The organism is Actinoplanes sp. NPDC049802 (assembly GCF_040656595.1).
GTDB lineage: Bacteria > Actinomycetota > Actinomycetes > Mycobacteriales > Micromonosporaceae > Actinoplanes.
Map to the genome: position 1 here is coordinate 1 of NZ_JBFAMR010000017.1, position 41729 is coordinate 41729.

At 70.9% G+C, this 41729-nt stretch carries 33 protein-coding genes, 1 pseudogene and 1 riboswitch; of the genes and pseudogenes, 6 read left to right on the forward strand and 28 right to left on the reverse strand.

The window, feature by feature from the left end; all coding sequences use genetic code 11:
* From dnaE to AB0I88_RS14620, 25 genes and pseudogenes are all read right to left on the reverse strand, one after another.
* On the reverse strand, nt 1-1908 hold a 1908-nt coding region (gene dnaE / locus AB0I88_RS14500), incomplete at its 3' end, for a DNA polymerase III subunit alpha (RefSeq protein ID WP_361023076.1).
* Nucleotides 1909-1968: 60 nt separating this feature from the next.
* Complete coding sequence (locus AB0I88_RS14505) at nt 1969-3540, reverse strand: AAA family ATPase (RefSeq protein WP_361023079.1); 1572 nt, start codon at nt 3538-3540, stop codon at nt 1969-1971.
* Between the two features lie 179 nt (nt 3541-3719).
* Nucleotides 3720-4709, reverse strand: a complete 990-nt coding sequence (locus AB0I88_RS14510; protein ID WP_361023082.1) for a hypothetical protein — start codon at nt 4707-4709, stop codon at nt 3720-3722.
* A gap of 35 nt (nt 4710-4744) precedes the next feature.
* The gene (locus AB0I88_RS14515) at nt 4745-5674 is read right to left on the reverse strand and encodes an RluA family pseudouridine synthase (RefSeq protein ID WP_361023085.1); all 930 of its coding nucleotides are present in this window, start codon (nt 5672-5674) and stop codon (nt 4745-4747) included.
* A 73-nt stretch (nt 5675-5747) separates the two neighbouring features.
* A complete protein-coding gene (gene lspA, locus AB0I88_RS14520; RefSeq protein ID WP_361023359.1) occupies nt 5748-6320 on the reverse strand; it encodes a signal peptidase II in 573 nt (190 codons plus the stop codon).
* Nucleotides 6317-6739 carry a TraR/DksA family transcriptional regulator gene (locus tag AB0I88_RS14525; RefSeq protein ID WP_361023088.1) on the reverse strand — a complete coding sequence of 141 codons (423 nt, stop codon included), beginning with the start codon at nt 6737-6739 and terminating at the stop codon, nt 6317-6319. The genes lspA and AB0I88_RS14525 overlap by 4 nt, the downstream gene beginning before the upstream one ends.
* 333 nt (nt 6740-7072) lie before the next feature.
* Entirely contained in the window at nt 7073-7366 is a 294-nt protein-coding gene (locus AB0I88_RS14530) for a DUF167 domain-containing protein (protein WP_361023091.1), read from the reverse strand.
* A gap of 596 nt (nt 7367-7962) precedes the next feature.
* Nucleotides 7963-8190: pseudogene (locus AB0I88_RS14535) on the reverse strand (hypothetical protein); the annotation flags it as partial.
* 31 nt (nt 8191-8221) lie between these two features.
* Nucleotides 8222-9037, reverse strand: coding sequence for a DivIVA domain-containing protein (locus AB0I88_RS14540; protein ID WP_361023094.1), 816 nt, complete (start codon nt 9035-9037; stop codon nt 8222-8224).
* Between the two features lie 43 nt (nt 9038-9080).
* Nucleotides 9081-9386, reverse strand: a complete 306-nt coding sequence (locus tag AB0I88_RS14545; protein WP_361023097.1) for a YggT family protein — start codon at nt 9384-9386, stop codon at nt 9081-9083.
* Between the two features lie 42 nt (nt 9387-9428).
* Complete coding sequence (locus AB0I88_RS14550) at nt 9429-10214, reverse strand: cell division protein SepF (protein ID WP_361023099.1); 786 nt, start codon at nt 10212-10214, stop codon at nt 9429-9431.
* Between the two features lie 293 nt (nt 10215-10507).
* Entirely contained in the window at nt 10508-11215 is a 708-nt protein-coding gene (locus AB0I88_RS14555; RefSeq protein ID WP_361023102.1) for a YggS family pyridoxal phosphate-dependent enzyme, read from the reverse strand.
* 35 nt (nt 11216-11250) lie between these two features.
* Nucleotides 11251-12378 (reverse strand): cell division protein FtsZ, encoded by a 1128-nt coding sequence (ftsZ, locus tag AB0I88_RS14560; protein WP_361023106.1) that lies wholly within the window; start codon nt 12376-12378, stop codon nt 11251-11253.
* Nucleotides 12379-12673: 295 nt separating this feature from the next.
* A complete protein-coding gene (locus AB0I88_RS14565) occupies nt 12674-13441 on the reverse strand; it encodes an FtsQ-type POTRA domain-containing protein (RefSeq protein WP_361023109.1) in 768 nt (255 codons plus the stop codon).
* 5 nt (nt 13442-13446) lie between these two features.
* Nucleotides 13447-14850 carry a UDP-N-acetylmuramate--L-alanine ligase gene (gene murC / locus AB0I88_RS14570; RefSeq protein WP_361023362.1) on the reverse strand — a complete coding sequence of 468 codons (1404 nt, stop codon included), beginning with the start codon at nt 14848-14850 and terminating at the stop codon, nt 13447-13449.
* Between the two features lie 58 nt (nt 14851-14908).
* Complete coding sequence (gene murG, locus AB0I88_RS14575; protein ID WP_361023112.1) at nt 14909-16012, reverse strand: undecaprenyldiphospho-muramoylpentapeptide beta-N-acetylglucosaminyltransferase; 1104 nt, start codon at nt 16010-16012, stop codon at nt 14909-14911.
* 46 nt (nt 16013-16058) lie between these two features.
* Nucleotides 16059-17492, reverse strand: coding sequence for a putative peptidoglycan glycosyltransferase FtsW (locus tag AB0I88_RS14580; protein ID WP_361023115.1), 1434 nt, complete (start codon nt 17490-17492; stop codon nt 16059-16061).
* Between the two features lie 66 nt (nt 17493-17558).
* Nucleotides 17559-18677 (reverse strand): phospho-N-acetylmuramoyl-pentapeptide-transferase, encoded by a 1119-nt coding sequence (mraY, locus tag AB0I88_RS14585; RefSeq protein ID WP_361023118.1) that lies wholly within the window; start codon nt 18675-18677, stop codon nt 17559-17561.
* On the reverse strand, nt 18674-20116 hold the full coding sequence (gene murF / locus AB0I88_RS14590; RefSeq protein WP_361023121.1) for a UDP-N-acetylmuramoyl-tripeptide--D-alanyl-D-alanine ligase: 1443 nt from the start codon (nt 20114-20116) through the stop codon (nt 18674-18676). The genes mraY and murF overlap by 4 nt, the downstream gene beginning before the upstream one ends.
* Nucleotides 20113-21618 (reverse strand): UDP-N-acetylmuramoyl-L-alanyl-D-glutamate--2,6-diaminopimelate ligase, encoded by a 1506-nt coding sequence (locus AB0I88_RS14595; RefSeq protein ID WP_361023124.1) that lies wholly within the window; start codon nt 21616-21618, stop codon nt 20113-20115. The genes murF and AB0I88_RS14595 overlap by 4 nt, the downstream gene beginning before the upstream one ends.
* A gap of 56 nt (nt 21619-21674) precedes the next feature.
* On the reverse strand, nt 21675-23969 hold the full coding sequence (locus AB0I88_RS14600) for a penicillin-binding transpeptidase domain-containing protein (protein WP_361023127.1): 2295 nt from the start codon (nt 23967-23969) through the stop codon (nt 21675-21677).
* 6 nt (nt 23970-23975) lie between these two features.
* Nucleotides 23976-24620, reverse strand: coding sequence for a hypothetical protein (locus AB0I88_RS14605; protein ID WP_361023130.1), 645 nt, complete (start codon nt 24618-24620; stop codon nt 23976-23978).
* Nucleotides 24617-25696 carry a 16S rRNA (cytosine(1402)-N(4))-methyltransferase RsmH gene (gene rsmH, locus AB0I88_RS14610; RefSeq protein ID WP_361023133.1) on the reverse strand — a complete coding sequence of 360 codons (1080 nt, stop codon included), beginning with the start codon at nt 25694-25696 and terminating at the stop codon, nt 24617-24619. Before rsmH ends, AB0I88_RS14605 begins: the two co-directional genes overlap by 4 nt.
* A gap of 233 nt (nt 25697-25929) precedes the next feature.
* On the reverse strand, nt 25930-26361 hold the full coding sequence (gene mraZ, locus AB0I88_RS14615) for a division/cell wall cluster transcriptional repressor MraZ (protein WP_183217399.1): 432 nt from the start codon (nt 26359-26361) through the stop codon (nt 25930-25932).
* A gap of 443 nt (nt 26362-26804) precedes the next feature.
* Complete coding sequence (locus tag AB0I88_RS14620) at nt 26805-27476, reverse strand: NlpC/P60 family protein (protein WP_361023138.1); 672 nt, start codon at nt 27474-27476, stop codon at nt 26805-26807.
* Between the two features lie 147 nt (nt 27477-27623).
* Nucleotides 27624-27758, reverse strand: a riboswitch (cyclic di-AMP (ydaO/yuaA leader).
* A gap of 441 nt (nt 27759-28199) precedes the next feature.
* On the opposite strand from AB0I88_RS14620, the gene AB0I88_RS14625 reads away from it, so the two are divergent.
* From AB0I88_RS14625 to AB0I88_RS14635, 3 genes are read left to right on the forward strand one after another with little or no spacing between them, the layout of a single operon-like run.
* A complete protein-coding gene (locus AB0I88_RS14625) occupies nt 28200-29420 on the forward strand; it encodes a MurT ligase domain-containing protein (protein WP_361023365.1) in 1221 nt (406 codons plus the stop codon).
* Entirely contained in the window at nt 29410-30123 is a 714-nt protein-coding gene (locus tag AB0I88_RS14630; RefSeq protein ID WP_361023141.1) for a glutamine amidotransferase, read from the forward strand. The genes AB0I88_RS14625 and AB0I88_RS14630 overlap by 11 nt, the downstream gene beginning before the upstream one ends.
* Before the next feature lie 50 nt (nt 30124-30173).
* Complete coding sequence (locus tag AB0I88_RS14635) at nt 30174-30914, forward strand: VTT domain-containing protein (protein WP_361023144.1); 741 nt, start codon at nt 30174-30176, stop codon at nt 30912-30914.
* Nucleotides 30915-31830: 916 nt separating this feature from the next.
* On the opposite strand, the gene aroA is transcribed toward AB0I88_RS14635, so the two are convergent.
* Complete coding sequence (gene aroA / locus AB0I88_RS14640) at nt 31831-33087, reverse strand: 3-phosphoshikimate 1-carboxyvinyltransferase (RefSeq protein ID WP_361023147.1); 1257 nt, start codon at nt 33085-33087, stop codon at nt 31831-31833.
* A gap of 65 nt (nt 33088-33152) precedes the next feature.
* The gene (leuS, locus tag AB0I88_RS14645) at nt 33153-35951 is read right to left on the reverse strand and encodes a leucine--tRNA ligase (RefSeq protein ID WP_361023150.1); all 2799 of its coding nucleotides are present in this window, start codon (nt 35949-35951) and stop codon (nt 33153-33155) included.
* Nucleotides 35952-36475: 524 nt separating this feature from the next.
* Between leuS and AB0I88_RS14650 the strand changes: the two genes are divergently transcribed.
* Genes AB0I88_RS14650 through AB0I88_RS14660 form a run of 3 tightly spaced genes read left to right on the forward strand, consistent with a single transcriptional unit; the run spans nt 36476 to nt 41180 of the window.
* Entirely contained in the window at nt 36476-37435 is a 960-nt protein-coding gene (locus AB0I88_RS14650) for a MoxR family ATPase (protein WP_361023368.1), read from the forward strand.
* A 2-nt stretch (nt 37436-37437) separates the two neighbouring features.
* Nucleotides 37438-38736, forward strand: coding sequence for a DUF58 domain-containing protein (locus AB0I88_RS14655; protein WP_361023371.1), 1299 nt, complete (start codon nt 37438-37440; stop codon nt 38734-38736).
* Nucleotides 38733-41180 (forward strand): DUF3488 and transglutaminase-like domain-containing protein, encoded by a 2448-nt coding sequence (locus AB0I88_RS14660; RefSeq protein ID WP_361023153.1) that lies wholly within the window; start codon nt 38733-38735, stop codon nt 41178-41180. Before AB0I88_RS14655 ends, AB0I88_RS14660 begins: the two co-directional genes overlap by 4 nt.
* A 306-nt stretch (nt 41181-41486) precedes the next feature.
* Here AB0I88_RS14660 and AB0I88_RS14665 read toward each other — a convergent pair.
* A partial coding sequence (locus AB0I88_RS14665; protein ID WP_361023156.1) for a hypothetical protein occupies nt 41487-41729 on the reverse strand: 243 nt, incomplete at its 5' end.

Here is a 41729-nt window from a genome sequence, read left to right on the forward strand (position 1 = left end):
CGGCCCGCCGTCGAGCTGGAACACGCCGAGCGTGTCGCCGCGGGACAACAGCTCGTACGCCTTCGGATCGTCCAGTGGCAGCGCCAGCAGATCGAGTTTCGCCCCGTGGTTGAGCTCGATGTTCTTGTTGGCGTCGTCGATGATCGTCAGGTTCCGCAGGCCGAGGAAGTCCATCTTCAGCAGGCCGAGCGTCTCGCAGGTCGGGTAGTCGAACTGCGTGATGATCGCCCCGTCGGCGTCCCGGCGGGACAGCGGGATGTGGTCGATGATCGGCTCGGCGGACATGATGACGCCGGCGGCGTGCACACCGGTCTGCCGGATCAGGCCCTCGATGCCCTTGGCGGTGTCGATGACCTTCTTGACGTCGGGGTCGGTCTCGTAGAGGGTGCGGACCTCGCCGGCCTCGTTGTACCGCTTGTGTTCCTTGTCGAAGATGCCGGAGATCGGGATGCCCTTGCCCATGACGTCCGGCGGCAGCGCCTTGGTGATCTTGTCGCCGACCGCGAAGGGATAGCCCAGCACGCGGGCCGAGTCCTTGATCGCGGCCTTGGCCTTGATCGTGCCGAACGTCGCGATCTGGGCGACCTTGTCGTCGCCCCACTTCTCGGTGACGTAGCGGATCACCTCGCCGCGCCGGCGCTCGTCGAAGTCGATGTCGACATCGGGCATCGAGATGCGCTCGGGGTTGAGGAACCGCTCGAAGATCAGGCCGTGCAGGAGCGGGTCGAGGTCGGTGATGCCCATCGCGTACGCGATCAGGGAACCCGCCGCCGAACCACGGCCCGGGCCGACCGCGATGCCGTTGTTCTTCGCCCACTGGATGAAGTCGGCGACCACCAGGAAGTACGCCGGGAAGCCCATCTCGATGATGACGCCCAGCTCATACTCGGCCTGCTTGACGTGCGTCTCGGGGATGCCGTCCGGGAAGCGGCGGCGCAGGCCCTCGAAGGCGATGTGGCGGAAGTACTCCGGCTCGGTGTAGCCGTCCGGGATGGGGAACCGGGGCATCAGGTTCTTGAACGTGAACATCCCGTCGACGTCCACCTTCTCGGCCACCAGCAGGGTGTTGCGGCAGCCCTCCTGCCAGGCCTCGGAGGAGTCGACGGCACGCATCTGGTCGGCCGACTTCACGAAGTAGCCGTTGCCGTCGAAGCGGAACCTGTTCGGGTCGGCGATGTTGCTGCCGGTCTGCACGCACAGCAGCACGTCGTGCGCCTCGGCCTGCGCCTCGTACGTGTAGTGGGAGTCGTTGGTGACCAGCGGAGGAAGGTTCAGCTTCTTGCCGATCTCCAGCAGCCCGTCGCGGACCCGCTTCTCGATCGACAGACCGTGGTCCATGATCTCCAGGAAGTAGTGCTCCTTGCCGAGCGCCTCCTGGTACCTCGCGGCCGACTTGAGCGCCTCGTCGAACATGCCCAGCCGCAGCCGGGTCTGCACCGCGCCGGACGGGCAGCCGGTGGTGCCCATGATGCCCTCGGCGTGCTCCGCGATGATGTCGAAGTCCATCCGCGGGTACTTACCGAGCTGGCCCTCGATGGAGGCCCGCGAGTTGAGCCGGAACAGGTTCTTCAAACCGACCGCGTTGCGCGCCCACATGGTCATGTGCGTATACGCACCGTTACCGGAGACGTCGTCGCTCTTCTGCTCCGGGCGGCCCCACTTGATGCGCTTCTTGTCCAGCCGTGACTCCGGCGCGACATAGGCCTCGACCCCGATGACCGGGATCAGGTCAGCGGCCTTGGCCTGCGTATAGAAGTCATACGCCCCGTGCATGTTGCCGTGGTCGGTGATCGCTGCGGCGGGCATGCCGAGCCGCTTGGCCTCACCGAGAAGTTCCTTGATCCGGGCCGCCCCGTCGAGCATTGAATACTCAGTGTGCACGTGAAGGTGCACGAACGAGTCAGACACCCGGAACCCCCTCTTCCCCGAACAGTGCCGTGAAGCCTAGCCCCGCCCTACGACAGAAACCTACTCCGCGAAGGGCTCCAGCATCACCGACGCCGCGCGGAGCCAGGCCTGCCGGGTCTCCTGTTGCAGGTCGCCGTACTCGATCGAGGAGCCGACCTCGAGAGCCGGGTCGTAGGGCACCACGGCGACCGCGCGGGTACGCGTGGCGAAGTGCCGCTTGAAGTCCTCCAGCAGCGGCAGCTTGCCCGGCGAGGGGCAGGAGATGAGGGTCACGGCGTTGGCCACCATGGCGCCCTGCCCGCCCTCCTCCAGCACGTCGAGCATCCAGTCGGCGGTGAACGCCGCGTCCTCCCGGGGCACCGTGGTGATCACCAGCTGGTCCGCCGACCGCATCACGGTCTGCCAGTTGACGCTCTCCACGTTGTTGCCGGTGTCGACGCAGATCACGTCATGGGTACGGCGTAGCAGGTCCATCACCCGGCGCACGGTGGCCTGGTCGAGCCGCTGGGCGAACCGCGGGTTCTCCTCGCCTGCCAGCACGTCGTAGGAGCCGTCGGAGGCGTGGCGCAGGTAGGCGTCCAGTTCCTGCAGCAGCGCGTCGCCGTGCAGGCTCTCGATCCGCATCAGGTCGGCGAGCAGATGCTTTATGGTCCGGGCGTGCCGGGCGCTGCCGGCCCGCAGGCCGAGGGTTCCGCGCAGCTCGTTGTCGTCCCACGCCAGCACGCCGCGTCCACGGACGCTGCCGATGGTAGCCGCGGCGAGCACGGTCGCGGTGGTCTTGTGCACGCCGCCCTTCGGGTTGGCGAACGCGAGCACCCGGGGTTTGCCCAGTTTGCGCCGCATGATCGAGACGGCGCGGTCCATGCCGTCCTCGGTGCGGCTCTGCCGCCACTCGATCCGGGCGGCCGCGGGCGCCGGCGAGACCGGCACGGCGGGCGCCCGGGCGGGCGTCACCTGCGGCAGCGGCATCTGCGGTGGCACGGCCGGCGGCGCGACCGGCACGACCGGAGCGATCGGTGCCACCGGGGCGACCGGGGCCTGGGGGTACGCGGCGGCCTGCGCCCCGTACGCCGCGGCGGGCGCCGGGTAGCCGTTCTGCTGCTGCGGCGGCGGGGCCGGTGGCGTGTAGCCCTTACCGGCCGGCGGGTAGGCGCTGGGCTGCGGCGGGTAGGCGCCGGGCCCGCCGTACTCCCGGGCGGGCGGCTGGACCGGGGCCTGCGGCGCGGAACGCGGAGCCGGCTCGAAGAAGCTGTGCTGTTCCTGCTCGCGGCCGCGCTGCCAGCGCGGGTCGAGCGGGTTGATCGGCCGCTGCGGGACGGCGCGCTGCGGCTCGGCCGGCGGCTCCGGGGCGCGGCGCTCGAAACCGCCGGGCTGCGGCTGCTGCTGACCCTGCCGTCCGTCGAACGCGGACTGCCTCGGGTCGAGCGGGTTGAACGGCCGGCGCTCGACCTGCGCCGAACCACGGGTCGGCGGCTGCTGCTGGGTCCATGGCTGCTGCGAGGGCGTCTCCGGCTGCTGCTGAGCATCCTCGGGCTCGTCGCTGCGGCCACCATGCCGGGCACGGTCGAGCAGCGCCCGCCAGCGCGGGGCTGGTTCCGCAGGCCGGCCCCAGCCGGTCTCGGTCCCGTCCACGGCTCGTCCTTTCTGCGCCTACCCGATCATTGACGGCGATGGTCTCGCCCCTGACAGGCTACGGAGGAGAACCCTATTCGGGCCACCGACCGACCGCCCATCCCCCGGTCGTTCTTGATCACATGACGGCATCCCGGTCGTGCACATCCATCCAGCCGAACGTTGCGCGAACGGAAGACTTAACGGCCGGAGTCGTCGCTGGATGCTCCCGGTGACGCATCCGAACCTTCATGAGCAGGACTCGTGTCCGACGTCGAGGGTACGGCAACGGGATCCTCGGAAGGCATTACGGCTGCGGACGGCGTACGGGCTGAACTTTCGGGTGAGGTGGATGTCACATGGATCCCGATCGACGACGGTAACGGTCCGGCGACGTCCGGGGCAACGCCGGGCATGCCGGATGGCACGGCCGACGGCGACGGTGCGGGTGACACGGTCTCCAGCTCCTCCGGCAGCGGCGGCCGGAACTCGGTGCGGTCGAGCTGGCGCACCTCCGGCGCCGGATCCACCACCCGCACCCAGGGCCGGGCCGCGATGCCGTCCAGTGCCGCCGGAGTGCCGCGGACCACCGCCGCGAAGACGCACTCGCACCCGGCGCGGTAGGCGGCGGCCTCCATGGCCGCGATCCGGGCGGCGCTCTCGTACGCCGCCCGCAGCCGCATCTCGTTGCGCCCGTCACCGGTCAGCGCCCGGCTGAGCCGCTGGTAGTCGGCGTTCTCACGATCCCGGGCGACCGCCGCCGAGATCATCCCGGCGGTCACGTCGTCGGGCAGCCGGAAGACCGGGATCCGGTTCACCGCCGTCCGCGATCCGGTCGACGGCACCCGGGTGTACACCTGCGCCACCTGCGCGCCGGCGAGCAGGCCGGGCAGCCGGGCCGGTGTCGCGTAGCGCCGGAGGGCGACCAGCGCCCAGGTGTCCCCGGCGGCCGGGGCGGACGGGTCGGTGAGCCGCGCCAGCTCGTCACGGGAGGCCTCCAGATAGCCGCCCACCGACTGGCCCTCGACCACCCCGACCCGCACCACGTCGCCGGTCTCGGCGCCCACCGGCGGCTCCCGGCCGGCCCAGAACACCGCCAGCACCAGCGCCACGGTAGCCGCCAGCGCCGCTCCGGTCATGATCTGCGACCGGAGCGAGGTGCTCCCGAACCGGACAAGGACTGCCCGCATGCCGTGCGCACGGCCCACGGTGATGCTCCCGACGGTCAGCCGGCGTCCTGGAGGACGTCCAGCGCGTGTTTCAGGTCAGCAGGGTAGTCGCTGACGAAGCGGACCTCATCGTGCGTACGGGGGTGTTCGAACGCCAGCTCGCGTGCATGCAGCCACTGCCGGTCCAGTTTGAGCCGGGCCGCCAGCGTCGGATCGGCCCCGTACGTCAGGTCGCCCACGCAGGGGTGCCGCATCGCCGAGAAGTGCACCCGGATCTGGTGCGTCCGCCCCGTCTCCAGGCGCACGTCCACCAGGCTCGCCGAACGGAACGCCTCCACCGTGTCGTAGTGGGTGACGCTCGGCTTGCCCCCGGACATGACGGCGAACTTGTAGTCGGCCGTCGGGTGCCGGTCGATCGGGGCGTCGATGGTGCCGCGCAGCGGATCCAGGTGCCCCTGCACCACCGCGTGGTACCGCTTCTCCACCTCGCGCTCCTTGAACGCCCGCTTCAGCACGCTGTACGCCATCTCGCTCTTGGCCACCACCATGAGCCCGGTGGTGCCCACGTCGAGGCGGTGCACGATGCCCTGTCGCTCGGCGGCCCCGCTGGTCGCGACGTTCTGCCCCATGGCGGCCAGCCCGCTGACCACGGTCGGGCCGGTCCAGCCGGGGCTCGGGTGGGCGGCCACGCCGACCGGCTTGTCCACCACCACGATGTCGTCGTCGCTGTAGATGATCCCGAGGCCGTGCACCGGCTCGGCCACCATGGCCGGGGCGTCCACCGGCGACGGCAGCGTCACCTCCAGCCAGGAGCCGGCCACCACCTTCTCCGACTTCAGCCGGGGGATGCCGTCGACCAGCGCGTCACCGGACTCCACCAGGGTGGCCGCGGCCGTCCGGGAGAGCCCGAAGAGGCGGGACACGGCCTGGTCCAGCCGCATCCCGTCGAGTCCGTCCGGCACCGGCAGGGATCGCTGCCCGCTCATGCCGCCACCTCCGCTGCGCTCCGGCGTCGCCATGAGTTCAACCCTGAGCCTGATGATTCGCTCGCAAGCTCGCTCATGCTTGTTCCTCCGCCCGGGGCTCCGCCGCCGGTTTCTGTTTGGTGATCCGGCTGCCGTCACGCTGGCGGCCGGTCAGCTCCAGGAGCACGGCGAGGCACACCCCGACGGTTAGGCAGCTGTCGGCGATGTTGAAGACCGCGAATCTCTCCCCGTACGGCGCGAAGACGCTGATCATGTCGACCACGTGGCCCTGGAACGGGCCGGGCGCACGGAACAGGCGGTCGCCCAGGTTGCCCAGGGCGCCGCCCAGCACCAGGCCGAGCGCCACCGCCCACGGCACGGAGCGCAGCTTCGTCGCCAGCCAGACGATCACGCCGACCACGACCAGGGTGATCAGCGGGAACACCCAGGTGTAGTCGCTGCCGAAACTGAACGCCGCTCCGCTGTTGCGCAGCAGCGACAGGTAGATCAGGCCACCGAGGACGCGAACCGGCTCGCCGGGATCGAGGTTCTCGGTGGAAAGGTGCTTGACCCACTGGTCGACCGCCACGGCGGCCACCGCGGTGGCGGCCAGGACGGCAACCGCACGGGGTGCGAACCCCGGCGCGGCCTGTTCGTCGGCGTTCAGCGTCGTTCCTCCAACTGCTTGCACGAGACACAGAGAGTGGCGGAGGGGAACGCAGCCAGCCGCTCGACCGGGATCTGGGTGCCGCACCGCTCACACCAACCGTAGTTGCCCGACCCGAGCCGATCGATCGCGCGTTCGACCTGTGTGATCCGCTCGAGCAGGTTGTTGGCCAGCGTGATCTCCTGCTCCCGCTCGAACGTCTTGGTGCCGGTGTCGGCCTGGTCGTCCCCGGCCGAGTCGGCGAACCGCTCGCGCTGCAACTCGGTGATCTCGCTGAGCGCCTGATCGTACTCGGCCTGCAGCTCGTCACGCCGCGCGACCAGCGCTGTCCGGATCTCCTCGGTCTCCGAGACGCTGCGGCTGCGCTCCGCGGCGGACGTACCGGTCGAACCGGGCCGGATGTCGGTTGCCTTCGCCATCGTCGCTCCCTCGGCCGCGCGCCCGGCGCGGCGGTCAGCGGTCTGCGGAACCGGGCGGCCCGGCTCGCCGGGCCGGGCCGTCCGCTCCCCTGTCTGGTCCCCGTGCCACCGGGCCGGCGCGTCCTGTCGGCAGCGCGCGAAACCGCGGTAGATCTTGCCCCACCTGCACAAACGGCGCGGCTGATAGGACGGCCGCGCACTCGGTGAGGTTGGCAAGGATACGGAACGTGAAGTATCCCGACAACCCGGCAGAGCGCCCGGAAGAGACAAACAACCACGAAGCACGCACCGGGGCGTCGGATTGCCGACGATACACCCACAGTGACGCAGAGATCACCCGATGTCGTCGCGTAGCTCGGTGAGCCGCCGTTGCCACTCCTCCGGCGGCGCCGCCACCGTGAAGACCTTGTCCCGGCTGGTCGCCCCGAGCCGCAGGGACACCGTGGACGCCCGGACCCCCAGCGCCGCGGCGAGCGCCCGGCGCACCGCCTCGGTGGCCTTGCCGTCCACCGCCGGCGCGCCCACCGCGATGATCAGAGCGGGACCGTGCGGGCCCTCGTAACGGCCGCCCACCCTGGTCCGGCCGGCGCCGGGGCGCACCCGCACCGGTACCGAGGCACCGCCCACCGGAACTCTCAACGCTGCTGGGCCACAGCGGCCACCAGCCGGTCCACCGGCCGGCACAGACCGCACGGGCTGAACCCGAGCTCGACCGCCTCGTTCACCGGCAGCGGCTCGGTCAGCCGGCCGACCAGGTGCGGACAGTCCGCCATGTGGTACCGCGGGCGGCCGTCCACCACGAGCACCTCGGTGTCGAACCGGGCCACCAGCACCGCGTCGGCGGGCCGCACCGACTGGGGCAGCGGCTCGTCGTCCGGATCGTCGGCGGCGGGCTCGTCGAACTCGTCCGGCTGCTCCACCGCGGGCTCGGCGGCGGCCGGGGGCCACGCGTGCTCGTCGGACTCCCCGCCCACCGGTGGCAGGTCCTCGGTCTCCGGGCCGGAATCTGCCGTGGAGTCAGAATCGGCATAGTCTGCGCGGGACGGCCCGGCGGGCTCCCGGACGTCACCCAGACGGGCTTCCGCGTCGCGAGCGCCGGCCGCGCGGGCCTCGTCCACATCGACCGGAACGGGCTCGTCGTAGCTGCGGGATTCGCCTGCGGCGGCCACCGGCTCGGAGGCAGAATCTTCCGCGAAGGCGGGCGACGGAGCGGGGGCCGGAGTCACCGGCTCGCCGAACTCGGGATCACGGCGGCCGGTCCGCCCCGGCGCGGTGGAGGCCTCCTCGGCGGCGCGCCGGGCGGCGGCCTGCCGGGTGCCGATGACCAGCGCGACAGTGGCCAGCAGGCTGACCACGATCGAGGCTATGAGAAGGCTGCTCGAGCCGTTGACCAGGCCCAGCGCGAGAAACAGAACCGCGACGGGGATGAGCAGGAGACTAGCAACGATCATGGCTCATCCTCGTCGCGGTGCGGGGGCTGTGTCAGCGACCCGATTCGATGGAGTTGGTCCGGCCACCGCCGTACGACCCGGCGAGACCGGCTGCGGCGAGACCGCCCGAACCACCCACGGCCCGGCTGGAGTCGGCGCGGGTCAGCTCGGCCTCGAGGCCCTGCCCACGGCCGTCCAGGTCGCGGAGCTGGCTCTCCAGGTACGCCTTGAGACGCGTGCGGTACTCCCGCTCGAACTGCTTCAGCTCCTCGATGTGCTTCTGCAGCGCGGTCCGCTTCGCGTCCAGGCCGCCCATGGCCTCCTGGTGGCGCTGGCGGGCGTCCCGCTCGAGGGCGTCGGCCTTGGCCCGGGCCTCGCGGGTGACCTCCTCCGCCTTGGAGCGGGCGTCGGAGAGAAGCTTGTCGGCCTCGCGGCGCGCGTCGGCCACGTGGTCGTCGGCGGTGCGCTGGGCCATCATCAGCACGCGCAGGGCCTGCTGCTCGCCATCCGCGCCACCGGCGCCGGCGCCCGGGCCGGGGCCCTGCGCACGAACCTGCTCCAGCTCGGCCTGCATCTGCCGGGCCGCCTGCTCGGCCGCGGTCTTGTCGCGCTGGACACGGTCCAGCTGCGCCTTCAGCTCGTTGAGCTCGGCCGCCAGGCGGGGGTCCGACGCGGGACCGGCGGGGGCGCCGCCACGGCCACCGCGCTCGACCTGGGCACGAAGCTCGTTGTTCTCCTCGATCAGACGGGCGAGCTCGCGCTCCACCTCGTCAAGGAAGGCGTCGACCTCCTCCTCGTCATACCCCCGCTTGCCGATCGGGGGCTTCTTGAAGGCGACGTTATGAACGTCGGCCGGGGTCAGCGGCATCGAAACTCCTCGGGTCAGTCGCGGCCGCGGTTGGGGCTGCTGTCTAGCTGTACTGCACGATCAGTCTTGCCAATACGAAGTCCATGAGCACGAACAGGATAACCAGCAGCACGATGGAAGCCAGGTCCAAACTCACGTTACCAATGCGCAGCGGTGGGATCACACGCCTCAACGCCTTGAGGGGCGGATCCGTGACGCTCCACACGGCTTCGAGCCCGGCCGAGGCGCCCCGACTGGGCTGCCAGCGCCGTCCGTACTGGAGCACCGCGCTCAGCACGAACCTGGCCAACAGCACCATGAAGAAGATGTACAGGAATATGTAGAGAATCTGGAACACGATCGACAGCACGTCAGGCGGATCCCTCGTTCGGGTCAATCAGTTTCGGGTCGATCAGCTCTGGGTGAAGAAGCCACCCTCGGCGATCTTCGCCTTGTCCTCTGCGGTGACCTGCACATTCGCCGGAGAGAGCAGGAAGACCCGGTTGGTCACGCGCTCGATCGTACCCCTCAGGCCGAAGGCCAGCCCGGCGGCGAAGTCGACCAGCCGGCGGGCGTCCGACTCGTCCATCTCGGTGAGATTGATGATGACCGGTACGCCGTCGCGGAAGTGCTCGCCGATGGTCCGCGCCTCCCGGTACGTGGTCGGGTGCAGCGTGGTGATCTGGTACCGCTGCTCCTCCTCGACCTGGCGCTGGCGGACCGGCTCCGGGTGCACGGGCTGCGGCTTGAGCGCCAGGTTGTCCCGCGTGGAGTAGGTCAGGGCGCCGGACGGCTCGGGCGCGGCCGACGGCCGGGTGATGGAGCGGACACTCGCCCGATCGAGACGCTCGCTCTCCTCCCGGTCCAGGTCGGCGCGCGACGAACGGTCCAGGTCCGCACGAGACGAGCGGTCCAGGTCGGCACGGGACGAACGGTCGAGGTCGGCACGCGACGAGCGGTCCAGGTCGGCACGCGACGAGCGACGGTCGGACCGGGCCCGCGGAACGGCGCGCTCCTCCTCGTCCTCCTCCTCGGCGAACTCGTCGGAGTAGCGGTCGCTCGAGTAGCGGTCGGCACGCTCGCGCTCCCGGGAACGGTAGGAACTCTCCCGGTAACCCCGGTCCTCATAACCGCGGTCGTCGTCCTCCTCGACGAGGCCGAGCCAGACGCCCGCCTTGCGAAATGCGCCTCCGCTCATGCGCCGGCCCCCACTCGGGAATCAGAAGCGCAAACCGTCGATGGCGTGAACTCCCTCCGGTCACTCATGCCATCTCCCCCAACCGAGAGTCCATGCCCCCACCTCCGTCCGCTGTTGCGGCCCGCGCCCCCTGGCGTGCCGCGTCCCCCCTCACGAGCCGGTTGACCGGGTCCGATTCGGACCCACGACCCGTTGCGACGCTGCGTCGTCGGACGCCCCGGCCGCGGTGTGGATCATGTCCCGCGAGCGGTCGCGTAAAACAACACCTGTGTAGTTTGCTGCCCGCCGCAAGGCTACCGCAGCGAGTTTCGCATCCCGAGTAAAGATGTACCGATCCGTACGTGTGTCGCCCCATGCCGGACGGCGGCCTCCAGATCCCCGCTCATGCCCGCCGAAACGGTCGTCGCGCCGGGGTGGTCGGAGGCCATCCGGCCTGCGATGACGGCCAGCCGGGCGAAGGCCGCGCCGGGGTCCTCGCCGAGCGGCGCAACGGCCATGACGCCGCCGAGCCGCAGAGCCTCCGACGAGGCCACCGCGTCGGATACCCGCCAGAGATCGTCTCCAGTCACGCCCCCGCGTGCCGGGTCGCCGTCCAGGCTCACCTGGACGAGCACCTCCAACGGTGTCTCCCGCTCGGCCGCCGCCTTCGCCAGGGCGGCGGCCAGGCGGACCGAGTCCACCGACTCGATCACATCCGCGTACCGGATCACCGATCCGGCCTTGTTGCGCTGCAGCCGGCCGACGAAGTGCCAGCGCAGGCGCACGCCCGCGGCGCTGACCTCGGCCGCTTTGGCGGCCGCCTCCTGATCGCGGTTCTCCCCCACGTCCGTGACGCCGAGCCCGGCGAGCAACAGGACGTCGCTCGCCGGGTACGTCTTGGTCACCGCGGTCAGGGTGACCGCTCCGGGCGGCCTCCCGGCCGCCACGCAGGCGCGTTCGATGCGCTCCCGCACCTGTTCGAGAGAGGCGGCGAGCTCAGCGCGCCGTCCGGGGTCGGTCAAGGTTCAACCTTCTTGAGGTACGGGAGAGGTGTGCTTCAGGAACCGTTCTTCAAGAAGTCCGGCACGTCCACGTCGTCGAAGAGCACCCGGCTGCGCGGCGGCGGCGTGGTCGCCGGCGGCGTGTTCACCGGCGGCGTGCTCACCGGCGGGAGCGAGCTGCCACCGGTGGACGGCGCCGGCACCTTGCGCATCGGCTCGGCCGGCTTGTAGGAGGGCGAGCCCGCGTCGAAGCCGGCCGCGATCACGGTGACCCGCACCTCGTCGCCGAGGGCGTCGTCGATGACCGCGCCGAAGATGATGTTCGCGTCCGGGTGGGCCGCATCGGTCACCAGCTGCGCCGCGTCGTTGATCTCGAAGAGACCCAGGTCCGAGCCGCCGGCGATGGAGAGCAGCACGCCGCGGGCGCCGTCCATGCTCTGCTCCAGCAGCGGGCTGGAGATCGCCTTCTCGGCCGCCTCGACCGCACGGTTGTCGCCGCGCGCGCTGCCGATGCCCATGAGCGCGCTGCCGGCGTTGCTCATCACGCTCTTGACGTCGGCGAAGTCCAGGTTGATCAGACCCGGCGTGGTGATCAGGTCGGTGATGCCCTGCACACCGGAGAGCAGCACCTGGTCGGCCTGACGGAACGCGTCCATCATGCTGATCCCCCGGTCGCCCAGGGCGAGCAGCCGGTCGTTCGGGATCACGATCAGGGTGTCGCACTGGTTGCGCAGCTCGTCGATGCCGGCCTCGGCCTGCACCTGGCGGCGCTTGCCCTCGAAGTTGAACGGGCGGGTCACCACGCCGATGGTGAGAGCGCCCAGCTTGCGGGCGATGTTGGCGACCACGGGCGCGCCGCCTGTTCCGGTGCCGCCGCCCTCGCCACAGGTGACGAAGACCATGTCGGCGCCCTTGAGCACCTCTTCGATCTCGTCCCGGTGGTCCTCGGCGGCGTTCTTGCCGACCTCGGGCTGGGCGCCGGCGCCCAGTCCACGGGTCAGCTCCCGGCCGACGTCCAGCTTGACGTCGGCATCGCTCATCAGCAGCGCCTGGGCGTCTGTGTTGATGGCGATGAACTCCACGCCCTTGAGCCCAACCTCGATCATGCGGTTCACAGCGTTCACGCCGCCGCCGCCGATGCCGACGACCTTGATGACCGCAAGGTAGTTGTGTGGAGGTGTCATCGGGCTCAGCCATCCCTTCCAGGGTTGGCGGATGTCGACGGCCCCTGCGGTTTCGCAGAACCGCACTTCGACATCCGCTGCCGTACAAGGGAGGGCGAGGAAACCCTCACCCTCTACTAGAGGTTCACAGTTATGTCAACCATTCGAACCTCTCGGGGCAACGTATGCGGACATGCCGCCTCAGCCAAAGACCCGGGGCGGCGTGTCGCGTCCGCTTACGTGGTGAGTATCCGACTCACCCGTAACCTTGAACCATTTATTGCGTTCATCACGCTTTGTCCGTTTACCAGCATGTCTAGCGAATGGTCACCAGCGACGGGGCACTCACGTCGATCTCGTCGCCCTTCACCCGCAGCAGCGCGGTGGCGACCGTGCTCTTCTGCTCGCTCGCGGTCTCGTCGCCCCAGATGACCGTCCGCCCCTTGCGCAGTTCCAGGCGGATCTGCACCGGGGAGTCCACCGCGACCGCCACCAGCTGCTCGCGCAGCTCGTCGCTGAGCGCGGCCAGCACGGTCAGCGCCGAGCCGGTGTTCTCGTCGTCACGGCCGGGGGTCGCCAGTCTCGCCAGCGGCAACCTCTTCGGCGGCGCGGCGACCGTACGGAACGGCACGCCCTCGTCGTCGATCAGCAGGAACCGGTCCCCGGCCGGCACCGCGGCCACCGGGGTGCGCTCCACCACCTGGATCACCACGGCCGACGGCCAGCTGCGGGTCACCAGCACCCGGTCCACCGCCGGCAGCGCGCGCACCGCGGCGGACACCGCGTCCACGTCGACCCGGGCCAGCGGGCGGTCCGGCTCGATCGCCGCGGCGGTCCGTACCTCATCCGGGGTGAGCACCGTGGCGCCCACCACCCGGACGTCCCGCACGCCGAACACCGAGGTGCCGTAGACCAGCCAGGCCAGGCCACCGGCGAGCAGCAGCACACCGCCCGCGACCAGCCAGGGCATGGCGGCACGCATACGGCGCTGCCGGGCGCGGGCCATGAAACGCCGCGCCGACGGCGGCACCGCGTCGGTGTCCGCCCGGACCAGCCGCCAGTTGCGCGTGCCCCCACCCGCCACCGGCGCTACCCGGCCAGGTCCGGCTGCTGATCCGCCTCGGCGAGCGCGGCCAGCAGCTCGTCACCCATCAACGAGATCGGCGGCGCACCCATGGTCACCACCACGTCGCCCGGACGGCTGCGCCGGACCACCTCGGCCGCCACGTCCTGCCAGTCCGGCACGAACACCTTGCGCTCGTCGGGGAGCCCGATGGCCGCGGTCAGCGCCCGGCCGCCCTCACCCGGGCCGCGGGTCTCGCCCGGCCCGAACACCTCCATGCAGATCACCTCGTCGGCCACCTGGAGCCCGTCGGCCAGCTCGGCCTGCAGATCCCGGGTCCGGTACACCCGGTACGGCTGGAACACCACGAGCAGCCGGCCGTCCCCGGCCACCTCCCGCAGCGTCCGGAGGGCGGCCTTCACCGAGGTCGGGTGGTACGCGTACTCGTCGTACACCCGCACGCCGGCCGCGATGCCCTTGCGCTCGAACCGCCGCCGGACCCCCGGGAACGACTCCAGCGCCTCGCCCACCTTGTCCAGCGGCACGCCCAGCTTGAGGGCGGTCAGCACGGTCGCCGCGCTGTTCAGGCCCATGTGCGTGCCGGGCAGCGCCAGCTTGAACTCGCCGAGCGGCTTGCCGTCCAGCTCGGCGGAGTAGCGGACCCCGCTCCCCGACGAGACGACGTCGAAGATCCGCAGGTCCGCGTCCGCCGACACGCCGTACGTGTAGACCGTCTTCCCGGCCGCCTTGAGCCCGGCGATCAGCTCCGCGGTCCCCGGGCCGTCGGCGCAGGTCACCACGAACCCGTCGGCCAGCAACCCGAACTCCAGGAACCCGGCCTTCAGCGTCTCCAGGTCACCCCAGTTGTTGAGGTGGTCGCCCTCGACGTTGGTGATGATCGCGACATGCGGCCGGTAGATGAGGAACGAGCGGTCGTGCTCGTCCGCCTCGGCCACGAAGTGCGGCCCGGTGCCGTGGTGCCCGTTCGACCCGGCCGCGGACATCTCGCCGCCGATCACGAACGACGGGTCGTGCCCGGCGTGCTGGAGGATCACCGTCATGATCGACGTCGTGGTCGTCTTGCCGTGGGTGCCGGCCACCGCGATGGTCTGCCGGTTGGTCATCGCCGCGGCGAGGGCCTCGGAGCGGTGCAGCACGCGCAGCCCACGGCGGCGTGCCTCCACCATCTCCACATGGTCCTGGGGGATCGCGGTCGAGTAGACCACGGTCTCCACCCCGTCGAGGTTGGACTCGTCGTGTGCCATGTGAACCGTGCCGCCGAGCGCCCGCAGGGCGGTCAGGGCCGGCCACTCCCGCAGCTCGCTGCCGGAGACCGGCACGCCACGGGTCAACAGGAGCCGGGCCAGGCCGGCCATGCCGACCCCGCCGATCCCGATCAGGTGCACGCTGCCCAGGTCCTCGGCGGTCATCTCGCCGGCCGGCGTCAGCTCCGCCGTGTTCACAGTTCCACTCCCTCAATCCGCAGCATCAGCTCACCGCTTCCAGAACGAAGCGCAGTAGCTGCTCGTCACCGTCGCGCCGGCCGTAGCCGGCCGCCGCCGCGCCCATCTGGGCCAGCCGCTGCCGGTCCCGGGCCAGCGGAATGATGTTTCGTTCGATCCAATCCGGGGTCAGCTCACTGTTGTCCACCAGCAGGCCGCCACCGGACTCCACCACCGGCAGCGCGTTGCGGCGCTGCTCCTGATTGCTGAACGGGTACGGCACATAGATCGCCGGCATGCCCAGCGCGGTCGTCTCGGCCACCGTGATCGCGCCGCCCCGGCAGAGCATCAGGTCGGCGGCAGCGTAGCCGAGCTGCATGTCCGACAGATAGGGCACCACGACATACGGCACCGGCAGGTCGTTCGGCACCTCGAACGGATCGTTGCGCCCGCCCTGGACGTGCAGCACCTGGATCCCGGCGTGGGCCAGGCGCTTGGCCGCGGCGGCCACGGCCAGGTTGATCGTACGGGCACCGGACGAGCCGCCGGACACGAAGAGCACCGGCAGGTCCGGCCGCAGCCCGAAGTGGTACAGGGCCTGGGGCCGCAGCGCCGGCCGGTCCATCCGGGTGATCCCGGTGCGCAGCGGCACACCCACCAGCCGGGCGTTGCGCAGCGCCTCGGCCTGCTCCAGCTGGTGCGGGAACCCGACGGCGACACGCTTGGTGAACTTCATGCCCATCCGGTTGGCCACGCCCGGCGGCACGTTCACCTCGTGGATCACGATCGGGAGCTCGCGCCGCCACGCGGCCAGGTACGCCGGCACCGACACGTACCCGCCGAATCCGACCACCACCTCGGCCTGCACCTCGTCGACGATCTCGCCGGCCGCGTGGGCGGACCGGTACATCCGGTCCGGGGTGCGCAGCAGGTCGATGTTCAGCGACCGGGGCAGCTGGAACGCCGGGATGACCCGCAGGTCGTAACCGGCCGCCGGGATCAGCTGGTTCTCCATGCCCTTGGGGCTGCCCAGCGTGGTGATCCGGATGTCCGGGAAGTGGCGCCGCAGAGCGTCGGCGAAGGCGAGCAGCGGATAGATGTGCCCGCCGGTGCCTCCTCCGGCGAGAACTACCGACCGCAGCGGACCCATCACCGTCTCCTCTCCTTCCAACCGCCCCGCCCGCCCCTGAGACGGACTATCGACGGCTCTTGCTCGCGGCCGTCGGCACCCGGGTTCCCGCCTTCTTCTGGGCAGGGGGGCGCTGCTGACCTGACCGCCGCGGCGGGGGAAGCGGCGGCAGCGGGGCCCAGACTAGCCGTACCCATCGCGGCGTCGGACGGGCGTTCAGGGCACGTGCCGCGTCCGGTTCGGCACGGGCGAAGGACGCCAGCATGCCGATCGCCGCCATCGTGACGATCAGGGCGCTGCCACCTGCGGAGATGAACGGTAGCGGAAGACCGGTGATGGGGAGCAGCTTCACCACGCCGCCCATGTTGATCACGGCTTGGGCGACCAGCCAGGTGGTGATCGCGGTGGCCGCGAGACGGCGGAACGGGTCGGTCACCCGGCGGGCGATCCGGAACCCGGTGTACGCCAGCACCGACAGCAGCACCAGGACCACACCGCAGCCGACGACGCCCAGCTCCTCGGCGACGATCGCGAAGATGAAGTCGTTGCCGGCCTCCGGGACGTAGCCCCACTTGAGCGCGCTCTTGCCCAGGCCGACCCCGAACCAGCCGCCCTCGAAGATCGCCGACCGGCCCATGATCAGCTGATAGCACCAGCGCCCGGCCTCGGTGGTGGTGTCGCAGTTCTCCAGCGGCTCCACGAAGGCGGTCAGCCGCCGCCACCGGTAGTTCTCCGCGTCCACCGCACCCGAGCCGGCGCCGCGGGAGGCGGCCGCGATCAGCAGGCCGACACCGGCCAGGCCCAGCACCCCCAGCGCGCCGAAGACCCGCAGGCGTACGCCCGCCGCCCAGAGCAGGCCGACGATCAGCGCCAGCAGCACCAGCATGGTGCCCAGGTCGTTGTAGCCGACCAGGACGAAGAGCAGGCCGATCACCGGGAACAGCGGCATCGCCAGCTCCCGCCAGTGGCCGAGCAGCGGCCCCTTACGGGCGATCACGTCGGCGCCCCACAGCACCATGGCGAGTTTGGCCAGCTCACCCGGCTGCATGCTGATCGGACCGAAGTACAGCCAGTTCAAGCGGGCCACGAGCGGGCCGAGCATCGGGTTGCCGTCGCCGTTGCGGGCCAGCGCGCCCAGCGAGGCCAGCGCGGTCATCGCGGCGAGGAGGCTGAGCAGGAGGATCGAAACAACGAGCAGGCCCCGGCCGAGCACCCGCAACGTGACCGAGGGCAGCCGCTGGCAGATCCAGAAGGCGACCAGGCCCAGCAGTGCGTACACGGCCTGGCTGCTGATGCCCGTGAAGGCGTTGCCGTAGTCGGCGTAGGCCTTCACCGAGGTCGCCGAGAAGACCATGGTGAGGCCGATGAGCAGCAGCAGCACGCAGCTGGAGATCAGCAGGTAGTACGACGACAGGGGTCTGGCCAGCAGCCCGTGCACCGCGGGCAGCAGCTGCCGGCTCAGCGACGGGCGGGCCGCTCTCTGGGTACGGTCGTCCGCCATACCCCCATCTTCGCCGGATGTCCACATTCCGCCGCGTCACGTCGATGGCGTGTCGCGGGGAGATATCTATCCCATGACCGCCAGGTGATCGCTGTAGAACAGGCCCAGCCCGATGGCGGCGCAGATGCCCGCGATGATCCAGAACCGGACCACGATGTTGACCTCGCTCCAGCCCGCCAGCTCGAAGTGGTGCTGGAGCGGCGACATCCGGAAGACCCGCTTGCCGGTGGTCTTGAACGAGATGATCTGGATGACCACGGACATCGTGATGATGACGAACAGGCCGCCGATGATGACCGACAGCAGCGTGGTCCGGGTGGCCACCGCGAGGCCGCCGATCAGGCCGCCCAGCGCCAGCGCGCCGGTGTCACCCATGAAGATCCGGGCCGGGTTGGTGTTCCACCACAGGAAGCCGACACACGCCGCCGCGGCCGCCGCGGCGATCATCGCGATCTCGAGTGGATCCCGGACCTGATAACAGTGCTGCGCGGTGAGCGAGCCCGCCGCGCCCACGTAGTCGTTGTCGCCGCACCAGTGCCGGTACTGCCAGAACCCGATCAGCGAGTACGCGCCGAGCACCAGGATCGAGGCGCCGGTGGCCAGGCCGTCCAAGCCGTCGGTGAGGTTCACGCCGTTCGACATCGCCATGATCACGAAGACGAAAACCATGACCGAGCCGACCTTGCCGACGTCCAGCCAGCTCACGTCCCGGATGAAGGAGATCTTCTCGCTGGCCACGGTCTGCCCGTTGGTGCTCGGGAAGTACAGCGCCGCGATGCCGAAGCCGGTGCCGATCAGCAACTGGCCGAGCAGCTTGCCCTTGGCGCTGAGACCGTCCGAGTTGCGCTTGCGGACCTTCAGGAAGTCGTCCATGAACCCGACCGCGCCGCAGAAGACGAAGACGCCGAGCAGGACCAGCGCGGTCATGGTCGGCTTCTCCTGGGCGATCTGCCGCTCCGGGAGTGTGGTCAGGGCCAGATGCCCGGCGACGTACGCCAGCACCGTGGCGAGGATGAACGCCACCCCGCCCATCGTGGGGGTGCCCCGCTTGCCCAGGTGGGTCTGCGGGCCGATGGTGCGGATCGGCTGCCCGGCCTTGAGCGCCGAGAAGACCCGGATCGCGATCGGGGTGCCGAAGAGCGAGATGAGAAAGGCGACCGCGGCCGCGACGATGACTGCCCTCACGTGGGCTGAACCTCCTCCAGCGGAACTGAGCTAGCCTGCCCGTGGCTGCGGGGCTCGCTTCGCTCACTCCTCGCCCCGGGACGCAACCAGTCGGCGACGTCCCATGTGCGGTACCGGGAACCCTTGACCAGCACGACGTCGTCGGCGCGCCGGTCCTGCTGCAGAATCTCGATCGCGGCGGCCTGGTCGGCAGCGAAGTGCCCCGTGCCCCGCCACCCGGCCACGCCGGCCGCCCCGTCCAGGATCGGACGGGCCGCCTCGGCAACCGCGATCAACCGGTCCACGCCCAGCTCGGCGGCGAGCCGCCCCACCTCGGCGTGCCCGGACACCTCGAACTCACCGAGCTCGGCCATGTAGCCGAGCACGGCGGTGGTGCGCTTACCCGTACCCATCGACGCGAGCGCCCGCAGCGCGGCGGAGGTCGACGAGGGGTTGGCGTTGTAGGAGTCGTCGATGACGACGACCCCGTCGGTACACGTGAAGACGTCCATCCGGCGCCCGGAGACGATGCCGACCTCGCCGAGGGCCGTCACCAGCTCGCCGAACTCCATGCCCGCGGCCAGCGCCACGGCGGCCGCCGCGAGCGTGTTGGCCACCTGGTGCTCCCCCGCCACGGAAAGCCGGACGGTCCCGGAATCCGTGCCGGAGGTGAGGGTGTAGGAAGCCCGGCCGGACGCGTCGACGACGACCTCGGAAGCGGTCAGCGCACCCGTCGAGCCGACCAGGACGACCCGCGCCGACGTCCGTGCGGCCATCCCGGCGACCAGCGGATCGTCCGCGTTCAGGATCGCGGTCCCCGACGCCGGCAACGCCTCCACCAGCTCGCCCTTGGCCTGGGCGGTCCCCTCCACCGAGCCGAACTCGCCGATGTGCGCGGCGCCCACGTTCAGCACCACGCCGATCGACGGCTGGGCGATCTCGGTCAGGTACCGGATGTGCCCGATCCCCCGGGCGCCCATCTCCAGCACCAGGAACCGGGTCTGTTCGGTGGCCTGCAGGACCGTGTAGGGGAACCCCAGCTCGTTGTTGAGCGACCCGGCCGGCGCGACCGTCGGCCCGAGCCGGGACAGCAGCTGGCCGATGTAGTCCTTGGTGGTGGTCTTGCCGGACGACCCGGTCAGGCCCACCACGGTCAGCTTGTCCAGGCGGGCGGCCACCACCCGGGCCAGGGCGGCGAGGGCGGCCAGCGGATCCTCGACCACGACGCCCGGCACGCCGGTGTCGCGCGACCCCAGCACCGCCGCGGCGCCCTTCTCGATCGCGACGCCCGCGTAGTCGTGGCCGTCCACCTTCTCGCCCGCGAACGCGACGAACAGGCCACCCGGGACGATCTTGCGGGAGTCGTACTCGACCGGTCCGGTCACGAGCACCGCCGGGTCGCCGCCGGCCACCCGGCCCCCGGTGATCTCGGCGATCTCGGCGAGTGAGAGTGCGATCATGCGCGGGCCTCCAGTGCCTCGGCCAACTCGATCCGGTCGTCGAACGGCAGCACCTGCCCGTTCACCTCCTGGCCCTGTTCGTTGCCCTTGCCGAGGACCGCGATCACGTCACCGGCGGCGGCCTGGCGGACCGCCTCGTCGATCGCGGCACGCCGTCCGGCCACCTCGATGATCTTCGCGGCCGTGGACGCCTCCTCGGCGCCCGTGCGCACCGCGTGGCGTACGGATGCGGGGTCCTCGGTCCTGGGGTTGTCATCGGTGATGATCACCAAGTCGGCGCCCTGCGCCGCGGCCGCGCCCATCAACGGCCTCTTGCCCCGGTCCCGGTCGCCGCCGGCGCCGATCACGCAGAGCAGCCGCCCACCGCGTGCCGTGGCCAGCTCACGCAGCGCGGCCAGCGCCGCCACGATCGCGTTCGGCTTGTGCGCGTAGTCGACCACGCCGAGGATCTCGCCGGGCGCCTCCACCCGCTCCAGACGGCCCGGGACACCACGGCAGTCCGCGATGCCCTGCCCGGCGACCGCCGGGTCGATACCGACGGCGACCAGCAGAGCCAGCGCGAGCAGCGCGTTCGCCACGTTGTGCAGGCCGGGCAGCGCCACGCCGGTCTCGACGGTCAGACCGTCCGGGCCGTGCGCGGTGAACCGCTGGCCGAAAGCCGACGGCCGCACGCCGGACGCCCACCAGGTGGCCGCCGGGTCACCGGAGGCCGAGTAGGTGACGGTCCGGTCCCGGCACAGGGTCATCACGGCCGGGTCGTCGTGGTTGAGCACGGCCACCACGGAACGGCCGTCGAAGAGCCGGGCCTTCGCCGCGAAGTACTCCTCCGAGGTGGGATGGAAATCCAGGTGGTCCTGGCCGAAGTTGGTGTACCCGCCGGCGGCGAACCGGATGCCGTCGGCCCGGCCCATCACCAGCGCGTGACTGGAGACCTCCATGACCACGGCCTGCACACCCCGTTCCAGGGCGGCGGAGAGCACCGCCTGGAGGTCGGTGGCCTCCGGCGTGGTGCGGACGCTCTTGACCACCAGGTCGCCGAGCCGGGTCTCCACCGTGCCGACAAGGCCGGTCACCAGCCCGGCGGCCCGCAGGCCGGACTCGACGAGGTAGGCCGTCGAGGTCTTCCCGGCCGTACCGGTCACGCCGATCATGGTGAGCCGCCGGGACGGCTCGCCGTAGATCGCCGCCGCGGCCGCGCCGAGCACGCCGCGCGGATCGCCGGCGACCAGCGCGGGCAGCCCGGCGGCCCGCGCGGCGGGCAGCCCGGCCGGATCGGTCAGGACGGCCACCGCGCCGGAGCGGGCGGCGTCCGCGATGAACTCCGCGCCGTGCCGGTTCGCACCGGGCAGGGCGGCGTAGAGATCACCCGGACGTATCTCACGACTGCTGTGGGTGACGCCGGTGACCGGGACGTCACCGCCGGTCAGCTCTGCCGGTAACAGCTCCGCGAGCCGCCCCAACAGGCACGGCGTGACGGTCTCGGGACGTGGAATGCCGGACACGGCGTCAGACCCTACCCCGTACCGAAGGGCTTGTTGTCAACGCCATGCGGCCCGCTTCATTCCTTGATCTTGAAGTTCGGCGCCTTGCTACCGGATGGTGGCACATGGTTACGGAGCAGGGTGAAGCTCATCATCTCGCTGAACGCCGGCGCCGCCACGTCACCGCCGCTGCCGTCCGGCACGTCCATCGACACGGCGATCACGTACCGCGGATCGTCGGCCGGCGCCATGCCGACGAAGGAGCCGGCGTTGTGGCTGGTGTACTGCCCGTCGATGAGCATCTTCCCGGTGCCGGTCTTGCCTGCCACCCGGAAGCCCTGAACCGCCGCGGCGCGCCCGGTGCCGCCCTCGTCGGCGACCACCGCCTCCATGATCAGGCGCAACTGCCGGGACACCTCGGTGTCCAGCACCCGGTGCGTCTCCGGCGCGGCGGCCGGGGTCACCTCGTTGTCCTCACCCGAGATGGTGGCCTTGATCAGGTGCGGCTGGATGTAGACGCCGTCGTTCGCGATCGCCGAGAAGCCGGCCGCCATCTGGATCAGGGTCGCCGAGACGCTGTGCCCGATCGGCACCGAGCCGTACGACGAGCCGCTCCAGTCCTCCGGCTTCAGCAGCTCACCCTCGGCCTCGCCGGGCATTCCCTCGCCGGTGGCCTTGCCCAGCCCGAACTTCTGCTGGTACTCGTAGACCTTCTCCTTGCCGAGCCGGTCCGCGATCAGGATGGTGCCCACGTTCGACGAGTAGGCCATCAGTCCCGCCAGGGTCATCCGGGTGCCGGGCGCCTGCGGGTGCCCGTCCTCGAACCTGGTGTCGCCCTTCTTGATCGCCGGGCCGACCTCGATCAGCTCGTCCGGCTTGATGAGACCCTCCTGGAGGGCGGCACCGAAGATGAACGCCTTGTGGCTCGATCCCGGGTCCGTCACGATGCTGCTGGCCACGTCGATCCGCTCGTCGGCGTCGTACTTCTCCGGGTCGGCGGCGTTGTAGGACGGGTAACTCGCCTGCGCCAGCACCTCGCCGGTCCTGACGTCCAGCACCACGGCGGCGCCCAGCGTCGCGTTCTTCTTCCGGCCCGCCTTGTCGAGCACCCGCTGCACCTGGTACTGGAGGTCCTGGTCGATGGTGAGCTGGAGAGAGCTGCCCGGCTTGGCCGGGGTCTCCTGATGGAAACCGCTCGGAATCGGCAGGTTCAGCTTCTTGCCGGTGCCGACCTCGAAGACCCGCTTGCCGTCGGCGCCGTGCAGCAGCTCGTCGTAACGCGCCTCCAGCCCCTCCAGACCGTGGTGATCGTCGCCGGTGAAGCCGATCAGGTTCGCCGCGAGATCCCGGCCGGGCAGGTCACGCCGCTCGTCGGAGTGCGTGTAGATGCCCGGCAGACGCAGCGACTCGATCTCGTCCGCCACCGCCACCGGCACGCCACGGGCCAGGTAACGGAACTTCAGCCACTTGCCCAGCACCTGCTTGCGCTGCATGTCCGCGATCAGCTCGGACTGCCGGACACCCAGCAGCGGGGCCAGCTTGGCGGCCGTCCCGGGCACGTCCTTGCGCAGATCCTCGTTCTCGGGGTCGACGTAGACGTACCGCGCCTCCACGCTGTGTGCCAGCACGTGGCCGTCACGGTCCAGGATGCTGCCGCGAGGAGCCGGGAGCGCCACCGTGCTGAGCCGGTTCTCCCGCAGCTTGAGCAGGCTTTCCGCCTCCTGCGGCGAGGTCGCCACCTGGAGCACCACGAGGCGTACCCCGATGGTGACGAACAACGACAGCGCCAGCACGGTGCCGAGCCGCAGCCGGCGGGTGCTGTTGGCGAGCTTCGGCGGCTCCGCCGGGACCGGCCTCGGCGCGCTGGTCGTGGTCCGTCGCGGTCCGGCTCCCGCATTTCCGGTACGGGTGGACTCGCGGCCACGGCGTTCCGGCTGCCGGTCGCGCTGTCTGGCGGCGGCCGGCTCACGGGACTTGTCCGCCGCGCGCTCACGGGGTTTGTCGGCGGCCCGCTCACGGGGTTTGTCCGCCGAGCGCTCGCGCGGTTTGTCCGCCGAGCGCTCCCGTGGGGCGGGCGGCTGCTCGGCGGGGCGCCCACGACCGCGGGTCCGCTGGCCGCTCTCGCCCCCGTCGAGCACCTGCAACGCGGGCCGGAACGGATCGGCGGTCCGCTCCCCGGTACGCGGCAGGCGCCCCCGCTCGGCCACGGTCCGCCCGCGCGGGGTGTACGCCCGCGCCTCGCCGATGCTGGAGAAGCCACGCCGGCCCTCGCGGGGGTCGTCGGTCTGCTCCTCGCCCGGCAGGTCACGTGACGAACCGCGCCGGGGCTGCTTGCCCCGGCGCGGCGCCTCGTCCTCGTCTCGCGTCGCCATGCCGGCCTACCGCCCGGTGCCCGCGGACGGTGTACCCGGCTGGAGCCCCTCCAGAGCGGTCGGGCCAGGACCACCCTTCGCCGGCTTCGGCGGGTAGACGATCTCCCCGTTCGGCAGCCTGATCAGCCCGGGCGGCTCGGCCGGCACCAGGCCGAGCCGGCGGGCCGCCGCGGCCAGGTTGCCCGGACCGGACTTCTCGACCAGCTGCCGGTTCAGCTCCTGCTGCTGTTTGTCGAGCGCGACCTTCTCCTTGCGGAGTGTCTCGAGGCGGAAGGACCGCTCGACGGTCTTCGTGTTGATCAGGAGGATGCCGACCACACCGGCCAGCACCACGGCGATCATGGCCGCCGCGAAGGTGGCCCGCGGCGCGCGGATCGGCAGCGGCGGCGCGACCCACAGCTTGGCGCGGCCCGCGACCGGCGGCGCGTCGCCGGTCACCTCGATGTTCAGCGCGGTGGCCCCGTCGACCGGCGCGGCCGCCTCGGCCGCCTCCCGGCCCCGGATCCCTGACCGGCGCGTGTCGGAACGACCGGACCGGCGTGCCCCCCGCACACCGCTGCTTCCGGTCTCGGCATCGCGGCTCACCCCGGCGTTCCCGCGCGGCCGCTCCGAACGGCCCCCCGGCCGCGGCGCGTCGGATCGCTCGCTCATGCTCGTCCCTCCCCCTCTTCGTTCGCCCCCGGGCGTAACCGCCCTCGTCCCCCGCGAGTTGTAGACATCCGGGGCCGTTCGCGGACCGCCCCGACCGCCTGGTTGTGCTTCCGGCTCTGCTCCTGCTCGTCGATCCGTTCCACCGCGCGCAGCTTCACCGAGGCCGCCCTCGGATTCGCCGCCACCTCCGCCTCGCTGGGCGGCTCGGACCCGCGGGTCAGCAGCCGCAGACTGGGACCGGTACCAGGCAGCTCGACCGGAAGGTCGACCGGCCCGGTGCTGCGCGACCTCGCGGTGAGCTCGCGCTTGACGATCCTGTCCTCCAACGATTGGTAACTCATCACCACAAGGCGCCCCTGAGGCGCCAGCGCGTCCAGGGAAGCGGGAACCGCTCGCTCGAGCACTTCCAGCTCGCCGTTCACCTCAATGCGTAATGCCTGAAACGTCCTTTTTGCCGGATTTCCACCCGTTCGCCGCGCGGCGGCCGGGATGGCGTCCTTCACCAGCTCGGCCAGGCGGGCGGTCGAGGTGATCCGCCCCTTCGCCCGCTCCCGCACGATCGACGAGACGATCCGTGGCGCGAACTTCTCCTCGCCGTACTGCCGGAGAACACGCACCAGATCACCCGGCGGGTACTCGTTGACGATCTCCTCGGCGGTCACCCCGCGGGACTGGTCCATCCGCATGTCCAACGGGGCGTCCTGCGCATACGCGAAACCGCGGTCCGCCTCGTCCAGCTGCAACGAGGACACCCCGAGATCGAACAGCCCACTGTGGATCGCCGGAATCGACAGCTCCGCGAGGACCCGCGGCAACTCGTCGTAGACGGCGTGGACCAGCCGGGCGCGGTCACCGAACCGGATCAGGCGATGCCGGGAATGCGCGAGCGCCTCGGTGTCCCGGTCCAGTCCGACGAGGACCACATCGGGAAACCGCTCGAGAACCGCTTCGGCATGCCCGCCCAGACCCAGCGTGAAGTCGACGTGGACGGCGCCCGGCAGGCGAAGGGCCGGAGCGAGCAGCTCCAGGCAGCGCTCCAGCAGCACCGGCACATGCGTGCCCCGCGGCTCCCCCATGTCGACCCCCCGGATCAATCCCCGCACACGCGAGGAAACACTGTTGCTGTCCGGCCCGGCCGCCCTCCGTACCGCCAGATCCCCATCCGCTCTGTCCCCGCGCCGGCGAACCGGCTGGAAACACACGCCTGGCGCCGGGGAAGAGGCGCCAGGAGCGGGAGCGGCTGGAGATCTCGCAGTACGGCGGGAATGGCGTCCCAGGCCGCACCGGCGGCCCACCGAGTGCCACACCCCTACAGTCCGCCGGGCAGCACCCCCTCCTCGATGCCGGCGAACTCTTCCTCGCTCGCCGAGAGGTAGTCGTCCCAGGACTGCTTGTCCCAGATCTCGACCCGGGTGCTCGCGCCGATCACCACAAGGTCGCGACCAAGACTGGCATACTCCCGCAAATGGGCAGGAATCGTGACTCTGCCTTGCCTGTCGGGCACCTCATCGTGCGCGCTGGCGAAGAACACCCGGCTGTACGCCCGGGCTGCCTTGTTCGTCACCGGCGCCTCACGGAGCTGGCCGGCGATGCGCTGGAACTCCGGCATCGGGAACACGTAAAGACAGCGCTCCTGCCCCTTCGTGATCACGACACCTCCCGCCAGCTCATCACGGAACTTCGCCGGGAGGATCAGCCGGCCCTTCTCGTCCAGGCGCGGAGTGTGTGTGCCGAGGAACATCGGCCCCCACCCCTTTGCCGTGGCGCCCCGCTCCTTCGCGGAAGAGTGGGCCGCCTGTCAACTCGGGCCGGCAGGTCCGGCTGTGTCCCTCCGCCCCTGCCACTGCGCCCCACTCTACTCCACTTCCCTCCACCTGCAACCCGAAAGCGATCGCTTGCGAGGCGTCTTCGCGGACGAATTCCCTGTTCACAGGCGGTGGAGCGGAGTGGAGGGCCGGAGCATGATCAACCCCGTCCGGTTTCCGACATCGAGCCCTCCGAGGGCGAAAACCCGCCCCGGAGACGGCTTCGGCGGCCGCCCGTGGAGGAACGTGGGGGAACACGGAGACGCCTGTGGGGTGTGACCCGAACCGGGCCACACCCCACAGGCGTGTGCTGTCGCTATGCCTTACTTACTACGGCCGCTGCGCGAAGGAACCAACCACGACCGCTGCGCGAAGGCCGTCAGGCGACGAGACGCCGTACGACGTAATTGCTGTTCCAGATCTTGTGCTTGCCGACCCGGGCACCACTGTGCGGCGAGTCGTAGATGTAGCCGTTTCCGGCGTAGATCCCGGCGTGGTAGCCGTACGACCCGTTGCGGAAGACGATCAGGTCACCGATCCTCTTGTTGCCCTTCGAGACGGACTTGCCGTACTTCTGCTGCGAGTTCGCCTTGTGCGGCAGGCTCTTGCCGGCCGCCTTCTTGTAGACGTACTTGGTGAACCCGGAGCAGTCGAAGCGCTTGGGGCCCGCGGCGCCGAACAGGTAGAGCGCACCCTTGTGCTTCTTGGCCTCCGCCAGCACCTTGGCGCCGCTGGCACGGACCTGCACCTTGACCTTGGTGGTGGCCTGCTGGTTGTAGCCGGTCCCGGTGAACAGGGTCCGAACCCACACCGTCTTCGTCGGCTTGGCGGTCAGCGTGACCGAGCCGCTCTTGACGGTGTCGGTGTCCCAGGTACGCCAGGCGCCGTTGCTCCAGCCTTGGAGACGGACCGTGCCCTTGGCGACCTGGCCGGTGGAGGGGTCGATCACCTTGGCGGTGATCTTGAGGGTGGAGCCCCACGCCAGGCTGCGAGTGCTTGTCTTCGTGGCGATCTGGGGCGTGACTTTCGCGGCTGCCGCACTCGCGGTCACCGGGTTGACGGTGGCTGTCGCGGCCGCTGCCGGCGACGCGGCGACCAGCTGGCCGGCGCAGAGGCAGAGACCCAGGGACAGTGCGACGGTACCGGTGCCGACAGACGTGCGACGGCGCCGGCGCGAACTGAGTTCGTGCACGGTAGAGATATCCCTCCGGCACGCCTGCGAGGTTAGCTGTCGGGTTCGGGCGGGAAGGCATGCCCGGCCGCGGGTGGGCGGCTTCACCCCAAGGTCCCCCCGGATGCGCCGCCCGTGGAAGCCGGGCGCCGCGGGGAGAGACCGCGAATGGGTCCCCCGTCCCTGCCCCCGATTGCCTTGTCGTGGTCTGGCTGACTGCGGTGTCGCACCGTCCGGCCCGGGGCAGGGCTCGGCGTGAACCGATCCGGTGCGGCCGGCGGGCGGTGTGCCGCCGGCGAATCTTTGCTACCTGAAATCAGCCATGATCGTCAGCGCCGGATCGATCACTCTCCGTGATTGGCACATTGGCAGGTGTCCAGTTTGTTACCTGACCGAGACAAATGCCGTCGCTCAAAGTGATCGCGCAATCACAATCAGTAGATCGTTACGGGTGAATCAGAACACAGAAAAAGTCCGTCCCCCTGCCGTGAGCACGCCCGAATCGTCCGGACCCGACGAAACACGTGCCAGTCCGTGATCTTGACCGTCTGGCAACTCGACGTAACGTTCCCTTCCGGTACCCTCGCTGGCGTGACGGACGGAATGCCTCTCATCGCCAAGGTCGCGACCTCCGTGTCGAAGACCGCGGCCGCGCTCTCCAGGGCCGCCGGTCGCGGCGACGGCTCGGTGATCGGTGGCTGGATCGGCCTCAAGATCGACCCTGATCTCCTCGCCCACCTCGCGGCGGGCCGCGCCGTCGCCCTGGTCTCCGGCACCAACGGCAAGACCACCACCACCCGGCTCACCGCGGCCGCGGTCGGTGTGCTCGGCCGGGTCGCCACCAACTCGTTCGGCGCCAACATGCCGACCGGCCACACCTCGGCACTGGCCAAGGAGGGGCACACCCCGTTCGCCGTGCTGGAGGTGGACGAGCACTACCTGGCCCAGGTCATCGACCAGACCCGGCCCAAGGTGGTGGCCCTGCTCAACCTCTCCCGCGACCAGCTCGACCGGGCGAAGGAGGTGGCGATGATGGCGCAGCTGTGGAAGACCGCGCTGGCCGGCCACCCCGAGATCCGGGTGGTCGCCAACGCCGACGACCCGATGGTGGTGTGGGCCGCGGCCGGCAGCCGGCAGACCACCTGGTTCAGCGCCGGCCAGCGCTGGCACGACGACTCGTTCGTCTGCCCGGAGAGCGGCCACCCGATCGAGCGGTCCGGCGGCGACTGGTGGTGCACCGGCTGCCCGCTGCGGCGGCCACGCCCGCACTGGGTGGTCGAGGACGAGGGAGTGATCGACCCCCGCGGTGACTGGCACCTGGTGAAACTCCAGCTTCCCGGCCGGGTGAACATCGGTAACGCGGCCACCGCGCTGGCGGTGGCCGGCGAGTTCGGGGTCCGCCCGATCGAGGCTCTCCCCCGGCTCTCCCGGGTGGCGTCCATCGCCGGGCGGTACGCCCAGGTCGACCGTGACGGTCGCAACATCCGCTTGTTGCTCGCGAAGAACCCGGCAAGCTGGTTGGAGGCCTTCGACATGGCCGACCAGGCCCCGACACTGCTCTCCATCAACGCCCGCGACCCCGACGGACTGGACACGTCGTGGCTCTACGACGTGGACTTCGCACCGTTGCGCGACCGGCCGGTCCTGATCACCGGCGACCGGGCGTTCGACCTGGCCGTCCGGCTCCAGGTGAACCAAGTGCCCTTCCGGCACGTAAACAGTTTCGACGAGGCGCTGCGGTCCGTTCCGCCCGGCCGCCTCGAGGTGATCGCCAACTACACGGCGTTCCAGGACATCCGAGCGGAGTTGGACCGTGTCAACTGAGGCCTTGCGGATCGTGTGGATCTACCCGGATCTGCTGTCGACGTACGGTGACCGGGGCAACATGCTGATCCTGGCCCGCCGGGCCGCCGACCGCGGCATCCCGGTGGAGACCTACGAGGTCCGCTCCGACCAGCGGATGCCGAACAGCGCAGACATCTACCTCATCGGTGGCGGCGAGGACGGTCCGCAGGCCCTGGCGGCGCAGCGGCTGCTCGCCGACGGCGGCCTGCACCAGGCGGTCACCCGGGGCGCCGCGGTCCTCGCCATCTGCGCGGGTTACCAACTCTTCGGTCACTCGTTCTTTGCCAAGGGGGCCAAGTGCGCCGGGCTGGGACTGCTCGACATCAGCTCCGACCGGGGCGAGACCCGCGCGGTCGGCGAGTTGCGCGGTGACATCGACCCGCGGCTCGGCCTGCCCCCGCTGACCGGCTTCGAGAACCACGGAGGACGGACCCATCTGGGCACGCACGCCGCTCCCCTCGCCCGGGTGACCGGCGGCATCGGCAACGACGGCCAGACCGAGGGGGCCTGGGCAGGCAAGATCCTGGGCACCTACTCGCACGGCCCGGCACTGGCCCGCAACCCAGCCCTCGCCGATCTGCTCCTGAAATGGGCCACCGGCGCGGATAGGCTTGCGCCCCTGGACGACACCTGGAGCGAACGCCTACGGAACGAACGGCTCGCCGCCGCGAGCCCGGTATAGACCGGCACCACCGAGTCCTGCAACGACGACACCTGGGGCGGTAGGCCTGCATGACCGACAACCTGATCGCCCCGCGGGGCGCTGCACTCCCCGCGGACCCTCAGGCCGTTGACCACGCTGTCGTTCCCGCCGCCACCACGATGGGGTGGAAGCGCCGTCTGATCCGGTTCGCCCTGCTCGGCGCCGGGGTCGGCGCCCTCGCCGGCCTCGCCGCCGTGCTGCCGCTGCGGGAGATCGCCGACACACTGTCCGCCATGGGCCCCAGCGCCGTGTTCGCGGTGGCGGTCCTCGGCGGCATGCTCCTGTCGGTGCTCGTTCCCCGTACCCTGATCACGATGTCGTGCGGCGCCCTGCTCGGCGCCGTGACCGGCGCGGCGGCCGCCCTGGCCGCCGCGGTGATCGCCGCGGTCGCCACCTACTACGCGGGCCGCTGGGCCGGCCGTGGCGCCCTTCAGGCCCGCGCCGGAAGCCGCCTGGCCCGCCTCGACGGCTGGCTCAACCGCCGTGGCCTGGCCGCCGTGCTGCTGGTCCGGTTCCTCCCACTGGCCCCGTTCGGCCTGGTCGGCTACGCCTACGGCACCACCAGCGTGTGCCGCAAGCGCTACCTGCTCGGCACCACGATCGCCGCCATCCCGTCCACGGTCACCTACGCCGTGATCGGCGCCGCGGTCGTCGCCCCCGGCGACATGAACTTCCTCACTCTGGCCCCGGCGGCGTTCAGCTTCGTCCTCTCCACGGCGATCATCCTGCGCTGGCGCCAGACCGCCCGCCGCACCCCCACCCCCGCCTGACCCGGCCTCCCCGCCTCAGCACCGCCCCCGCCTGACCCGGCCTCCCCGCCTCAGCACCGCCCCCGACCACCGGTCCATCTCGGCAGCCCACAAACACCGATCCAGCTCCCCGTCCCGACTGCAGCCACGATCACCGATCCAGCTTCCCGTCCCGGCGGCAGCCACGATCACCGATTCAGCTTCCCACCTCGGCGGCGGCTTTCCTTTCCGGTACGGGCACCGGGCCCTGACCCGCAACGGCGGCTGTCGGCGTGGCGCCGGGCCCAGCAGAGTTCGGCGCGAGCCCTCACCCGGCCGCCGGGCTGTGCTGCCCAGTCACGCTCACCCCACCGCCATCCACCGGCAGCCACTCAGGGACGCTGAAACACCGACGAAGGCCGCACAGAGAAGCAAGCCGTAGCTTGCGGCATCGCTGACCTGCCGATCAGTCATGGCGCCGTGTTGCCCGGCGGACCGGGCCCGCGTCCCGAGCGATGTGTCCTCTGAGAACCCGACACCCATGGTGGGTGTGATGACACCCGTTGCGGGTGTCATGTTTCCGGGACACATATAGGCGTGATCCGTGCACACCTGTCCTTTGCCAATGGAGTTTGTCCGTTTCATCCGAGCATGTTCCTGCTGTCAACAGAAAGCCGGTCTAGAGATCGCCAAGTGGGGCCAGCCCAAGCCGTCACCGACCGACAGGGGGTCCGGCTCAAGCCGTCCTGGTGAAGCCAGATACAACCGTCGTAGCCAGCCGATGGAGCGAAAGCGGCGGGAGGCGGGTGACCGGACGCCCGGCCGGGCCTGCCGGAGCACCGATCTCGGCCCGGCGGGCGCGGCACGGGCTGCAGCCGGCAGCGGGCTCGCGCGGCGAAGCGGGACGGTCCGAAATGTCCGGGGCGGCGTCACGCGTACCGGGAAGATCGCTGTGCCCTCAGGCGAGGGTGGCGAGGTCGGTGAAGTAGCCGGGGTAGGTCTTGGAGACGCAGCCCGGGTCGGTGATCTCGATCCCGGGCGCGCGCAGACCGAGCAGGGAGAGGCTCATCGCCATCCGGTGATCGTCGTAGGTCGCGAACCGGGTCGGCCGCGGCGTTCCCGGGTGGATGGTGAAGCCGTCGTCGTCCTCTACCGCGTCGATGCCGGCCCGGCGCAGCTCGGTGACCACGGCGCCGACCCGGTCGGTCTCCTTGCCGCGGATGAAGCCGATGCCACGGACCCGGGTCGGCCCGTCGGCGAAGACGGCGACCGCGGCCAGCGTCTGCGCGGTGTCCGAGATGTCGGCCATGTCGACGTCGACGCCACGCAGGCGGTCGCCGCCGCGGACGGTCATCGCGTCGGCGGTACGGGTGACCGTGGCGCCCATCCGCTCCAGGACGTCGGCGAACCGCACGTCTCCCTGCAGGCTGCCGGTGCCCAGGCCGGAGACGGTGACCCGGCCGCCGGTGATCGCCGCCGCCCCCAGGAAGTAGGAGGCCGCGCTGGCGTCGGGTTCGATCGCGTAGTCGGCGGGGCGGTAGGCGCCCGCCGCAACGGTGAGCCCGGAGACGGTCACCCCGAAGGCCGCCATCACCGCCTTGGTCATCTCCACGTAGGGCACCGAGACCAGCGGCGAGGTGAGGGTGACGTCGATCCCACGGTCCATCAGCGGCCCGGCCATCAGCAGGCCGGAGAGGAACTGGCTGGAGATGTGGCCGCTGACCTCGACCGGGCCACCGCGCGCGGGCCCGGTGACGGCCGCCGGGAGGTGTCCGGGCCGGTCCAGCTCCTCGACACCGGCGCCGACCTGCCGGAGCGCGTCGAGGACCGGGCCGAACGGGCGGGCCCGCAGCTGCTCGCTGCCGTCGACGACGGTGCGGCCGTCGAGGAGCGCCGCCGCCGGGAGGAGGAACCGTGACGTGGTGCCGGACTGGCGGGCGTCGATCCGGCTGCCGCCTCCGGTCCTGCCCTGGTCGATGCCGCGGACGACGACCGTACGCTCGCTCTCGGAAAGGGTGACCGTCGCGCCGAGCGCGCTCACCGCGCCCATCATGGCCCGGGTGTCGTCGGCGAAGAGCGCCCCGGAGAGAGTGGAGACGCCGTCGGCGAGGGCCGCGCAGAGCAGCGCCCGGTTGGTGATGCTCTTGGAGCCGGGCGGCTGGACGGTCGCGTCGACGGGCTTGGCGAGCGGGGCGACGGCGAGAACGTCAGGCATGTCACCCATCCAAGCAGGCGACGGCCCGCCGCGGCGCACCGCGACGGGCCGTGTCCATCCTGTGGTCAGACGACGACGCTGACCAGGCGTCCCTTCACCACGATGACCTTCTTCGGCTCCTTGCCGGCCAGGACCTCGGCGACGGCGGCCAGGGCGGCGGCGCGCACCTCGTCCTCGCCGGTCTCCGGGGAGACCTCGACGCGGCCGCGGACCTTGCCGTTGACCTGCACCGGGTAGGTGATCGCGTCGGCGACCAGCTGGGCCGGATCGGCGACCGGGAAGTCCGCGTAGGCCAGCGACTCGGTGTGCCCCAGCTTGGCCCACAGTTCCTCGGCCATGTGCGGGGCGAACGGGGACAGCATCAGCACCAGCGGCTCGACCGCCTCGCGGGAGGCGACCGGCAGCGGGGTCAGCGCGTTCGTCAGCTCGATCAGCTTGGCGATCGCGGTGTTGAACCGCAGTTCCTCCATGTCCTCGCGGACCCCGGCGATGACCTTGTGCAGGATCTTGCGGGTCTTCGGGTCCAGCGGCTCGCCGGAGACCTTGGTGGCGCCGGTCTCCTCGTCGACGACCAGGCGCCAGGCACGCTGCAGGAACCGCTGCGAGCCGACGACGGCGCGGGTGTCCCACGGGCGGGAGACGTCCAGCGGGCCCATCGCCATCTCGTACACCCGGAACGTGTCGGCGCCGTACTGCTCGCACATCTCGTCGGGGGTGACGACGTTCTTCAGCGACTTGCCCATCTTGCCGTACTCGCGGTTGACCTGCTGGTCGCCGTGGTACCACTTGCCGTCGCGCTCGACGACCTCCTCGGCGGGCACGATGACGCCGCGGTCGTCGCGGAACGCGTACGCCTGGATGTAGCCCTGGTTGAACAGCTTCTTGAACGGCTCGAACGACGAGACGTGGCCCAGGTCGAACAGCACCTTGTGCCAGAAGCGGGCGTACAGCAGGTGCAGGACGGCATGCTCGACGCCGCCCACGTACAGGTCGACGCCGCCCGCGTCACCGGGCTTGCGGGGGCCCATCCAGTAGGCCTCGTTCTCCGGGTCGACCAGGACCTTGCCGTTGCGCGGGTCCAGGTAACGCAGCTCGTACCAGCAGGAGCCGGCCCACTGCGGCATGGTGTTGGTCTCGCGGGTGTAGGTCTTCGGCCCGTCGCCCAGGTCCAGCTCGACCTGCACCCAGTCCTTCTTGCGCGACAGCGGCGTCTCCGGCTCGGAGTCGGCGTCGTCCGGGTCGAAGGTGCGCGGCGAGAAGTCGTCGACGTCGGGCAGCTCGACCGGCAGCATCGAGTCGGGCAGCGCGATCGGCAGACCGGTCTCGTCGTAGACGATCGGGAACGGCTCGCCCCAGTACCGCTGCCGGCTGAACAGCCAGTCCCGCAGGCGGTAGGTGGTGGCGCCCTGGCCCTTGCCGTTCGCCTCCAGCCACTCGATCATCGCGGCCTTGGCCTCGGCGACGCCCATGCCGTCCAGCCAGTCGCTGTTGATCGCCGGCCCGTCGCCGGTGAAAGCCCCTTCACAATCTTCAGGAGCCTTCACCGTACGGATGATGGGCAGCTCGAAGACCTCGGCGAACGCCCAGTCGCGCTCGTCCTGGCCGGGCACCGCCATGATCGCGCCGGTGCCGTAACCGGCCAGCACGTAGTCGGCGATGAACACCGGGATGCGCGCGCCGTTGACCGGGTTGACCGCGAACGCGCCGGTGAAGACGCCGGTCTTGACCTTGCCGTCGGCGGTCCGCTCCTCGTCGGTCTTCGCGGCGGCGTCCCGGCGGTACTTCTCGACCGCGGCGGCGGGCGTGCCGGCGCCACCGGTCCACACCGCGTGGGTGCCGTCCGGCCAGGCCGCCGGCACGATCCGCTCGACCAGCTCGTGCTCCGGGGCCAGCACCATGTAGGTGGCGCCGAACAGGGTGTCCGGGCGTGTCGTGAAGACCTTGATCACGCCGTCCGACCCGTCCACCGGGAAGTCGACGTGGGCGCCACGGCTGCGGCCGATCCAGTTGCGCTGCATCAGTTTGACCGGCTCCGGCCAGTCCAGCGCGTCCAGGTCCTCGACCAGGCGGTCACCGTAGGCGGTGATCCGCATCATCCACTGCTTCAGGCTGCGCTGGAACACCGGGTAGTTGCCGCGCTCGGAGCGGCCCTCCGGGGTGACCTCCTCGTTGGCCAGCACGGTGCCCAGGCCCGGGCACCAGTTGACCGGGGCCTCGCTCATGTAGGCCAGGCGGTGGTCGTCGATCAGCTTCCGCTTCTCGGCCGCCGACAGGCCGGCCCACTCCGGGCCACGCTCGCCGGACTCGTAGGAGGCGATCAGCTCGTCGATCGGGCGTGCCCTGCCCACCGACGGGTCGAACCAGGAGTTGAAGACCTGCAGGAAGATCCACTGGGTCCAGCGGTAGTACTCCGGGTCGGTGGTCGAGAAGGACCGCCGCTCGTCGTACGCCAGGCCCAGCCGGCGCAGCTGCCGGCGGTACCGCTCGACGTTGGCCGCCGTGGTGACCGCCGGGTGGGTGCCGGTCTGCACCGCGTACTGCTCGGCGGGCAGGCCGAACGCGTCGAAGCCCATCGGGTGCAGCACGTTGTAACCGGCCATCCGCTGGTAGCGGGTGTAACAGTCGGTGCCGATGTAGCCCAGCGGGTGCCCGACGTGCAGGCCGGCACCGGACGGGTACGGGAACATGTCCTGAACGTGCAGTTTCGGTGCCCCGGCCCGCGGATGGCCGGGATCGGCCAGGTCACCGACCGGGTTGGGCGCGTGGAACGTGCCCTTCTCGGCCCAGTGCTCCTGCCAGCGCAGCTCGATCTCGTCGGCCATCGCGGCGGTATAGCGGAACGGTGGGGTCTCGGTCTCGCTCATCTTCACCATCTCGTCCACGTCTCGTCTTGTCTTGTCGAAAGGAGGGCATAAAAAAGCCCCTCGCGCAGGAGGGGTTGCCGTGCCTGGTCCGCGGTCAGCGGATCAGCACGGCCGGCTAAGGAGCAGAACAGACCGAGCCATGCGTGGATGATACCCCTCGGCCGTCACTGACGGCGACCGGGTTGGCGGGCACGTGGAATACTCCCGGCTGTCCACAGGCGACGAGCCTGGGATGGCGGATGGCACGTGTTCGTCCGGTATTCCCCCAAAACCGATATCAACAGGGCTGCGATCAGGCCTTTCGGCGATGCGTGTGTACGGGGATAACCTGTGGGGACGGGCGGCGAGCGCCGGAGGCCCACGGCCGCTGGGCGCCCGCTACCTTACGGTGCCCTTTGACGGTGGGTGATCTCCGCCTTACGGGGGTAGACACGTTTTGGAGGAGGCCCGTGACAACGCCGACCTGGGGCGAGCCGTCAGGCCCACTGACGAGCGCCGAGTTCCGCGCCGCGACGCAAGCCATCATGGCCAACATCGAGCAGGTCATCGAGGGTAAGAGCGCGACGGTGCGGCTGGCACTCGCGGTCCTGATCGCCGAGGGCCACCTGCTGATCGAGGATGTGCCGGGCGTCGGCAAGACGAAACTGGCCAAGGCGCTGGCGCGCTCGATCGACTGTTCGGTGCGGCGCATCCAGTTCACGCCCGACCTGCTGCCCAGCGACGTGACCGGGGTGAGCGTCTACAACCAGGAGACGCGGGACTTCGAGTTCAAGCCGGGCGCGGTCTTCGCCAACCTGGTGGTCGGCGACGAGATCAACCGGGCCTCACCGAAGACGCAGTCGGCTCTCCTGGAGTGCATGGAGGAGCGGCAGGTCACCGTCGACGGCACGACGTATGAGCTGCAGGCGCCGTTCATGGTGGTCGCCACGCAGAACCCGATCGAGATGGAGGGCACCTACCCGCTGCCCGAGGCGCAGCGGGACCGGTTCACCGCCCGGATCGCGATGGGCTACCCCGACCCGCGGGCCGAGCTGGCGATGCTCACCGGCCACGGCGACCACGACCCGCTCAACGACCTGCGGGCGGTGGCGGACGCCGCCATGGTCCGCCGGCTGATCGAGACGGCCCGCGCGGTGCACGCCGCCGACGCCGTCCAGCAATACGCGATCGCCCTGGTCACCGCCACCCGTGAGGCCCCGGAGATCCGTCTCGGCGCGTCGCCCCGGTCCACGCTCCAGCTGCTGCGCACCGCGAAGGCGGTGGCCGCGCTGGAGGGCCGTGACTACGTGCTCCCCGACGATCTGCAGGCCCTGGCCGTGCCGGTGCTCGCACACCGGATCATCCCGACCGCGGACGCGCAGCTCAACCGGCGGACCACGGACGCCATCGTGTCCGAGATCGTGCACCGGCTGCCGCTGCCGCACGCCCGCAACCCTTACGACACCCGTGACGGGCGCGCGCCGTACGAGTCACGGGGGCGATGATCATGCGGGAGGCGCTGCGGGGACTCACCACGCGCGGCCGCTCGTTCCTGGCCGCGGCGGTCGCCGCCGCGGTCTCGGCGCTCATCCTCGGCGAACGCGACCTGCTACGGGTGGCGGTGCTCCTGGCCGCCCTCCCGATGCTCGCCGCGTGGTACGTAGGCCGCAGCCGTTACAAACTGGCCTGCACCCGGTCGCTGGAGCCGGCCCGGGCGCCGGTCGGGTCGAGCGCCCGGGTCATCCTGCGCCTGCAGAACCTGTCCCGCCTGCCCACCGGCACCATGCTGCTGGAGGACCGCCTGCCGTACGCGCTGGGCAGCCGTCCCCGCGTCGTGCTGGAGCGGCTCGGGGCGCACCAGGCCAGCTCGGTGGCGTACACGGTGCGCGCCGACATCCGTGGCCGCTACCCGATCGGCCCGCTGATCGTCCGGCTCACCGACCCCTTCGGGTTGTGCGAGCTGACCCGCTCCTTCCCCAGCGTGGACCGGCTCACGGTGATCCCGCAGGTGGTGGCGCTGCCCCGGGTCCGCCTGGCCGGGGAGTACGCGGGCACCGGCGAGAGCCGCGCCCGCTCGGTGGCGGTGCACGGCGAGGACGACGCGGCCACCCGGGAGTACCGGCGCGGCGACGACCTGCGCCGGGTGCACTGGCGGTCCACCGCGCGGACCGGTGAGCTGATGGTCCGCCGCGAGGAGCAGCCCTGGGAGTCCCGGGCCACGATCGTGCTGGACACCCGGGTCTACGCGCACCGCGGCGAGGGCCCGACCGCCAGCTTCGAATGGGCGGTGTCGGCGGTCGCCAGCATCGCGGTCCATCTGCGCGAGGCCGGCTACAAGCTGCGTCTGGTCACCGGCGCCGGCACCGACGTGGACGCCTCCGAGGCCGGCGGCGAGAGCCTGATCCTGGACACCCTGGCCGACGTGAAGGCGGAACAGAACGGCGACATCTCGATCCTGGTCGAGCACGTCCGGCGGCGCAGCGACGGCGGCCTGGTGATCGGCCTGTTCGGCGCGCTGACCACCGCCGAGGCGGGGCTGCTCAGCCAGCTCCGCGGCAACGGCGCCACCTGCGTCGGCTTCGCCCTGGACAGCTCCACCTGGATGCCGCTGGCCGACGGGGCCCGGCGGGAGGCGGACCGCGAGCACGCGGCCGCGTCGCTCGCCCTGGTGCGCAGCGGCTGGCGATCGGTGCCGGTGACGCACGGCGACACCCTGGCGGCACTCTGGCCGACCGTCGCGCGGGGCTCGCAGGGCTTCGCGTACCGGGCGGCGATGGCCGAGACGGTCAGCGGGGTGGTCCGATGACGGGCCGGCGTCGTCTCGGACTGGTCGCCGCGGCGGCGACACTGCTCGCCGCCGCGCCCCTGTCGTCGATCTTCAAGGACTGGACCTGGCTGATGCAGTGCCTGCTGACGGTGCTGCTGATCCAGGGCGCCGCGGTGGCCACGCGGACGTTCCGGTTCCCCACCTGGGCGCAGGCCACCAGCATGGTGCTCGCCTTCGTCCTGTCGCTGACGTGGCTGTTCCCCAGCGGCGGGGAGTTCTTCATCCCGCAGGCGGGCACGTTCGGCCACTGGATGGACCTGATCCGCCAGGCCGGAGAGGACACCCGGGCGTACGGGGTGCCCGTCCCCGACCGGGACGGCCTGCTGTTCGTCACGGTCCTCGGCATCGGCGTGGTCGCCATCGTGGTCGACCTGCTGACCGCGGTGTTCCGCCGGCCCGCCCTGGCCGGCCTGCCGATGCTGGCCATCTACTCCATCCCGGTCGCGATCTACCTGGACAGCGTGCCCCCGGTGCCGTTCATGATCGGTGCGGTCGGCTTCATGTGGCTGCTGGCCGCCGACAACGTGGACCGGGTGCGCCGATTCGGCCGCCGGTTCACCGGCGACGGGCGGGACGTGGACGTCTGGGAGCCGTCCCCGCTGGCCGCGGCCGGCCGCCGGATCGGCGTGGTCGGGGTGCTGGCCGCGGTGCTCCTGCCGCTGGCCGTGCCGACCGTCTCCGGCGGGCTGCTGTCCCAGATCACGCAGAGCGGGTCCGGCATCGGCAACGGCCCCGGCAACGGCAACGGCGGGCGGATCAACCTGTTCGCCTCGCTGAGCGGCCAGCTCAACCACACCGAGACGGTCAAGCTTCTCCAGGTCACCACCAACGAGCCGGAGCCGTTCTATCTGCGGTTCGGCGCGGCCGAGATGCTGACGGAGAACGGTTTCGCCCACAACACGCCGAAGGGTGACTCGCTCGGCAAGGGGCTGCCCGACCCGCGGCAGGTGGCGGCCAGCAGCGCGGCACGCTACACCGAGTACCGCGCGCGGGTGGAGGTCAGCGACAAGCTCCAGCAGAACATGGCGCCCCTCTACAGCCACGCGGTTCGGGTGGACAACATCAACGGCAGTTGGGCGTACGACCCCAGCCAGCAGGTGCTGTTCTCCGGCCGGGCCACGACCAAGCAACAGCGGTACGACGTCACGTACCTGAGGGCCACGTTCAACGCCGCCGCGCTGCGCCAGGCGGACTCGCTCGATCGCGGCGACCCGCTGATGTCGTTCACCGACCGGCCGCAGGACGCGACGGTCGAGAACAAGGTGGCCGCGCTCATCAAGGGCAAGGACAACGACTACGACAAGGTGCGGGCGATCTACGACTCGTTCTCTCAGGAGGCCGGGTTCAGGTACAGCCTGTCCGTGCCGTCGACCGGGAAAGCGTCGGAGATCGCCGACTTCCTCAACAACAAGGCCGGCTACTGCCAGCAGTACGCGGCCGCGATGGCATGGATGGTCCGCGCCGCCGACATCCCGGCCCGGGTGGCGTTCGGTTTCACCCGCGGCAAGGCGATCGGCAACGGCACCTACGAGATCACCAACCGGAACGCGCACGCCTGGACCGAGGTCTACTTCCAGGGCTTCGGCTGGGTGCCGTTCGACGCCACACCGTCCACCGCGGTGACCGGCTCCACCCGCTCCGCCTGGGCGCCGGACGTGGACCGGCCCAGCCCGACGGCGTCCAGCTCGACCGACACCGGCGCGGCCGGCCCCGACTCGTCGGGAGGTCCCGGCGCCGCCGAACGCCCCGACCGTCCGGAGAAGGACGGCAACCAGACCGGCGCGGCCGGCCCGATCGTGCAGGAAGTCTCCTGGACGGGCCTGTGGATCGCCGCTGGTGTCGCGCTGGTCATCGCGTTGCTCCTGGTCCCGGCCCTGCGCCGGATCCTGGTGCGCCGCCGCCGCCATGCCGCCACGGCGCCGTCCGCTCCGACGGTCCTCTCGGCGGAGGGCGGCGGTTCGATCACCGACCTCACGGTGACCGGTGACGCCGGCCAGGCCCGGAACGACGCACACGCCGCCTGGGACGAGCTGATCGACTCGATGATCGACTACCAGGTGCCGGTGGACCCGACCGAGACGCCCCGGATCACCGCCCAGCGGCTGATCCGCGAGTCGTCGCTGACCGGTGACCCGGCCGAGGCGGCCACCCTGCTGGGCAGCGCCGAGGAGCGTGCCCGCTATGCCCGGCTCCCCCTCCAGGGTGCCGAGCTGACGACCGCCCTCACCCGGGTCCGGTCCGGCATGGCCGAGGCCGCGCCCAGGTGGACCCGCCTCCGGGCATTGCTCCTGCCACCGTCGGTGCTGCTCAGCTGGCGTCTGGGTCTGTCCGAGTGGTCCACCCGGGCGGCCGAGCGCATGACCGCCCTCCGCGATTCGCTGTCCCGGTTCAGCCCACGCCGTCTGCTGAACCGGGCGCGCTGAGATTCACCACAGCCGCGAGGCGCCACTCCCTCCGGGTGGCGCCTCGCGGTTCTTTCGCAGCGGGTACGGGCGATGGCCGCCCGCCGGAAGCACGTGGCTTGCGCCGTGCAGCCGCACGGACGCACGTGGCTTGCGGGGTGCGGCTGAACGTGGCTTGCGCGGTACGGCTGCACGTGGCTTGCGCAGTGCGGTTCACCGGGAGCGCAGTGGGGGCTCACCGGGAGCGCAGTGGGGGCTCACCGGGAGCGCAGTGGGGGCTCACCGGGAGCGCAGTGGGGGCTCACCGGGAGCGCAGCGGAGAGCGGATCACCGCTGGCGCAGCAGGGCCCGGCTCAGCGGGATGCGGTGAAACGATACGGCGAACGCGGGAACCAGGCGCGGCACGAAGCGGCCGACGCGGGAACCAGGCGCGGCACGAAGCGGCCGACGCGGGAACCAGGCGCGGCACGAAGCAGCCGACGCGGGAACCAGGCGCGGCACGAAGCAGCCGACGCGGGAACCAGGCGCGGCACGAAGCAGCCGACGCGGGAACCAGGCGCGGCACGAAGC

Excerpts from the sequence above, each read along its gene's own strand:
- AB0I88_RS14510 (WP_361023082.1), bottom strand. The coding sequence starts at position 4,709 with ATGCGGGCAGTCCTTGTCCGGTTCGGGAGCACCTCGCTCCGGTCGCAG.
- AB0I88_RS14515 (WP_361023085.1), bottom strand. The coding sequence starts at position 5,674 with ATGAGCGGGCAGCGATCCCTGCCGGTGCCGGACGGACTCGACGGGATG.
- AB0I88_RS14525 (WP_361023088.1), bottom strand. The coding sequence starts at position 6,739 with ATGGCGAAGGCAACCGACATCCGGCCCGGTTCGACCGGTACGTCCGCC.
- AB0I88_RS14540 (WP_361023094.1), bottom strand. The coding sequence starts at position 9,037 with ATGCCGCTGACCCCGGCCGACGTTCATAACGTCGCCTTCAAGAAGCCC.
- AB0I88_RS14550 (WP_361023099.1), bottom strand. The coding sequence starts at position 10,214 with ATGAGCGGAGGCGCATTTCGCAAGGCGGGCGTCTGGCTCGGCCTCGTC.
- ftsZ (WP_361023106.1), bottom strand. The coding sequence starts at position 12,378 with ATGACACCTCCACACAACTACCTTGCGGTCATCAAGGTCGTCGGCATC.
- murC (WP_361023362.1), bottom strand. The coding sequence starts at position 14,850 with ATGACCGCCGAGGACCTGGGCAGCGTGCACCTGATCGGGATCGGCGGG.
- murG (WP_361023112.1), bottom strand. The coding sequence starts at position 16,012 with ATGGGTCCGCTGCGGTCGGTAGTTCTCGCCGGAGGAGGCACCGGCGGG.
- AB0I88_RS14580 (WP_361023115.1), bottom strand. The coding sequence starts at position 17,492 with ATGGCGGACGACCGTACCCAGAGAGCGGCCCGCCCGTCGCTGAGCCGG.
- murF (WP_361023121.1), bottom strand. The coding sequence starts at position 20,116 with ATGATCGCACTCTCACTCGCCGAGATCGCCGAGATCACCGGGGGCCGG.
- AB0I88_RS14600 (WP_361023127.1), bottom strand. The coding sequence starts at position 23,969 with ATGGCGACGCGAGACGAGGACGAGGCGCCGCGCCGGGGCAAGCAGCCC.
- AB0I88_RS14605 (WP_361023130.1), bottom strand. The coding sequence starts at position 24,620 with ATGAGCGAGCGATCCGACGCGCCGCGGCCGGGGGGCCGTTCGGAGCGG.
- rsmH (WP_361023133.1), bottom strand. The coding sequence starts at position 25,696 with ATGGGGGAGCCGCGGGGCACGCATGTGCCGGTGCTGCTGGAGCGCTGC.
- mraZ (WP_183217399.1), bottom strand. The coding sequence starts at position 26,361 with ATGTTCCTCGGCACACACACTCCGCGCCTGGACGAGAAGGGCCGGCTG.
- AB0I88_RS14625 (WP_361023365.1), top strand. The coding sequence starts at position 28,200 with ATGCCTCTCATCGCCAAGGTCGCGACCTCCGTGTCGAAGACCGCGGCC.
- AB0I88_RS14635 (WP_361023144.1), top strand. The coding sequence starts at position 30,174 with ATGACCGACAACCTGATCGCCCCGCGGGGCGCTGCACTCCCCGCGGAC.
- aroA (WP_361023147.1), bottom strand. The coding sequence starts at position 33,087 with ATGCCTGACGTTCTCGCCGTCGCCCCGCTCGCCAAGCCCGTCGACGCG.
- leuS (WP_361023150.1), bottom strand. The coding sequence starts at position 35,951 with ATGAGCGAGACCGAGACCCCACCGTTCCGCTATACCGCCGCGATGGCC.
- AB0I88_RS14650 (WP_361023368.1), top strand. The coding sequence starts at position 36,476 with ATGGCCAACATCGAGCAGGTCATCGAGGGTAAGAGCGCGACGGTGCGG.
- AB0I88_RS14655 (WP_361023371.1), top strand. The coding sequence starts at position 37,438 with ATGCGGGAGGCGCTGCGGGGACTCACCACGCGCGGCCGCTCGTTCCTG.
- AB0I88_RS14660 (WP_361023153.1), top strand. The coding sequence starts at position 38,733 with ATGACGGGCCGGCGTCGTCTCGGACTGGTCGCCGCGGCGGCGACACTG.